The sequence below is a fragment of the Halovulum sp. GXIMD14794 genome, from assembly GCF_054457455.1.
In genome coordinates this window covers 1-57,038 of record NZ_JBTLNF010000011.1, presented here as the reverse complement: position 1 = coordinate 57,038, position 57,038 = coordinate 1, and the positions used below count along the sequence as shown (strand labels likewise).

The following is a 57,038-nucleotide window of genomic DNA, read 5'->3' as shown; positions in this document are numbered from 1 at the left end:
CTGATAATAAGTATGCCTCCGCTGAAAACTCAAGCATGAAATGCACGAGATACATCCGATAGTATGTTTCCGCCGCTCTTTCCCACGCGCCCTTGCGCCTTCCGAAGTAGGTATCCTGCTGCCGAAGCCCCGGCACACGCCAAGGCCTTCCCAAGCGCGAACGCCCGCCACCATCTTGGCGCCATGATCCTGATCGACAGCCACATTCTCGCCACACTTCTCTACCATAGCGTGTCTTATGTCGGTAATAGGTTATTCTAAGTAGATTTATTCAAATCCGATCGATCTAGCGTCGCAATGCTCCCCAATCCACTCCCCGATACCGAACTTCGCCAGGTTTTCGACTGTTTCGCGCCGTTGAGTGACCTGCTCGATACCTGCGAGACAACACTTTCCGACGCCAGTGGCCTTGGCACCGGGGCCATGCGGACAGAGCTGCAGCGTTGCATTGCCGAGATACGGGCGACGGCACCCGTCATCACGATCGTGGGGCAGGTGAAGGCCGGCAAGACGGCCCTTGCCAATGCGCTCGCCTATGCACCGGGACTGCTTCCCAGCGACGTGAACCCTTGGACGACAGTGGTGACCTCATTGCATCTCAACGCGGCCGACGTCGCACCGGGGCATGCCGAGTTCACGTTTCTCGACCGCGACGACTGGGCCCGGCTGAGCGACGGCGGCGGCCGGATGGGAGAGATCGCTCGCCGAGCCAACCACGAATCCGAGCTTTCCATGTTGCGCGGGCAGGTCGACGACATGCAGCGCAAGGCTCAGCAACGGCTTGGTGCGAACTTCGACATGCTTCTGGGCAGCAAGCACAGGTTCAGCACCTTCGATCCGGCGCTGGTCGCAAAGTATGTCTGCCACGGCGACGAGGGTGACGGTGCCCCGATTCAGGGCAGGTACGCGGATGTCACCAAATCCGCCACCTTGCATCTAGAGGTGCCCGAATACGGCATCCCCCTGACCATAAGGGACACGCCCGGCGTCAACGACCCTTTGCTGGTGCGCGAAGAGACCACGCTTCAGGCCCTGCGCGATACCGACATCTGCCTTGTGGTGCTCAGCGCTCACCAGGCGATGACAACCAGCGACCTGGCGCTGATGCGGATCCTCAATGCAATGAATGCCGAACAGATCGTGCTGTTCGTCAACCGGGTCGATGAGTTGGACAATCCCGAAGCGCAATGCCCAGAAATCGAGGCACATGTGCGGGCGACGCTGGCACGGAACGGGTTCGGTCAGGACGCTCCGATCATCTTCGGCAGCGCGCTCTGGGCGAACGCGGCCTTGACGGGTGCCCCGCTGAAAACGGTCTCCGGGGGCGTGCGGAGCAACGGCGCCCTGGCCGAGCAGGATCCCTGGATAGCCTCCGGACTGGCCCACCTGCAGGAGGCGCTCGCCCACAACATGGCGACGGGCGCGCTTGCCCGCGTTGCGGATCGCGCGGCCGCCGAAGCCGGGAACGCAGTGAGACAACTGCGTCTCCGATTGACCGCCGCGGAATCCCGGGGTGCGGAATCCACGCTGGACGCCGACCAACTCGGGCGAGCCCTCGAGGAATTGCGTGGCAACTACATCCACCGTCTCGAACAGCAGATCGAGCGGATCGTTCCGGCGATGCGTCGCGATTTGCAGGACGCCGTGGACGCGTTCAGCAAGCGGGAATGCGACGCACTGGACGCGGCGCTCTCGGCAGGCGGCGAAGCCGGTTGGGCGGCCGATGCCAACGGTCTGCGAAGCGGTTTCAAGGCGATTTATCTTGACCACACCAGCGAATGCCGGGAGTTGGCCCAGGAGACCCTGGCGGGGGTGGCGGCAGAGTTGTCAAAGATCTACTGCGCGGTTCTGGGGCGTCGCAGCAACGACCTGACCCTGTCACCGGCCCAATCCCCTGAACCTGCTCCGCCTGTCGCCCTGGGCGCTACCCTTGCCTTCGATCTCAGCGGCGGATGGTGGCGCGGATGGCTGGGCGGGTCATGGCGCCGGCAGGCGCGGCTGCAGGAATTGCGCCGCATCATAGCCGAAGAGACCCGGCCGCTCATCCAGGCGCTGGAGCAGGAAAACCTGCTTGACTACTTCGCGCGCATCCGGCGTGCGCTGATCGAGGACATCGACAGGCAAGCCGCCATACTTGGTGAACTCGTTGCAGAGGATGGTGGCGAGAAACGCAGCCTGATGCGTGAAGAACTTGGACTGAACGCGGAACACAAGGCCCGGAACGCGGCCCTCGCGGCGCTGGACGTCCGGATCGAAACATTGCGCGCAACAAGAAGGGACCTGGCATGAGCAACGCAGACGCCCCCGGCCGGGGATCGTCCGCCACGGCCCTGATGCGCGAGATGCGGTCCCGCAGCGACACCCCTACCCTTGCGGTGATGGGCGAGTTCTCGGCCGGAAAATCCACGCTGATCAACCTTCTACTCGGTCGAGAGTTCCTGCCGCGCAAGGTTACCGCGACACAGATGCCGGCAATCTCGCTGTCCTTCGGCGACAGTCAGGAGTTTGTGTCCCTGGGCCACGACGGCACGCTGTCGCGCCACCCGATCGCCGGGTTGCGGACCCGTGACCCCAATAGAGACGCGATGATCTCGGTGCGGCTTCCGGCACCGGTGCTCGGGGCGATTTCGCTCATCGACACGCCGGGGATATCCGACCCGGCACTGCAGACCGAGATCCTGGCCGGTGTGGCCGGAATCTCGGACGCAGTGCTCTGGTGCACCCATGCGACGCAAGCCTGGCGGCAATCCGAGCGCGCAACCTGGTCGAAGATGCCGGCGAAGCTGAAGGAGCGGTCGGTCTTGGTCGTGACACGCGCCGACCTGCTTGGTCCCGATGACCGCGAGAAGGTCCGCAAGCGGCTTTTGGTCGAGACCGGCGGCCTGTTCGGCAAGATCCTCTTCATTGCGACACCGCAGGCGTTCAGGGCTCTTGGGGCCGGCGACCGCGACCTCTGGCACCGGTCGGGCGGCGCGGCGCTTTTCGAGGCACTGGAGGTCGCGGTCGGTGTCGCACTGCCGGACCCTTTCGCGGTGCCCGATCCGGAAGATGTGAGGCCGCCGGCAGCACAGGAGTTTTTTCGAGTGTCGTCCGCCCCGGGGCCGGACGTTTCCAGAGTAGCGGAAGACGAATTGGTGCGCGCTTCACCCGAGACGGGGCCCGCGCCGGAAACCAGCGAGGCGGAGATGCACGCAATCGACAAGGTCAAACGTGCGCTCACGACTGGCTACCAGCTTCTCGCACCCGGGAAAGGCGTGAGCGTTTCCGAACAGACCCACAACGAAAGGACGATAGCCATGAACGCCGAAACCAAGGTGAGCTCGACCGACATCTCCGGCCTGAACCAGGTCGCCGGCTTCATCGGCGCCTGCCTCGTGGACAGCGAGACGGGCCTGATGCTCGGATCCGAGGGGGGCGGCAATTTCGACCTCGAAGCTGCCGCTGCCGGCAATACCGAAGTCGTGAAGGCAAAGCTTCGCGCGATGCAGGCGCTCGATCTCGACGACAAGATCGAGGACATCCTCATCACGCTGGGCAAGCAGTTCCACCTGATCCGTCCACTGGAGGATACCCCGACCGTGTTCCTCTACGTGGCCCTCGACAAGAACGCCGCGAATCTCGGCATGGCCCGGATCCAGGTCAAGAAGGTCGAGCAGAAGATCAGTCTCTGAACCCAGGTGCCGGCGGCGAGACGTCGCCGGCCCTTTCACTGACGCCCCGACCTTCGGCCTGCCCACTGAAAAGTGGTCCTCCCCAAGGTCGGCTTTCGAGCCGGATTGAGGATCAAGGAACGGCCCGGAAGAAGCATAAGCCCGAGGAGATTGTCGCGAAGCTGCGGCAGGTTGATGTGTTGGTGTCGCAAGGCCGGTCTGTGGCGGCGGCGATGCGCGCGGTCGGCGTGACGCAGTTCACCTACTATCGGTGGCGCAAGCTGTATGGTGGCCTGAAGACCAACCAGGTGAAGCGTCTGAAGGCGCATGAGAAAGAGAACTAGCGGCTTCGGAAAGCCGTATCGGACCTCACGCTCGAGACTCTGATCCTGAAGGGCGCCGCGTTGGGAAACGGCTGAGCCCCGCCCTCCGCCCTCGGCGCGTCGATCATGTCAGGCAGAAGTTTGGGGCCTCCGAATGGCTTGCCTGTCGGGGGCTCGGCCAACATCGCGCGACCCGCGGGAGGTGCCGCGTGGACGTCCCGACGAGGGCGCGCTCACCGCAAACATCACCGCAGACATCACCGCGGACATCATCGCGCTCGCTTCTCAGTATGGCCGCTACGGCACTCGGCATATCATGGCCCTGCTGCGTGATGCAGGCTGGATCGCAAACGCGAAGCGGGTCGAGAGGATCCGGCGGCGGGAGGGGCTGAAGGTTCCGCAGAAGCAACCGAAGAGGGGCCGCCTCTGGTGAAACGACGGATCGTTCGTCCGTCTGCGACCAGAGCGACCAGACCATGTATGGTCCTAAGACTTCGTCGAGAGCCGGACCCATGACGGAAGGAGCGGCCGCCCGATCAACCTGATCGACGAGTTCACCCGGGAGTGCCTGGCGATCCGCATTGATCAGCGGTTGAAATCCACGGACGTGATCGACGTGCTGTCGGATCAGTTCATCCCGCGGGGTGCCCCCAGACCACATCAGGTCCGACAACGGCCCGAAGTTCGTGGTCACGGCCTTGAGAGAACGGGTCGCCGCGGTCGGCGCCAAGACGGCCTGTATCGAGCCGGACAGGCCTTGGCAGAACGGCTACCGCCAGAGCTTCAATGCGAAGCGCAGGTATGAGCTGCCTAACGGCGAGATCTCTTACAGCCTGGCCGAGGCACGGACCGTCATCGAGGACTGGCGCAAGCAAGACAACACGAAGCGACCGCAGTCATCCTTGGGCGATCGGCCGCCAACTCCCGAGGTTGCGCAATGGCCGGCTCCGCCATCCGGAGCCGCTTCGCCGGCCACCCCGACCGTAGCTCCCGGACCCGCAATGCACCAAGACTGAAGCCGGACCACTTCATTGGGGCAGGTCACTGCTCGCCCTCGACTCGCAGGGTCGCTGGGCGCGCACGCTCTGCCGTTGGTACCGGCTGGGCGTGCCCTACGCGGAGACCACATCATCAGCTTCGGCCACAGCACAAGTGATCGGCGCAGTGGCAGCGGGGTGCCGGCCGCTCTCGTATGGGAAGCGGCGGCGTTCGTGGCCGCACACACAGAGCGGCTGAGAAGGGCGCTCGGCGTGACATGACGTGCCTGTCACGCATACGTCCATCTAGCCGTCCGGCGCTGGAACACTACCGGACGGGCCTCGCGTGCTCCCCCGACCCCACGGCGCAACAGGGCGCGCCACGGCTTAGCATAATGAACACAGTACACTTTTTTGCTATCCGCAACGCCGGAACACCTAATGATGTGTATAGGGGGGTGTCTACGCGAGGAGGAGAACGAGAGTCTCCATATACATACCTATCTACTATTACATCACATCGCCGCAGATAGATAAATTACGTAATAATTTCAGAGAGTTGAGTGCGTGACATCCGCCGCGACCGACGAGCCGCGCGGGACAACTTCAGCAGCGACACCTGCCTTATAAACTCGGGGAACCTCTAATCATGAGGGCGAACTACAAGTGTAAATTCAAGATTTTCTCTAAACATTCTCTCCAAAAGCCGACTTGGACAGCGATCCACACAATAAGACACATATAGTTTTTTTCACCGAACTAATTCCAAATCCGATTGCAAAAAGGTGTTCGCAACACAGGCACGCACGCCATAATTGCCTCACCCACGGAACAATCCGCGCAAGTAAAAAGAATGAGGCGGAAATGGGAAAGAAGCCTGGCTTTACCCGTGCACAGGTCGAACGCGCCACCCATGGGATGATCAGCGCCCTCCAAAAGGCTGGCATCGAGTTTAACAAGGTCGAGTTCGATCCGAAATCTCGAGTCATTCGGATCCTGAAAGGCAATGGCACCGATGTGGACTGTGAGACGGATACTAACGGGGTTTCGTCTCCGCTTCAGTGGTGACGACAAGAGAAGGGGGCCGAAATGAGGATGCACCTCCGAGGATACTGGTCAGAAAAGCTGAAATCCGGCGCAATCCGTCATCGTGTGCGACCTGAAGGGGACAAGAACAGGAAGATCACTATCCCGGTCGGCCCGGATCACCCGAAGTTCTTTGACTACTATCAGGCCGCCCGTCGCGGCGAAAAGCCATGCGACGTGCCGCCTGAACCAAAAGCGGTAAAGCAATCCCTCGCATGGGCGGGGGTAAAACTTTATCTCGCGCACTTGGAAAGAGAGGTAGCGGCGGAACTCAAATCGAAGCTGACGCTCAAGCAGCGCCGCAGCCTGCTCACGCGCTTCTGCGCGGCCGAGGCGGATGGCGGCGGCGTCTATGGGGGCTACGACATTGCCGCGCCGAAAAAGGCGCTCAAGAAGCTGCAGCTACAGATGATCGAGACGCCCGCCGAGGCGGACAACATGATGAAGGCGGTGCGCGCGATGTATCGCCACCTGAACGACATCGAGGAGTACGACCAGAACCCGGCCGAAGGTCTGGGCAACATCCACCGCTCGAAGGGCGGCGCGACCCCGTGGGATCCCGAGGCCTTGAAGAAGTACCGCGAGGCGCACCCGCCGGGAACGCAGGCTTACCTGTACCTCACGATCCTGATGTTCACCGGCACGCGGATCTCCGACGCGATCCTGCTCGGGCCGCCGCACGAGGTCACGCTGAACGGCCGCACCTACCTCAAGTGGCAACCGGTCAAGCGTGGATCAAAGGAGGTTATGCTGCCGCTGATGGATCCCCTGCGCCGCGCCGTCGCGGGAACGAAGGTGACGGGCCGGGACACCTATATCGTCGGCACACACGGCAAGCCCTTCAAGAACCCCGAGAGCATGCGCGTCCGCTACCGCAAATGGTGCGACAAGGCCGGGCTTGAGGATCGCTCCTCGCACGGCTTTCGGAAGGCCCTGGCGGAGCTCCTGTCCGAGAGCGGCATGAGCTCGCGGCAGATCATGTCGGTGCTCTCGCACACGAAGGCGGCCACCTCCGAGATCTACACCGAGAAGGCAGAGCGCCGCCTGATGGCGGAACAGGCGATGAACGCCGTCGACGGCTTCGAGTGGTAACGAAGTGTCCAACCCCTCCCGAGGGGTGGACGCATGCGCCGATTTTCTCAATGATTTCAATGCGCCATGTGGGCGATGGTACCCGAGGCCGGAGTACCTATAGCGCGAGATTCCTCAATAAATTCAATAATCAATTCCCACGAACGGCTGCTAATTGCCTATATAGAGATCAATGGCTTAGCGGGATTCTTACCACCCCTGGTACGGATCCCTTCCCGACCACCATCGGCGATAGCGCTCTACGCGAGACGCAATACCGCCGGACCACGTTCCCGCATCTGGAATTATGTGACACTTGTTTTTGACATTTTGACTGATAAATAATGCGGCATGACCGATGCCGATCAGACCTACACCCTCTCCGACCTGAGTACCCTTGCGGACGTTCCGCAGCGCACTGTGCGGTATTACATCCAACAGGGGCTGATGGATCGGCCCGAAGGCGAGAAGCGAGGCGCGTACTACACACATGGGCATCTCGAGCGTCTTCTCGAGATCCGGAAATGGCAGCGGGCGGGACTCAGCCTTGATCGGATCCGCGAGTTGGTCGGCGACGCCGAGACCGACGACCTGCCACCGTCGAAGCGGCGTCGGCCCGGCGACGTGACACTGCGCAGCTACATTCTCGTTGCTCCCGGCATCGAGATCGCGATCGAGCCGGCGGAGGCCGGACTGACCCCCGACGACATACGTGCCCTCGCCCGCGACGCCGCGGAGCTGGTGCGCAGATTTCAAGACAGAAGATTGCAGGAGGACCCCGATGAGACGAACGATGATCTCGACAGCCGTAGCCAGAACTGATGAAGACCTGTCCCGGTCACCGCTCGATCGGGTCCGGATGAATCTGACCGTGGACGGGATGTTCGCCGAGGCGGCGGTCGAACAGGTCTACCTAAACTCTGGCCAGTCGGACATAGAAGCGGTCTACAGCTTCCCGATGCCTAGCGAAGCTACTCTGCTGTCGGTCGAGGCCGAGATCGCCGGAACCCGTCGCATCGGCGAAGTCGTTCCTGCTGCGCAAGCAGACGCACAGTACGAGGACAGCATCGCCGGAGGCGATTCCGCCGTCCTGCTGGAGCAGATTGAACCGGGCCTGTTCACCGCCAGCATCGGCAATCTGCGTGCAGGTGAGACTGCGATCCTGCGCTATCGGTACGGGATGCTTCTGCGCTGGAACGGGGATCGGGTGCGACTAGCCCTGCCGACAACGATCGCGCCGCGCTACGGCCGCGCACGGCATCTTCAGCCGCACCAACTGCCCGAGCACTCGCTTGCCGTGGAGAACCGGCTCGAGATGGAAGCGCGGATCCGTGGGCCGCTGGCTGGGGCCCGGCTGGCGTCTCCGACGCATGACATCCGGCAGACGCGGGATGGCGAGTGTGTCCACCTGGCGCTTGAAAGCGCGACGGTCATGGACCGCGACGTGGTGATCGAAGCCCAGCTCGGCCTCACGGATCCGCACTGCGCGCTCGTCGGGCGGGACGGCGATCGATGGGTGGCACTGGCAAGTTTCCGGCCCGCCCTGCCCGCAGTTCCTGCATCCGGGGCCACATCTGTTCCGCGAACCGTACAGATCGTGGTGGATTGCTCGGGGTCCATGATGGGCGACTCGATCGCCCAGGCAAGGATCGGGTTGGAGCGTATAATCGAGGCGCTGCCCGAAAGCGTTCGGTTCAACATCATCAGGTTCGGCAGTGATTGGCGCGCGCTCCATCCGCAGCCGGTCCAGGTCACCGCGCGAACCCGACGTGAAGCGCATGCCTTCGCGCGCAGTTTCGACGCGGACATGGGCGGGACCGAGATGGAGAAGGCTCTGGATGTGGCCATCCGGGTAGAAATCGGTGTGGGCTCTCGAGATATCCTCCTGATCACCGACGGCGAGATCTGGGAGGCCGGGGATATCGCCCGCCGGGCCAGCGCTGCAGGGTACCGGATCTTCAGCGTCGGTGTCGGAAGCGCCGTGGCCGAGACGAAGGTGCGCCAGCTTGCCGAGGTGACGGGGGGCGCTTGCGAGCTTGTCACCCCAAACGAGGACATGGGCGAACGGATCTACCGCCACTTCCAGCGCATCCTGGCCCCGAGAGCCCACGATGTACGGATCGCCTGGCCCGCCCAACCTGCCCAGGAGTGGCCGATGAAAATCGAGCGCCTCTATGATGGCGACACCCTGCACGCCTTTGCGTGGTTCGACACGTGCCCAAAGGGCAGCGTCACGCTGGAGTATTTCGCAGGCACGGGGATACCGCATCGGGCTGAGGTTGCTATCCCGCCCGCAATGGACAATCCCAGCGAATCCAGCCAATCTCCCCTGGCCCGGATTGCCGCGGCAGCCCGGATTGCAGCCCCCACTGATGACGCCAGCGAGCTGGCCATGGCATACCAACTGCCGAGCCGCTGGACGAAATACCTCGTGCTTCACGAACGCGCAGCGAACGACAAGGCGAACGGCCTGCCAGTGACCGTAAAGGTCCCGCAGACGCTGGCAGCCGGCTGGCACGGGATCGGCTCAGTCAGCGGCTTTCGGCAGATGCGCTCTGCCCCACCGGCGTCGTCTATTGCATTCAGCGAAGCGCCGCCGGCATTCAGCCTGCAGCGCCGCATTCCATTGGAGCTGGACCAGGATAAGTGGGAACTGCGCCACTTCATCGCCGGGCTATCCGCGTGGAAAGGCCCGACGCTGCCAACGCTTCGGCAGCTACGAGACTGGGGTCTGTCCGACGCGCTCGTTGAAGCACTAGACGCAAAGATTGCGCGCGGTGAAGCCGAAGAAGCCGTTGTCCTGAGCTTCCTAGTCGTCCTAGTCGACCTGCGCCGGCAGGATTTGCCGAGCCGCCTGCGCTACACGGTCCGGTGGTGGCAGGTGCGGCGCCCCGGATTGGTTGACAGGAGTCTGGTCCCGAACGAGGCAAGCCGCGCGATAGCCTGATCACGCAAGTGCAGGGCGGGAATTCCGCCCTGCACTTGTCGAAGCTAGCCGGCTGGTCAGGGTGTAAACTCTCGGCTAGGGCCATTGATATCTACAGCTCCGAAATTGCGCCCAGAGGACAGCCAGATCTGGGACAGTGACTGCGGCCTAGCCTCTGAATCGGCGCTCCCTAGATAACAGCAAATTCCCTACGACTCACCCGCACCTCCACCGTCGATCATCTGATCGATTTGGATCGGTCCGTAGCCGATACCCGCCAAGATTTCGCGCGTGTGCTCGCCTATAAGTGGCGCCGGGCGTTCGATTGAGGGAGGGGTAGCACTCAGGTGTACCGCAGGCCCAACCACCTTCACCTCGCCCGCCCTGGGATGCTGATAGCTAGTGATCAGCCCCATGTGGGCAACTTGCGGATCCTCGGCGGCCTGAAGGTGCGACTTCACCTCGCCGCACCAAATGTCCGCCTCAAGGAGCGCAGCGATCAGGTCCTCAGTGGTCCACTTACCGGTCTCGGCCGCCAGCGCCCGCCAAATCGCGTCGCGCTCGTCAAAGAGCGTAGCCGGGTCGTCGTATCTCAGCAGGTCGTCGTTGCCCAGAACTCCCACAAGGGTTCTGTACGGGCTCATGGCAATGGTCACCCATCCGTCCTTAGTCGGATAGGTGCCAAACGGCGCGTCCATGCCCGGATGACCGATGCCGGAGTTCGGGCGCTGGAAATCCTCACCGAAGTTCAGCGCCGTCACCATCTCCTGGTTCTGGTGGGCCAGCATCCCGGCCAGCAGGTTGACCTTCACCTCCTGGCCCTGCCCCGAACGCTCGCGCCACAGCAGCGCGGTCAGGATGCCATAGACCATGTTCATCGCGCCGACCTGGTCCGAGAACCCCGCCCCCACCGGCGTAGGCGGATTGTCGGCCTGCCCGGTCGCAGCCATGATCCCGGTCAGCCCCTGCACCAGCATGTCCTGGCCAGGGCGGTTCACGTATGGCCCATCCTCGCCATAGCCCGAGCCAGAGCAGTAGACGATGCCCGGGTTCACGGCCTTGAAGTCCTCGTAGCCATAGCCCAGCCGCGCCATCACGCCCGGACGAAAGTTCTGCACGACGACATCCGCCGTTTCGGCCAGCTTCATGATCGCCTCACGCGCCTCGGGCGCCTTGAGATTCAGCGCGAGGCTGCGCTTGTTGCGGTTCCACGCCAGGAAGTTCGGGCTTTCCGCCCCGCCGACCCACTTGTTCCGGAACGTCAGCGACCGGAACAGGTCGCCCGCGCCTGGCCGTTCGATCTTGATGACGTTCGCGCCCATGTCGGCCAGCAGCTGGGTCGCGAACGGACCCTGCAACAGGTGCGAGAAGTCGAGGATGGTGATGTGGGAAAGTGCCTTGTCGGTCATGATCCGGTCCTGTCGTCGTCCAGGCTGCCGTGTGCGCGCGCCCTGGCATCCCGCCAGAGGCCGCGCAGCGCGGTCAGCGTTGCATGTTCGTCCTCGCCCGCCGCGAATGCCCGGCGCAGGCAGGCAGAGGCCGCGTTGGTGAAAGCGGGGAACCCGTCGAAACGCGGTCGCAGCGCGGCGCATTCCGCAGTGGTCAGCGTGGCGCGATAGAACCCGCCCCAGTCGGCGTTCACACGCTCGTCGGTCCACGCCGCCCGCGCCGAGGGTTGGCCGCCGTGGCGCGGAATGAACGTGGCCTGCACGTCGGGGCGCATCAGCGAGGCGATATGCTCTTTCAGCGCGTCAGACGGCACCGCCCGCGCCGAGAACGCGATCCCGGTGCCGCCCAGCACACCGCCCGCGCCGCGCCCGATACCGATGGTGTCCGAGAACGCCACCGCATACGGCGCATGGCCCGCGCGGGCGTAGGTGACATAGCCGAAGACCAGCGGTACCAGCGCGATCTCGTCCGTGCGTCCCATCGCCTCCAGCAGCGCGATCGGGTTCAGGGCGGCACTGCCCTCGGGCACCCGCGCCGCGATCCGCCGCAGCCGCGCCAGCGCGGGCAGCGCAACCGCATCGGGCAGCATGTCATCGCCCTGCACCCGCGCACCCTCGGCCGCGCCCATCGACAGCAGCGACAGGAACGCATGCGGCCCGCCCAGCGACAGCGCCACCGGCAGGCGCGCGGCGATGTCCTCGACCGCGTCCCAACTGGCGGGCGCATCCGCGATCCGGTCCGGCCGCCGCGCCATCACCTGCGTTGCCACGTCCAGCGGCAGCGCCCAGTGCCGCCCTCCCCAGGCATAGGACTCGAAGGCCGGGCCAACGGTCTGCGCCGCCCAGGCCTGCAATGCCTCGGGCGGGAAGATGTCCTCCAGCGGGGTCAGGCACCCCTGCCCCACCGCCTCGCCGATGTGCGGATGATCCAGCACCACCAGGTCGTGGCGCGCGGTCAACTCGGTGATCGGCGCGGACTCGAACCCTTCCAGCGGTTGCTTGTCCCAGTGGATCAACGGCGCAGCCCGCCCCGCGTTGACCCGTTCCGCGCCTGCCGCCAGCGCGTCATAGCCACGCGGATGGTCCCATGTCAGACCCCGGAACGTCATGCGGATGCCTTCCACAGCGGCGCGGCGCCGATGTCCATCGCCACCTCGGTCAGGTGCCAGCGGCCCAGGTTCGCGGTGTAAAGCCGGTCGCCGGCGAAGGCGACATTGGTCGGGTGACAGAACACATGCGCCGTCGCATCCTCGGCCAGCACCGCGCAGCGCCCGTCCGGCGCAATCCGCAACAGGCGCGACGGTTCGTAGCATCCGACGACAAGGTTGCCGTCGCAGTCAAATGCGATGCCGTCCGGCAAGCCCGGAAGATCGGCGGCGAAGGTCTGTGCCGCGCCCGCCGAGCCGTCCGGCAGGATCGGCACCCGGCTGATCGCGGTCGCGAAAGTCTCGCAGACATAAACCGCGTCGCCCGCCGGGCTCAGCGCCAGGCCGTTGGCAAAGTTCAGCGGTCGGTCGTACCACAGCGCGCCCGCGCCGGTGGCAAGGTCATAAGCCCAGATCCCCGGCCCCGGCGTGCCCGAGGCATGGCTGTCAGACACCAGCAGCCGCCCGCGCGCCGCGTCCACCGCCGGATAGTTCGGGATCAGGATGCCGGGCGCGGTGAACCGGTCCAACTGGCGGCTTTTCAGGTCCAGCCGGAACACCGCCGCGTGCCGCATGTCGCAGGCGAACAAGGCGCGGTCGCCGTCAAAGGCCAGCCCCAGCACGAAACCGCCGGTCGACGCGACCCGTTCGATCCGGTCGCCATCGGGGGATACCCGGCAGATGTCGCCGTCCTGATTGCCGGTCCAGATCCAGCCGTCGGGGCCGACCGTGACCCCCTCGGGGTGGCTCAGCTTCGGGGTGCTGAACGTGCCGTCAAAGAACACACGCGCCGCCGACCCCGGCAGCACGGTTTCCCCGGCGGTCGAGAAACGATAGCTCATATCAGCCCCGCCGCTCGCCGGTCTGGCCATCGAAGACATGCAGCTTCGCCCGGTCGAAACTCAGCGACACCGGCGTGTCGATCTGGCGCCCGGCATCCGGCGCGACCTTGGCCGACACCAGCGTTTCGCCGACCCGCGCGCTCAGCAGCGTGACGTCACCCAGCAATTCCGAAGTATAGACGATGCCGCGCACGTCGCCCGGCCCCTCGGTCACGGTCACGTCCTCGGGGCGGATGCCGATGGTCGCCGGTCCGTCGGGCTGGCCCGGAAGGTCGATCTGCTGCCCGCAGCCCACGAACCGACCGTCCTCGATCCGGCCCTCCAGCAGGTTCATCGGCGGCGAGCCGATGAACCCCGCGACGAAGGTGTTGGCAGGCCGTGCATAGATCTCGGCCGGGGTGCCCATCTGCTGGATCCGGGCGTTGTTCAGGATCACGATCCGGTCGGCCAGCGTCATCGCCTCGACCTGGTCGTGGGTCACATAGATCGTCGTTGTCGCCAGTTCCTTCTGCAGGTGCCGCAACTCGGCCCGCATGACCGAGCGCAGCTTGGCGTCCAGGTTCGACAGCGGCTCGTCCATCAGGAACAGTTGCGGCGTACGGACGATTGCGCGGGCGAGCGCCACGCGTTGCCGCTGCCCGCCCGAAAGCTCTCCCGGACGGCGCGCCAGCAGATGCTCCATCTCTACCTTGGCCGCGGCCTCACGCACCCGCTCGGCCCGCTTGTCCTTCGGTACGCGGGCGATCTTCAGCGGATAGCCGATGTTCTCGGCCACGGTCATGTGCGGGTACAGCGCGTAGTTCTGGAACACCATCGCCAGGTCCCGGTCGCGGGCGGGCACGTCGATCACGTTGCGATCGCCGATCCGGATTTCACCACCGGTGGGTTCCTCCAGCCCGGCGATCAGCCGCATAGTGGTGGACTTGCCGCAGCCCGAGGGACCCAGCAGCACCAGGAATTCCCCGTCATCGATCTCAAGATTCAGACGCTCCAGCGCGACATAGTCGCCGAAGGCCTTGTGCAGGTCGCGAAGTTCAACGGCGGCCATGTCTCAGGTCTCCTTGCTCATGAAGTTGGCGCGGAACGGCAGCACGCGGGGTGATCCCGCATCGCCGGTCAGGATCAGCCGGTCGTCCTCGATACGGATGTCAGTGATGGCGCCCCAGCCCTCGGGGCGGGCGATGGCGCCGATCACATGCGCGATGCGGTGGGTTCGTCCGGGCGCAAGGTCCAGTGCGGTCGGCACACCATGCGCCGAAACCGCGTTCGGACGCAGCGCCGCCGCGTGGCCGCCCGCGCCGGGCGCGCAGCCATCCTCGATGCCCAGAACGCCGGTATGCCGCCGGTTCCACGGCGCATAGTCCCGCCCCGCATTCGAGTGCCACAGCATCGTAACCGGCAGCACGGCAGGGTCCTTGAGGAAAAAGACGATATCGCCCTCGGCCTCGCGCAGAACCGCGGTCCAGCCAAGCGCCGCGCCGTCGGCCTCGATCAGCGTCACGAAATCCTCGTGGGCATCGGCAATCGGAAGGTGCGTCAGGTCAACCGGCCCGTCAGCGCCGGGAAATGCCGCCAGGTTTGCGCTTTCCGCCGGATAGGCCAGCTTCGCCCGCCCCGGCTCCAGCGGCACATCGGGCGTCAACGCCACCCGCTTGGGCGAGGTGAACAGCCGTCCCGCCCCGGCCAGCCGGATCATCGGGTGATGCGCAACGGGCAAGCCGCCCTTGCCGCCCGAAATCTCGTGCTGCTGGTAAACCAGCGGCGCGTCCTCTGCCAACCTCAGCGACTTGGCGATCCGCGCGCCCATCACCGCTCGCTCCAGCACCGCGCCAACGCTGCCTGCCGAACCCTGCACCGCGCGCCATGGACTGTTCGCGCTCCATCCATGCGCGGGCGAAGGCTCCACGTCGCTGGTGCTGAACGGGGCGCAGAAGAAATCCCCGGCCAGCGACCGCTCGACCGGCAACAGGCTGTCGTCGGCCTGCACCTGCCGCTCGTCCAGCCAAGGCGCACTGTGCAGCGGAACGATCCGCCGCGCGCCATCCACGAACTCCAGCCGCCGGATGTTGCCGATCGCCGGGTCCAGCGCCAACGCACCGCAGGCAGTTTCGGCCCGCAGCCAGGTCTCTTCGCCGGTCATGTCATTCTCCCCGCATGGCAAGGCCGCCATCCACACGGACGATATCGCCGGTGATGAAGGACGACCGGTCCGAGGCAAGGAACAGCACCGCCTCGACGACTTCTTCGGGATAACCGAAACGGCCGATGGGATGCGCCCGGTTCCATTCCTCCTTCAGCGCCGCGCCTCCGTCGGGCAGGTCAGCAAAGATCTTCTCGTTCATCGGCGTCAGGATCGTGCCCGGCGCGACGGCGTTGACCCTTATGCCCGCAGGCGCAAGGTCCACCGCCGTCTGCACGGTCAGCGCGTTAACACCGCCCTTCGCCGCCGCATAGGCCGGCCAGCCCTTGAAACCGCGCAGGCCCTGCACCGAGGACATGTTGACCACCGCGCCGCCGCCGCGTTCGCGCATCATCGGCACGCAGACCTTCATTCCCCGCCAAAAGCCGGACAGGTTCAGGTCGATCACCGACAGCCAGCGGTCCTCGTCCATCTCGTCGACGACGCCGTTCAGCGCCACGGCGGCGTTGTTCACAAGGATATCCACCCCGCCAAAGGCGTCGCGGGCGGCCTGCCCCATCGCCTCGACCTGGGCCATCTCGCGCATGTCGGTCTGCACGAACAGGGCCGCGTCGCCGATGGCGTCCGCCACCGCCTGCCCGGCCCCGTCCACATCGGCCAGAACGACGCTGCCCCCACCGGCGGCCAGCGCCTCTGCGCAGGCGCGGCCAATGCCCTGTGCGGCCCCGGTGACGACCGCTACTTTTCCCTCGAATTCCATCACGCCCCCCTGAACTGCGGTTCGCGTTTCTCCAGGAAGGCGTCGATGCCCTCCTGCCCGTCGGCGGTCGAATAGAGGCGGAACAGCACCTCCTGCTCATAGCTCTTGGCGCTTTCCACCGGCGCATCCGCGCCCTCGCGCATCAGCCGCTTCATCTCGGCCTGCGCCAGCGGCGCGACCTTCAGGCACGCCCGCGCGCGTTTCGCGACGGCACCATCCAGATCGTCCGTGATCTCCGCCGCGATCCCCAGCTCGTACGCGCGCTGTCCGCTCATCCGCCAACCCGCCAGCATCAGGTCCGAGGCGGCGTATTTCCCGACCGCCCGCACCAGACGCTGGGTGCCGCCGCCGCCGGGGTTCAGCCCCAGCCGTCCCTCGGGCAGCCCGAGTTGCGCGCCCTCGGCACACAGGATGATGTCGCAGCACAGCGCGATCTCGAACCCGCCGCCAAGCGCATAGCCATCGATGGCGCAGATCACGGGCTTCGGCAGGCGCTCCAGCTTGTCGAACACCCGGCGCGAGTTCATCTGGTATGCGATGAACGCGGCCCGCCTGTCGCCCTGGTACTCGGCGATGTCGGCCCCCGCGACGAAGGCCTTGCCACCCGCGCCGCGCAGAACCAGCGCGCGCACCGCAGTATCGGCAGCGGAATCGTCCAGTGCCGCGTCGAACTCGGCCATCAGGGGCGACGACAGCGCGTTCAGCTTGTCCGGCCGGTTGAAAGTGAGCTGCCGGACACCCGGCATCGGGTCCGAAATCTCGATCAAAGCCATGGGTCAGCCTTTCACGGCACCGGCAGTCAGGCCGGCGACGAAATAGCGTTGGAGGAAAAAGAAGACGGCAATCACCGGCACTGAGACCATCACGGAGCTGGCCATCAGCTCGCCGTAGCGGATGCCGTATTGGCCGATGAAATCGTTCAGCCCCACGGGTAGCGTCCGCATTTCCCGCGACGAGGTGAAAGACAGCGCGAACAGGAACTCCTGCCAGGTGACGATCAGGACATACACTGCCGTGGCGATCACGCCGGGGCGCGACAGCGGCACGACCACGTCCCAGAACACCCGGAGCGGCCCGGCGCCATCGATGGTCGCTGCCTCTTCGAGCGATACCGGCAGCTTCAGCAGGAAGCCGCGCAACATCCAGATCGCCACCGGTAGCGTCACCGAGACATAGGCAACGATCAGCGAGGTATAGGTGTCCAGCAGATCGGCGGCGCGCATCATCTTGTAGATTGGGATGATGATCGCAGAGTGCGGGAACATCTGCGCCAGCACCACCATTCCCATCAGCGCCGTCAACACAAGAAGCTGCCCCCGTGTGAAGCTGTAGGCCGCCAGCAGCCCCAACGTCACGGTGATAGCCACGGAGGCCCCCGACACGATCATCGAGTTCAGGAAATAGGTCCGGAACTCAGGCCGGAAGGCGGTGACGTAGTTCTCCAGTGTCGGCGCGTCAGGCCAGAGCTTGGCGGGAATCGCGAACGGCTCGGTCGGGGGTTTCAGGCTGACCGACAGCATCCAGAAGAACGGGATCAGGACGAACACGGCCAGCAGGATCTGCGCACAGATCAAGAGTGCACGGGTCGATGCGGATTGTTTCATGCCAGCTTCCTCCGCCGGTTCGCGCCCATCTGGACGACCACATAGATCGCCACCAGGACCGCCAGTACCAGGATGGAGACCACGCCATAGGTCGCAGCCTCGCCAAAGCGGAACTGGCCAAAGCCGGTCTCGTAGATCTGCGTCGGGAAGATGTGCGTGGCATGTTGCGGCCCGCCACGGGTCATCACCCAGACGATGTCGAAATAATTGAAGGTCAGGATCAGCGTCAGCACGATGTTGACAAGCACCACGTCGCGGATCGCGGGCAGGGTCACGTCGATCATCCGCCGCCATGCCCGCGCGCCGTCCAACGTCGCCGCCTCAAGCTGGCTGCGATCGACGTTCTGCAAAGCCGCCAGGTAGATCAGCATCGAGAACGGGAACCCCTTCCACACTGCAACGAAGATCACCGCCGCCATTGCCGTATCGGGGTTGGCCAGCCACGCGGCATTGTCCTCGACCACGCCCAGCCGGATCATCAGCGAGTTCACCAGCCCAAGCTGCGGGTCGTACATGAAGCGCCACAAGATTGCGGTCACAACGCCGGGGAGCACGAAGGGCATCAGCACCAGCGCCCGCGTCGCGCCCTGCATTGGCAGGCCCTGATTCAGCAGCAGCGCAGTAAAAAAACCTAGTACGTTCTGCACGGCGACGACGCCTAGCGTCCAGATCACCGAGTTCCACAGCACCGTACTGAAATGCCGTCCCGCGAACACCTTCTCATAGACCGCGAGGCCAACGAACTCGGGCTCGGGGCTGAGAAACGAAGTCTCGTGGAAACTCTCGATCACGGTGCCGACCATCGGCCAGTACAGGAACACACCGAGCAGCAGAAGTGCCGGGGCCAAGAACATCCAGAGCAGCCAGCGGTCTCTCGAAGTCATCGTGGAGCCTTTGGTTGCGGACGGGGCAGCATGGCCCCGTCCTCGTTGTCATGCGGTCTCAGAGACCATCGATCGCGGAGCAAGCCTCGTCGGCGGCTTCCTGCACGTCACGGCCCGAGAAGACATCTTGGTAAAGCGTCATCTGGATGTCCGCGACTTCGAGGTAGCGTGCGGACAGCGGTCGCGGCATGGCGTTCGACAGATGCTCCATGATCTGCTCAGGGCCTTCACGGTTGTCTGCCAGAAAGGCCTCGGCCGCTGCGACATTGGCCGGCAGCAGGTCGACCACGTCGCCGTTCACATCTTCGCGGACCATGAACTCAATGAACTTCCAGGCTGCGTCCTTGTGCTCCGAGCTCTCGAACACGGCCAGGTTCCAGCCACCAAACGTGCCTACCGGTGTCATGCCTTCGGGCGCGGTGCCATTCACGAAACCCCAGTCGATGTCGGATTTCTGCAACGTTGGCTGCTCCAGTGCAGGCCAGAACTCGACCGCCAGGCTGCCGTTCAGGAACAGCTCGCGCATCGACCCGGACGACGCGTTCAGGATGCCGTCCGGCGCGAACTGCGCCAGGTCCTGTAGATAGGCCATCGCCTCGACCGCCTCGGGCTGGCTCAGCGCGCAGGAGCCGTCGTCGGCCAGTACGCGCCCACCGTTCGAGAAGATGAACGAGTTGACCACGACGACCGTGTCCTCGCCCCGATGCCCGAACAGGCCGACGCCGAACTTGCCGTCGCCGGTCAGCTTCTCGGCCGCAGCGCGCATCCCCTCGAAGGTCGCAAGCTCGGACGGAGCGACACCCGCGGCCTCCAGCAGCGCATTGTTGTAAAAGCTGAACTGCCAGACATCGACGTTGAACGGCATCCCGTACAGGCTGTCGTTGAACACCGCCGAGTCCCAGGCGCCGCCGAAGAACTGGTCGCGGCTGATACCGGCGCCCTCGGCCTGTTCGGTCAGATCCGCGATGGCCCCGGCCTGCGCAAAGGCACCGACCCAGATCTGGTCGAGCGTCGCCACGTCCGGCGCATTGCCGCCCTGCACCGCGGTCAACAGGCGCTGCTGGTACTCGGGATAGGGAATTGTCGTGACCTCGACCTTGATGTCGGGGTTTTCCTGCATGAAGCGGTCGACCGCCTCCTGCTGGAACTGCGACAGGCCGCTTTCGGTCTGCTGGTTGTCCCAGAACTCCAGCGTGACCTGCTGCGCCTGGGCCGAAGCCGCGAGCGCCAGCGCGGCAACGGAAACGGTGGTGAGAATAGTCGTCTTCATGGTTTCCTCCCTTTGAAAACTAGAACCTTCGCTACGATCCGGGGCCTCCGTCAGTGGCCTCTCCGGCCACCAGCACATCGATCCCCGCGGCGCGCAGCCGCTGCCTGTCGGCCGGCAGCGCGCCATCGTCCGTTATGACCTCGTGAAACTCGTCCGGGCGGGCGATGCGGTGGTTCGCATCCGCCCCGATCGCGGTGTGATCGGCGAGGACTACGACCCGGCGTGCAGCCTGCACGAACCGCGAGCCCGCCAGCGCCAACCGCTCGTCCAGCGCCGAAATCCCGAAATTAGCGGAAACCCCCGCCGCCGATAGGAACGCGAGATCCGCTCGCATCCGCTCGAACAGCGCGCCTAGACTGGGCCCGACAAGGCAGCGGTCGGCCTTCTGGTACTCGCCGCTGGTCAGGACGACCTTGAGCGCGGCGACGTCCTCAAGAAGGTGTAGCACGTCGAAGGCGTTGGTAATCACGGTGACGCCGCGCAGCTTCGCCGGTTCGTGAGTCGCACGCTGCCGCAATTCCTCGGCCAGAAGCCGCGTCGCCTCGCCCTCGCCAAGGATCACCGTCTGCCCAGGCGCGATACGATCGAGCGCGGACCGCGCCACCTCGCCTCGCAGCCGGGTGATCTCGGCAGCGATGCCCTTGTGCGGCGGAGACACCCGTAGCTCGAAGCCGTAGTCCGCCGCGCGCCGCTGCATGGCCTGGATCATGTTGCGATACCAATCATGCGCCGGGTAGTGCGGCATGAAGCCGATCACACCCTGCCGCGCCGCAGGCTCCATTTCAGCGGCCACGCCCATCAGCGTCTCGCGCAGTCCCGGCTTCGAAGTCCAACCCTTACCCTCACGCTGGTAGTGCGCCTCGAGCGTCGCGCCGGTCAGGATTGCATGCGGCGTGATCGCCGGGTCCGGGAGAGCCCGCCCGGCCAGAGCATCGGCCATCAGGTCGATCGCCCATTCGCCGACGATTTCCGGAAAGAAGACCGCAACGGCGCGCAGCGGGCCATCGGCGGCCAAGCGTCCTACGAAATCCGGATTCTCGCCCCCGGTTGCGAACGCCTCGACCTGCGCACCCGACTTCTCGGCGGCGTCCATACCCGCCAGCGCCGAATGATCGTTAACCCCGAAGACCATCGCGATCTCGGGCCGTAGCTTGAAAGCGTCCTGCGCCACCCGCAACGCCTGCCGGTAACTACCCTGTCCGTTGACCCGCAAGAACTCCACCGGCCCGCTCGCGGTCTCCTGGATACCGGCCTCGAAACCCTCAGCCCGTGCCCGAGTGTTCGCCAGTTCCGGCAGCAAAACCATCAGAACAAGCGCGCCCTCTGATCCGACGCTTTCACCCGCGACCCGGCCCAGCTCGCGCCCGGCGGCCAAGTTGTCCGGTCCAAGGTAAATACCGCCTGCCTGCCCTGCAGATTCCGCCAGGAACGGCAGACCGCGGCGGCAAATCTGGCGACGCAGCGCCTCCGCTCCACGCCCAGGCACAGGCGGCAGGACGATCCCGTTGAGCCCCTCAAGTTCGGATACCATCGCCTCGAGCCGCGCAGGCTGCGTCTCGCGGCTCAGCACATCGGCATCCGGTAGGATAGCACCGCCGTGGGTGCGCTTCAGCGCGCCAGCTTCGGCCAGCTCGGTGATGTCCCGGCGCAGTGTCACGCGAGACACTTCGGGCATCATCCGCGCCAGGCCCGCAAGCTCTACCGAGCCTTGGGATTGCAGAATACCGAGTATACGTTTTTGACGCCGATGCTTGATCATTTCCGCCCCTCTTGATCACCCATTGATCGATTTCGGCAGGTAATCAACTTCCGACGCAGAGCGCGTGCTAGAAAACGGACTCAAACGCTCATAAGCGATCAAACTGTTCAGCTTGAAGTAAAAGGCGCTGCCGCTTCGATTTGAGTACAGTATCGCGGGTATCCGCAATCCGAGTTGGCCGGAACCCGCCCAACTCGAACCATGCGGCATACTGGAACGACGCTTACATCGGGCTTGGCGCGCCCGCTCTCGACGAAATACTCGAAACGCAGCTATCGGACGCTTGCATGTTACTACGGCCGCTTAGCTGAAACCGTGGGTCCCGTCTGTGACACAAACACCTGAGTCATGACCGCTGAGCGTTCGACAGCGACCCTTCACCAATAGTCTGCCCAGTAGTCGAAGTGCGGACATAGCAGCCAATCCCGTCGAAGAGTCCGAATGGCGTTTCCGGCCCAGAGCCGACCTCCGATCCCTTCTCAGGATGCTGCAGCGCAGCCCGCCGAACCCGACGTTCGCCGTACTTGCGCGCTCTGGAACCGGCCCCGTGTCCGCAGTGCGGACGAAGCGGGCTTTCGCTGCTTTTGTGCCAATGTCCGCTTTGCGTGCGAACTCCAGCGACTCGCCTTACTCGTCAATACATCCGACCGTCAAGAAAACGCTCGTCCAGCGGATAGACCGACATCGTTTCAAACCCGTCGTTTGTCACGACACCCTGATCTTCCAGCTTGACCATGTGATCGCCGCCAACCTCGCCCACCAGCGCCTCAATGCAAAGTGTCAGGCCGGGTTCGAGAACGGCATCAAACGCGCCCTCGACCAGCCGGTCGGGATAGGCGATCAGCGGCCACTCGTCGCACATTCCAACTCCGTGCATCGGCGAGGAATATTTGAGCGCATCATATTTTTTCTTAAGTACATGCAGAGATTGGGTCAGCTCTTCCATGTGGAGCCCGGGCCGAAGAAGTGCCGTGTTATAGCGGATATGTTCCACCGCTTCCGCGAAGCTTTCGCGCATATGTTTCGGAGCAAGGTCATCGCCAATCCACCAAGTACGGCTGAGGTCCGCGCAAATGCCATAGGGCCCGATCAAATCGGTGTCGAAGGCAAGAATCTCATTCTCAGAGATAATTCGCGGACCGCATTCTTGAAACCACGGGTTGGTGCGCGGTCCTGAGGTAAGCAGCCGTGTTTCGATCCACTCACCGCCACGCTTGATGTTCTCGGCATGGAGTACGGCCCAGACATCGTCCTCGGTTACGCCACCCTTTGGAATCTCGGTGCGCGCGAAGTCTTCCATAATGGCCATTGCGCGCTCACAGGAATAGATGGCGCAGCGCATGGCGCGCAGTTCGTGCTCCGTCTTGATGCCCCGGGTGCGCTCGGTGACTTCCTCGCCATCGCGATACTGCAGCCCCGCACGGCGTATCGCGTCCAGCCCGGCGGGCTGGATCTTGTCGATCGCGATTTGCGTATGGCCGGGCGCGTGGCTGGCGAGCAGGTCCGCCACCTCGGCAGCAAAGGCATCCGCTGCCTGTCCGATCCGGTCGCCGCGGGCGAAGTAGAACATGTCCGCGCCAGGTCGGCACTCGCGAACGAGCGGATTGAATTCCGCAAGGAACGGCGCGTTCTTGTAATCCCAAAGCACCATGTAGCCATCGGCGCAGAGCAGGCAGGCCCGGAACGGGTTGTGGGTGTTCCACAGTTGCATGTTCGTGGTGTCGGTCGCGTAACGGATGTTCAGGGGATCGAACATCAGGAGGCCCCCATAGCCGCGCGCCACGATGGCATTGGTCAGCCGCTGGTGCCGTGCCTTGCGCATCTCGGCCAGGTTGGGCAACGCCAGTCCAGCCTCGCGCCATTCCCGGAAAGCGAGTGCTGTCGGTCCAATCTCAATCCGGTCACCAACGTTCTCTGTGCCGTCGCATAGTCGCGGGCCCTGGGTCGGGTCTATCCGGCGCGTTGCGCAAAAGTGATTGTTCATTCGGACGCCTCTCCGCGCTCAGCTGCGGTCCGCCTGCAGCAATTCAGAAGTAATGGTTGCTACGCTCCGAGGGCCTTTCGCGTCTTGCGACGACAAATGAAGTCGCATTTTGTGAAAACGCTCTACCGTAGAAGTCATTGTCGTGGCACGCAGCATCGGTCGAAGTGGGCTCAGAGCAGACCTTTGCGGCGGCGGTCTCGTGCTGCCATAGAGTGTCTGTGCTCTGCTCTTTGCTTCAAGTACGGATTGCCGATGCGCATGTGTGCAGACGGGCACTGACGACCTTCACTGCGTTTCCAATCAAAGGCTGCGGGGCGCAAATGACCCGATAACAGCCCTCTCGATGGGCACAGAAAAACTGCGGAAGGTGAAACTATTGGGAGCAGACCTTCGTGATTGACGTCAGCGCGCACCAAGTGGGCGTGCTGAGACAAACTCGAAAGGTTGGATGATGAAACCTCAAGCTCTTGTAACTTCCCTGATCGCACTCCTTGCCAGTCCCGCGCTCGCTGACGACCATGCGCCTATCGCTGGATACGCTCTGGCAAACGACGGCACAGCGCTGATCGTCATGGGCGACGTGGGCAAGCCGGGCGACGCCATAACCCACAGTCTGAAGGCCCCGCTGAAGGCCATCGCTTGGCGTCCCGTCACCGGCGAGCTCCTGGGTTTTTCTGACGGCATGATTGCCTCGATCGACCCGATGTCCGGTGAGATGACCGATCTTGGCGCGGCTTTTATGGACGATGCTACGATCGGCGACGGCAACGTGGTGGCGTTTGATTTCAACAACCAGATCGATGCCGTTCGTGCAGTGACGTCGACCGGGGACAACCTTGTCTATTTCCCGGACGGGTTTGGCGACAACGACGAACGCGCAGGCTCGGTCCGCCGCTTCACCAGCCTTGCCTATGCCGATGGCGATGCGATGGCTGGTATGGCGCCGATGATCTTTGCAAATGCCTATACCAACGCCATCAACGGCAAGACTGCCGGTGAGACGTTTCAGTACGCGCTCGACGCCGAAACCGACGCCTTGGTCAGCCTCGCCAACAATGCCGGCACGCTGGAAACCATCGCAAGGATCACCGTCGATGGTGATCCCGTAGATCTGGCCCCAATGGGAGGCTTCGACATCGTTTCGGCCAGCGAGGGCGAAAACATGGGCCTCGCCATTCTGCAAATGGAGGGGGAGGCCACCGCGGGTCTCTATGTGATCGATCTTGAAAGCGGTGCTGCAACGATGAAGGCCGATCTTGGCATGGGCGGCATCACCGGTTTCGCGGCTTCGCTGGGTATGTAGGGCGGCCGGGTTCCTGCGACTCCAGCGTGTGACGCGGGGGTTGTCGGACCGATGCACGGATTGGGCGGGGCGGCAAGAGATTGTCGTTCCGCTCCATCTGTGCCACGCAACAGAGGAGCGAAACATCCTGCGGCGGTCAAGCAAGTCCGTGACGAACCGAGAGAACATCGAAGAGCTGATCGTCAAGGTGTCGTTGGGCGACCGCACCGCTTTTGCCTCCCTTTACGATGCTACGAGCGGCAAGCTGTTCTCGGTGTGCCTGGGCGTTCTCAGAAACCGGTCTGAAGCGGAAGACGCGCTCCAGGATGTCTACCTGCGGGTCTGGAACAAGTCGGATCGCTACGCGGTCACTGGTCACAGCCCGATGACCTGGCTGATCACCATCGCACGAAATCTGTCGATTGACCGGCTGCGCGCGCGGCGAACGAGCGAAGTCGACCTCGACGGAGCGGGCGAACTGGTCGAGAAGCGGCCTGGACCGGAGGCTGTCAGCATTGCCGCCTCGGAACAGCGACGGATCAGCGCCTGTTTCGATGAACTGCCATCGGACCGCGCAGCCGCGGTGCGCGCCGCTTATCTGTACGGCGCGACATATCAAACGCTGGCGGATCGGTTCGACGTGCCGCTGAATACCATGCGAACCTGGCTGCGCCGCAGCCTTATTTCCTTGAAGGAGTGCCTTTCTCGATGAGCGACCCGCAGGACATACCGGAAGACGAGGCGCTGGCCGCCGAATACGTCTTGCGCCTGCTGGACGCGGACGCAGAACGGGCTTTCGAAGAGCGATTGACGGCCGAACCGGCGCTTCGGGAGCAGGTCCGGTTCTGGGAGGTAGAGTTCGCCGCCCTTGCCGACGACGTCCCCGAGGTGACGCCGCCGCAGGCGATCAAGCGCAGGATCCTCTCTGAGATCAACGGCGAATCCGCAGGTCCACGCCGCGCCTGGACCTTGGGCTGGCTGGCATTGCCGTCCTTTGCGGCGGTTGCACTTGCGGCATTCTTTGTGTTCGGTCCGATCCTGCGCGGACCGGCGTTCGACGCGGCGTTCCATGCAACGCTCGTGTCCGACGATGGCACTCTGCACGTCGAGGCAGGCTACGCCCCGGACGGAATGCTCTTCAAGGTCATCCCGGAACAGGGCGCGCCTCGACCGGGCCGCGACTTCGAGCTTTGGGTGATCGGTGAAGGTGCGGATGCTCCCGTGTCGCTCGGCGTGATCGACGCGGGCGAGGAGATCACCTTCCAGATCAGCCCCGACCTTGCCGCGTTGATCGACGGTGGGACATTGGCGATCTCGGATGAACCCGAGGGCGGATCGCAGACCGGCGCGCCTACCGGCGACATTCTGGCTTCGGGCGTGTTCTTCGAGGTATGATATTTTTGGGCGTTGCTGAAACTCTGTAGCGCATCTTCCCGTGTCTCCTGTGTAGCCGCGAATGATCGCCGGCTAGACCCAAAGGAGAACGACATGAAAGTTGCAATCAAACTGGCCACCGTCGTGGGTGCCCTGACCGTCGCAACCGCCGCCCAGGCAGAGAATCCGATGGTCGGTGGCGCGGCAATGTTCGAGACCAAGAACATCGTCGAAAACGCCGTGAACTCGGCCGATCACACCACCCTCGTGGCTGCGGTCAAGGCTGCCGATCTTGTCGAAACGCTGCAAAGCCCCGGTCCATTTACCGTCTTTGCGCCCGTGAACGACGCTTTCGCCGCCTTGCCGGCCGGGACGGTCGATACGCTTTTGATGCCGGAGAACAAGGAGATGTTGGTGAAGGTGCTGACGGCGCACGTCGTGGCTGGCGACTGGTCTGCGGCAGACATCGCGCGTCAGGCGCGTGCATCGGCTGACGGGTTCTACCATTTCAACGCCGTCTCCGGTGACGCGCTGTCGGCTCAGGCGAAGGGCAACAATGTCTACATCTATGATGAGAACGGGAACGCCGGGCGCGTCACCATCGCCGACGTCAACCAATCGAACGGTGTGATCCACGTTGTCGATACGGTCCTTGTTCCGAAGTGACACCGGACGGATCGCCAGGACCGGCCTGCGATCCCTATCGCAGGTCCGGCCCGGGCCCTCTGGAGAAAAAATAGTCTCATGAAACGACGCACACTTCTCTTTGCGGCCGGCGCCACCATCCTGGCGCGCCCCTCGCTCGGCGACTCCTGCGGCTTTGAGATCTGCCTGAGCGATGCCGAATGGCGAGCACGGCTGAGCGAGGCTGAATATCTGGTAATGCGCAAAGAGGACACCGAGCGCCCGTATACCAGTCCCTTGAACAACGAGATGCGGTTGGGGATCTATCACTGCCGTGGCTGCGATCTGCCGCTCTACGATGCTGCGGCCAAGTATGACAGTGGTACGGGCTGGCCGAGCTTCTTCGAGAGTCTGCCCAATGCGGTGCGTACCAAGCCGGATCGGAGATACGTGTTTCAGGTCAGGACTGAGGTGCATTGCCGTCGGTGCGGCAGCCATCTCGGCCATATCTTTGATGACGGGCCCGCCCCAACCGGCAAACGCCATTGCCTGAATGGCCTGAGCCTGGCCTTTGTGGCCGCGCAATGACGGTCGCGTAGTTGCCGATAGCCGACTACTTCGGCCCTCAGCAGACCTTGAGCGTGCTAGTCAATTGCTGCGATCGCAATCCGCATTGCTGCCGTTCGCTGCGGCTACGGTGTAAGCCCAAATTTAGTCCATCGAGAGGTTGTAAATGTATCGCCGCTTCATCACTTTAAGATGAACAACTCAAGATTTAGGGGTTTCGATGAATAGGCATTCGGACATTGGATACGGGTACAACATAGCGATTGAGAAACTGGCAGAGGAGTTGGCAGTACCACAAGATCGCTTTGATCAGGCTGAAAGTCGCTACAAGGACCTTGGTGATTTCCTACACCGCGCCGAGTCCAAGGTGCGTGAGTTCGATCCAGACGTTTATGTTCAAGGTTCTTTTGCCTTGGGAACCCCAATAAAGCCCACCTCTTCAGACGAGGACTATGATCTGGACATCGTCGTTGCATTCCGGTCCTTGAACAAAATGTCGATCACGCAAGCTGATCTGCGTGGGCTTCTGAAGGCTGAGCTCAACGCGTATCGAAAAGCTCGCGGCATCAGTAACGAGGTGGGAGAATCCCGCAGATGCTGCACATTGGTTTATGCCGACGGCGCGCAGTTTCACATGGACGTGCTGCCCGCTGTGCCGAACGAAGCAAATATGCGTTTGCTTTTGTCTTCATACATGGCAGACGAAGCTCTGGCTGAAGGGGCAATTGCCATCACCGATTCCGACGAGACAGCCACATACAATGTCATCACAGACGACTGGCCTCGAAGTAACCCACGTGGCTTTGCTTCCTGGTTCAAATCGAGACAGATCGAACAATTGAATGAAAGGCGGCGTGCGTTCTTGGATGCGCAAGGTAAAGTGACCGCCAGTGTGGAGGATGTTCCTGTTTTCCGGGTCCGGACGCCTCTCCAGTCTTCGATTATGATCCTCAAGCGGCATAGAGACGAGTGGTTCGCTGAGAGGGATCCGGATTTGAAGGTAATAAGCATCATCTTAACGACGCTGTCCAGCCACGCGTACTCCGGTGAAAACAGAGTATCCGATGCAATAGCGAAGATTCTTCGCGACATGCATCTCGCTATAGAGCAGCGAGGTAGCATATCTTGGATCCCGAACCCGACTGACCCTTCTGAAAACTTCGCTGATCGCTGGGAGACATATCCAGAGCGACGGACGGCTTTCTTCAAGTGGTTAGAAGCAGCTCGGCAAGAGTTCGGTGCGGTGCAAAAGTTCTCTGATGCAGGCATCGTCTTGAATGAGCTTGCCCGTAGCCTTGGGAACCCATTGACGGAAGCAACCCGTTCAAGAATCGCGTCGTCAGCTGGATCGCGCGCGGCGACAGCCGCACCAGCTCTCGCGGGCGGTGCCTCCGCTCCTGGCCTTGTGTTTGGTGAAGAAGAACGCAGACCAACGGAGCCTAAGGGCTTTGGTTGATGAGTCTCGCCCAGAATGAAGAGCGGCTAGTTCGAGAGTGTGAAGAGCTTTCAACACTAGAAGGGCTTTCAGATTGGCTCCAGGATGGTAGTTTTGGCCAAGACAGCAACGGCCTAGTCTGTTGGTCATTTACTCTGTTGACCAAGGACAGGCGCGTTCCTTTGCGCATGGTCTTCCCGGTACTTTTTCCAGATTTGCCACCTTTTGTGGTTCCGGCAGATGACACCATTAGGCTTTCCCAGCACCAATATGGAGCGGGTGGCGAGCTTTGCCTCCAGTACAGATCCGACAATTGGCATCCGGATTGTAAGAGTACAGATGTGGTTCGAAGTGCCAAAGCGCTCATCGAGGCCACCCCGGCCAACGACGCCATATCTGATGTTGAGAGTGCTCATCCTACCGATCTGCCGACGGTGCTTGCAGCATATTCATTGCGGTTCATGCTCCCACCAAAGACCGCAGACCTACTAAGGACTCGGTTGGCTGGGCGCGCAACCGAACTTCGCCTGACCGTAGAGCACAGGTGGGGAACAATGGAAACGCAGGTAGCGCGCATCGCCTCCATTGGTCATGACCAGGGATTGCGAGTTCCAGTCGATGGCCCAGGGACTGGAGGCAAGTGGGTTCGAGGGGTCCTTTACCGCTTGCCTGGCATCCAGAATATTCCCGATCTCTCTGCGCATGACGTCGAGGAGCAACTCTTTTTTCTTTTGCCTCATTGGTTGCGAGCATGGATCAACAAACATGAGAGTATGCTGGTCGTTCTTTCGAACGGCAGACAAGAGGTTCTGTTCCGTGTTTGGCATGCGGATAACGAGAGAAAGATTGACCTTTTTCTCACGTTCGCTCCGCCCCAAGCAAAGGAACGGAGGGTTCATGGGCAGACATTCAGAAAATCCAGCGTTTGTATAATTGGAGCAGGGTCTCTCGGTTCAAAGGTTGCCGCAAGCCTAGCTCGCGAAGGTGTTGGGCAATTCATGTTGCTCGATAACGATGTCCTTTGGACAGACAACTTGGTTCGAAATGAATTGGACGAGCTGGATGTTGGGCATCACAAGGCAATGTCGCTCCAGCACAGGCTGCTTCGCATAAACCCAAGTGTCCTGGTCTCCGCGCTCGGAATGAGCCTGACATCACAATCGACTGTTCAGAACATTGCGAAGCTTAGCGAGATCGTCAGTTCTTGTGATCTTGTTGTCGACACAACGGCTGATAGCGGCGTGTTTCGTATGGCAGCAGCAATCTGTACGCAGAAGAGAAAGCCACTGGTCTGGGCGCGCGTCTACGCTGGTGGAATTGGTGGGCTGGTTGCACGCAGCGTTCCGGCCGAAGACCCGGCTCCTATGATTGCCGCTTATCAATTACAGGCTTGGTGTGATGCCAAAGGCGAAGCGCCGCCGGAAGGACAACAGCGCAATTATGGCCTACAAGAGGAGGGACAAGAACAGCCACTATTTGCCTCCGATGGCGACGTGGGAGCGATCGGAAGTAGGTTAGTTCGCCATGCGCTGGACGTGCTTTCGCCTCCAGAAATGAGGATCCATCCCGAGCCGGCATATTACATCGGCCTTCGGAAAGGATGGATTTTTGAGCATCCGTTCGACACACACCCCGTGGTCTACAGCTCAAATGCTGGTTGGGGCGACGAAGACGCTGGCGACAATAGTCTCTCTTCAGAGAAAGTCTTGGACCAGCTGGGGGGCAAGCATGCCCCTTAGTCTCACAATTCCCCCTGCACAATGGAACGCGATGCGAGGGTGCCTGAAAACAGGTGGTCTCCGAGAGATCGGCGGTTGGCTGGTTGCAGAACAGCTTGCGCCCGGGAAGTTTGAACTGGTCGGTTTCACAGTCGACCTGGATGTTGGAACGCACAATCGCTTTGCCAGTCTTCCTGCCAAACATGGCGCTCAACTTGATGGCATTTTGGCTGCAAATGCGGAAAGACGTGGACGAGTAGATTATTTGGGTGAATGGCATTCGCATCCGGCTTTCCCGCCTGTACCCAGTGACATCGACGTAGCCGCAATGACGAAGATGGTTGAGGAAGGTGGGCCATCGTTTGCCACGTTGCTAATAGTTCGGCTGTTGGATGCGGCGGTGCTTGAAGCCACTCTTACGACTTTTCAATTCGGCCTGCCACCTGAACAGGGGCGATTGATCACCGAACAGGACCACTGGACCTAGATGTTTCCTAGGTTGCATTCAACAAACGAAGAGAAGGGGCAGAGTTAATGTCGAGCAGAGGTAAACAACCGCGCGAAGTCACAAAGCTGCTGGTCTGGGGCCGTGCTGCTGGGCGGTGCCAATTCAAGAACTGCAAAAAGGCTCTCGACCACGATCTTGTTGCGGGGAAAGCAGAAGTTAATGCGGCATATCTTGCCCACATCGTCGCCTCATCGCCTAACGGTAAGAGAGGACACCCGACACGGTCGCATGAGCTATCTGATGAAGCATCAAACATTATGCTGATGTGTGATCCTCATCATAGGATTATCGACGGCGACGAGACTTGGAAGGACTATCCAGAAGCGCTCTTATTGCAGTGGAAGAAAGAGCACGAGGAGTGGGTGGAGCTAGCGCTGTCTAATGGCCCCGACAGCCGCTCGCACATTCTGCAGTTTTCAGCACCGATTGGCCCGAACGAGACGGCCGTACCATTTGACGATTGTGTTGGTGCCATCATGCCGGAAAGGACCCCAGCCGAACGGAGGCCGCTGGAGATCAAGGTACGCGGCATGCACTTTCAGGACAGCGAAGAGACTTACTGGAGCGTACAACCGCAAACATTGCGGCACGGTGTTTCACAGAACATCCGGGGTCGGTTCGAGAACGGCGATATACGCCATCTTTCTATTTTCGGTCTTGCCCCCATCCCACTTCTGATGGAGCTCGGCCGCCTTGTCTCTGACATCTCGGATGTCGATGTATACGAACGTCATCGTGAACCTGCACAGTGGAAATGGCCTGAAGACGGGCCCGAGGTGAGTTTCTCACGCACCAAAGGTCGCGAGGGTACGAAGAAGGTGGCGCTTAAGCTCTCGGTGACATCGCACATAGCAGATGATCGCATAACAGATGTGATTGGTGATGATGTGTCGATCTGGGACATTTCTAGTGATCCGCAAGCTCATGGCGTCATCCGTCATAAAAGCGATCTAAGCCGATACAGATCCATCGTCCGAGCGACACTTGATGAGATCAAGAATGCTCACGGGATGGGTGTCACACTATCTGTATTTCCCGCTGTCCCGGTTTCATGTGCAGTCGAATTTGGCAGGGTTTGGCAGCCCAAGGTACACCCTGTAATTGAAATTTTTGATCAAGTTCGAGGGAAAGGCTTCGCACGCAGATTGTCATTCGACCCATCCTCTTAGTCGCTCAAATGACATAGAACACTACGGCCATTGCTGAACATCCTACGCAACACTCTCCGCGATCAACGGGCTGCAGCATTTACCGCTCGCGTTGACGCATTGAACGTCCGCTTATTCGGAAACTAGTGCGATGCTCACGGTTGCAGCGAACTTCCGGTTTCCGCCCTTGGGGCCATGAAATGCCCCGCGTCCGGCATATCCTGAACCTTCTCTGCAGCGGATGCCGTCTAATTACTCAGCCCCAGGTACGCAGCGTGGGCAGCGCTTATCACTTCCTCGAGAAACGCGCCATACCGGGGAGCGAGCAGCACACCGTTATCGCTTCGTCCGGCGGGCCCCAGAAAAATTCTCCGCCAAGGCTCTCGAGGCGACTGCCAGATCGCTCCTTGAAGAGCGCTTCTGCTTCCTCGGCGCTCTTCATGTCCGGATAAGGCTGGGACGCGAAGTGCAGGACCCATTTACCCGGCGCGGCAGGTGGGATCCCCGCGTTTAACTCCTCGCAGCGGCGTTTCGGATTGTTGGACACTCCAATCTTCAGCGCAACCGATGTGTCGCGCAGTCCTTTCTTTCGACCGGCAAGGGCATGCCCGTCGCCATCATAAACAGCGAGGTAGAGGTAGGTTTCCCCGTCCTCGTAGTTGGAAGTCCGCTCGCCCTTGCTACCCGGGAACGCGCGGGATGGCTTGAACACCTTGCCGAACGGGATCACCGGGGCGTCGGCTTCAGACACCGGCTCTTCCCCGAAAACGTTCACCTCGCGCACTTTTATTTTCAGGGCCTGCGCGACTTCGGCGTCATCGAGTTCGGCGCCATGTACCGCCAGGGCCTGGCCTGCCTCCGGTCGGTAGGAACTGAACGCGATACGACTGATCAACACTTTTTCTTCCGCACGCCATGCGCGGCGGATAGGTATCCCATAGCTCCACCGGCCTTCCCAGCCGTTCTCGCGTTTTCGCTGCATACCGAGCGCCGAGGACCGATCATCATCCCGGATGGGTTTTGCCTCGACTTCGACGAAACCCAGCACATAGGACCGCTGGGATCTTTCGGTCTCGGCCGTACTGGCACCGTAGATCATGAGCAGATCGCCGTCAGTCACCTTGCCCAGGAAAGCGTCGCGGGCATGTTCCTGGGTCCAGCCGACATAGCCGTCGTCCTCGGGGCTGAATCCGTAAAAGGATCGGATGCGGATTCGTTTCCCCTCAGGCAGACCATTGGTCATGCGGCAGCTTCCCGTGCCTCTGCAGGCTCCAGCGCTTCGTGGAGGAGGGCTTCGAGGAGGCGGGTGCGGGTGGTGTCGGCGGTCGTCAGGGCGGCCTCCAGCCGGTCGCAGAGGGCCAAGAGGGCGTCGACCTTGGCCACGATGCGGTGTTGTTCGGCGAGAGGGGGGAGAGGAACAGGAATTGCCTTCAATTTTACCTGCGAGATATTCATCTGCATCACCGCCATGCCGGACTTCGCGGTTTCGATCCGCTCGAAAGTGATCCCGGCGTTTAGCGTGAGTGCGATGTATCGTGGCGATAGGTCGCCGAGGGCGTGAAAGCGGATGAGCTTGTCCGAAATCATCAATCTTGGGCAAGGAACATCAACGACACAAGAAACTCCAACACGGTTCTTCGGCCCGGCCCGAGTGACAAGAATATCCCCGACTTCTGCCTGATACTCTGGTCGCGGCTTCAGCTTGGTTGGCAGCAGCTTATGTTGCATTGAGTCGAAAGCGAGTGCTTGCACCGCCGTTGTTTTGAGGACGCCCCATTCGTCTTCATTTGAACGAGGTTGGTTCTCACACTGCGGGCTCCAGCCAGCGTCCATGCCGCGGATGATCGCTCCGAGCGACAGCCAAACCCAGGACTGAGGCAAGTCACCTCCGAGTTCTGCGGAATTCAGAGGGCACAATAGCTTGCGTGTCTTGGCAGGTACCTCTTCAAGCCCGAGCAGATAGTCCAGCACCGGTTCATCGGCCGCATCCTGTGCCACCAATCTGCCGCGGACGGCGAGGTTGAGGATGGTTTGACGGAGGGTCTTGATCTGGTCGGGGCGCGTGGTGAGGGCGGGGAGGGCCTCGAGGGCGAAGGTGGCGTGGGTGGGGAAGTCCTCTGCCGTGGTCGCGGGGGCGGTCAGGCGGGCGAGGCTGGCGGCGGTGAGCTTGTCGCGCACCTCCTCCCGCGTCGTGCGGGCCTCCTCCAGCCGATCACAGAGCGCCATGAGCTCACCGACCTTGGCGACGATCCGGTGCTGCTCCGCAAGGGGCGGAAGGGGAAACGGCGAGCTGGTGAAATATTCGCTGGATACACGCTTCTGACCAGCAGTGCCGGTCATCTTGGGAATGCCCGTCTCGATAAATTGCGGGCTCTTCAGAAACAGAACAACATAGTCTGGGTCAACGAGGACTGGCCTGAGAATATGTAGTTCTGTTGTGCCACTTCCGAAGCCCCCGGTTAGGTTGCGAAAAACCGTGGACTTCCCGTTTTCGAAACAAGGAGTGATCTTCGCAAGGCCAACATCGCCTTCTGCGAAATGTGTATAGCCTTTCTTGATTTCTTTCCATGGGCGAACCTCATGATCGTTGGCTAAGCCATATTCAGCGAAGATCATCGGCATCGGCACGAACGATGCTTCGACATCGTCATCGGCTTCGTTACGTGGAGAGATGAACCCGAGCTTCGAAATCTGGGTCCAAGTCCAGCTTGCTGGCAAGTCTGCCCATATCTCGGCAGGGTCCATTTCGGCGACTTTGCGAGGTTTCCGCATGCCGGTCTCGCTGAGGACCTTAGCCTTTCTTTCCTCGATCCTTTGTGCAAGGCGGGCCGCTGGTTCATCCGCCGCATCCTGCTCCACCAGCTTCCCGCGCACCGCCAGATCCAGGACGAACCGCCGCAGGCGTGCGATGGCATCCGGCGCTTCGCTGATCTGCTCGTAAACCTCCAGCAACCGTTCCGCATTCATCGCGCCAAAGCCTCGGTCAGGATGGCCTTCAGCTCGGCCCGCAGGCTGTTGACCGAGGCATCGGCCTTCGTCAGGTCGTTCAGCAGGGTCTCGGGGTCGCCCCAGTCCTCAGCCTCCACATGCGGGTTCTTGATATCGAGATTGAAGCCGCGTTCGCGGATCTCGTCGATCGAGACCTTCCAGGCGCGTTCGCTTTCCTGCCGCCCCTCCCGGGCCGGCCCGCCCCACCATGCGGCGCAGTCGTCCAGATGCTCCAGCCGGATCGGCTTGGTCATGGAATAGGCCTTCTGCGTCTCGGGAACGCGGTGTTCCCAATACCAGATGTCCTGTGTGGGCGCGCCCTTTTCAAAGAACAGCAGGTTGGTTCCGATGGAGGCGTAGGGTTTGAAGACCGAATTCGGCAGCCGCACGATGGTGTGAAGATTGCACTCCTCCAGCAGATGTTCCTTGAGCCGGGTCTTGATGCCCTCGCCAAAAAGCGAGCCATCGGGCAGGACCACGGCCGCGCGGCCGGTGTCCTTGAGCAGTCGGATGATGAGAGCGAGGAACAGGTCAGCGGTTTCGCGGGTGCGGAAGGTGGGGAAGTTGTTCTCGATCCCGTCCTCTTCTTTGCCGCCGAAGGGCGGATTGGTCAGGATGATATCCACCTTGTCCGCCTGCCCCCAGCTGACCAGCGGGCGGGCGAGCGTGTTGTCATGGCGGACCCAGGACGGCTCCTCGACCCCGTGCAGCAGCATGTTGGTGACGCAGAGCATGTGGGGCAGCGGCTTCTTCTCGACTGCGCGCAGGGAGGCCTGCATCAGCGTCTCGTCCTCGGGGCGCTTGATGTGTTTGTCGCGCATGTGGCGCATGGCGCAGGTAAGGAAGCCGCCTGTGCCGCAGGCCGGGTCCATGAGGATCTCGCCCGGTTTCGGGTCCATCTGCTGCACCATGAAGGCGGTGACGGCGCGCGGCGTGTAGTATTCGCCGGCGTTGCCCGCGTTCTGCAGATCGTTCAACAGCTGTTCGTAGATGTCGCCGAAGTGCTGGCGCTCGGTCAGGTTGTTGAAATCGACCTCGTTGATCTTGTTGATCACCTGCCGCAGGAGCTGGCCGGATTTCATGTAGTTGTAGGCGTCCTCAAAGACATCGCGGACGACTTTGGCGCGCGGACCCTTTTGCGGCGGCAGGGCCTTGAGGCGTGGGAACAGCTCGTCATTGAGAAAGGTCAGCAGCGTGTCGCCGGTGATGCCCTCGGGATCCGCAGCCCAAGTGCGCCATTGCAGATCCTCGGGGATAGGCGAGATGTAGTCGTCTTGCGTGATTTCCAGCGCTTCGTCTTGGTCATCCATGATCTTGAGGAAGAACATCCAGACGAGCTGCGACATGCGCTGCGCGTCTCCGTCGACGCCGGTGTCCTTTCGCATGATGTCCTGGATGGATTTGACGAGGTTGCGGACGGACATGGGTTAAGCACTTTCTTCGTAGAGCGCTGCCTGCATTTCGTGCACGGCGCGGATGTAGTCGGGTTTCTTACCAAAGGCGCGGATCAGTTCAACCTCAGTGCCCATGCCGGAAAATGGATTGATTTTCAGGATTTTGGGGTCATCGATGCTGATCACGCCGTCGTCAGAGTACTTCTCTAGCAGGGCTTCCAGAACGGCGCGGGCCTGGGGGCCGTATTTCGTGAACACGTCGCGCTTGCGCACATTCTCCGCTCGCTCTTTTCGGGTCAGCGGTTTGGCATCGAAGGCGATATGGCAGATGAGGTCGAAGGGGTCGAGATCGAGCCCCAACTCGCTCGCAATCAATTCAAGCGGCAGCCCCTCTTCGGCCAGCTCCTCGACAAGCGCGTGCTTGCGCTCGGCTTGATTCCAACGGCGCAAGAAGTCATCGAGGCTGCTAAACCGCTGGCGCATGGCCTTCCGGGTGTAGTCGCGGAGGGACTCAGTCACCAGCTTGCCATTCTCGTCGAGGTATTCGACGCGCTCTGCCACGATATCGGCCCCAACGCCATCGATGTAGACCTTGGGTCTCGGACCGGATCCGCTCTCGTTCGAAAGGCTCTGATTCTTTGGATCAATCAGGACGGTCTCGGCTTCGTCGGGATCCCCCTGAGACGACAGGTCTTCTGTGGTGGGCGTGTCATCCGGTGGGGAGACTGGGTCATCGGGTCCCGGTTGGTAGATCTGGACGGGCTCACCATCGAAGTCGGGATCTGCGAAGTGGCTTGAAGCCCCGCGGAAGTCCATCAGGGTGAAGAACAGTTTGTGCGTATCCTCATGGACCCGGGTGCCGCGTCCAACGATTTGCTTGAACTCGGTCATCGAGCCGACTTCCCGATCCAAGACGATCAACCGACAAGTCTGAGCGTCGACCCCGGTGGACAGCAGTTTGGATGTCGTGGCAATGACTGGATAGGCCGCTTCTGGGTCGATGAAGTTCCCGAGCTGGTCGATCCCCTCCTTGTCGTTCCCAGTGATCCGCATCACGTAGCGCGCGTTCTTCGCCACGAGGTCCGCGTTCTCGTTGATCAGGGCCTGCCGCATACGCGCGGCATGTTCTTGGTCTACGCAGAAGACGATAGTCTTTGCCATGGGGTCTCCGCTTTCCCGGAGGAATTCAGTGACCTTCTTCGCTACGAGTTTGGTGCGGTCGTCCAGAACCAGGGTGCGGTCGAAGTCCTTGGCATTGTAAATGCGGTCTTCGACCTCTTCCCCATCGCGATCCAGCTGGCCCTTCTCTGGCCTGTACCCTTGAATATCGCGATCGATGTGAACCTTTAAAACCTTGTAGGGGGCAAGAAAGCCGTCACGGATCCCCTGCTTCAGCGAGTAGCTGTAAACCGGGCGACCGAAGTAATCGATATTCGAGGCGTACTCGGTTTCCTTGGGGGTTGCGGTGAGGCCGATCTGCACAGCAGACGAAAAGTGATCGAGGATTTCGCGCCAGGCCGAGTCCGCAGACGCACTTCCACGATGGCATTCGTCAATGACGATCAGATCGAAGAAGTCCTTGGAGAACTCTCGGTATAACTTCTGGCTCTCGAGTGGGCCGGTGATCGCCTGATACAGCCCGAGGTAGATCTCGTAGGAGGGGTCGATCCGTCGCTTCTTATCCAACGCCAAGGTGACATCTTCCTTGGTTCCATCGGGTCGCTCAATGGTCTTCGACTGCGTAGATAGCTTCGCCATTTTGCCGCTGAAGGGACGGAAATCGTTGACCATCGTTTGGTCAATAAGGACGTTGCGGTCCGCGAGGAACAGCACCCGCTTACCGGGAAATGCCTGCCGATAGCGCCAGATGATCTGAAAGGCTGTATAGGTCTTGCCAGTACCGGTCGCCATGACCAGAAGTATTCGATCCTGTCCCTTGGCGATCGCCTCGACAGCCTTGTTGATGGCGTTGATTTGATAGTAGCGCGGCTCTTTCCCGGAACCGTCGTCATGGTAGTCCTGAAGCGCGACCTGTTCCTCCGCGTCGGTCATGCCCTTCCAGACTTTAAAACGCTGCCACAACTCCTTCGGACTGGGAAATTCATCCAGCCTCAAGTTGCATTCTACCTCAGGCGAGGCGCCGGTTCGGTCGTGAAAGACAAAGCCATCGCCGTTCGATGAGAATACGAAGGGGATATCCAGAGTTTCGGCGTAGCCGAGGGCTTGCTGCATTCCTCCAGCGACTGGCTGCTTGTTGTCCTTCGCCTCGATAATCGCAATCGGAATGTTGGGCTTCACCGACAGGATATAGTCTGCACGCTTGCCCTCACCGCGGCTAACCATTCTACCGCGCACGATGATCCGCCCCTTGGTGAAGCTAACCTCCTCGCGGATCTGGCTGATGGCATTCCAGCCAGCCGACACAAGGGCCGGTGTAATGAACTTCGTGCAAATGTCGCGCTCGCTCAAACTCCGCTTGTTCATAATGCCCTGCCAACACATTCATCTGTAAGAAATCAGTTGACGTTACTTTGCTGGCTAGCGGGAATTCAAGCAAGGACGCCGGGAGGGCTGTCGAGGTTCCTCGCGTGGCCCTACGTAGTGATATTCGGTTGGCTAGGACGCGAACTGCTCGCATCACCTGCGTCTCGTAGGGGGAGCTGCAACTTCCCAACGACCAGTTGAGCGTCCTCAACTTCCACTGGGCATCTCCGGTGTCCTCGTTCCCGCGGCTCAGTGACCCTCCCGACTTCGTTGTCGGACTTGATGAACGAGGGTGTCAGTGCAGCTTCGCCCCGCCCTCTCTCGCCACCAGCCCATCAATCACTCGTAAAACCGCCCGCAGATCCGGCCCGAGCTTCTTCCGACGCAGCACCGCGGCCAATTCGTTCGCTACATCCCCCGGAAGCCCCCTGGCCAATGCCTGGCGCTGCGCGAATTCGGCCAGCTGTCGCCCGGTCAGCCTTGGCAGTTCGACGACCCTGCTCCGGCTCAACAGCGGCGCGGGGATGCGCCGACGGTTGTTCGAGGTCAGGATCCAGGAGATCCAGCTCATGTCGAATGTGATCCGGAAGTACGGACAGCTCCATGCCCGCGCGCTCTCGGGCTCCAGCAGCGACAGAAGCGCCGCCGTAAGCGCGAACTCAACGCCGCTCTTCGTGCGTACTTCCCCGACCTTGTCGATCTCATCGATCAGGACGACCGGATTGCCGATGCGTTCGCGCAGGAACAGCTCGATCGGGCGACCAGGACCGGCACTGCCCCACCCCCGTTGGGAGCCGGCAACCGAGAACCCGGCCGGCTCGGCCGCAGCGTCGATGACCGAGACCGGGACACCGATGAGCTCCCCGAGCCTCCTTGCCCAGTGGCTCTCGCCGACCCCGGGCGGACCATCGAGCAGAACGGGTGGCAGATGCAGGCCTGGCGCGCCCTCGCGGACCCCGGCGAGTAGCGCATGCCAGGCGACTTCGGTGGCCCGTCCCAGCCAGGGCATCTCTGCGTGCAAGGTAGCGGCGATCTCGTCCGCGCGGTGCTCGGTCTCGATGCGCACGAGCGCGGTGCCGTCGGCGAGGGGCGTGAGGAGGTCACGGATAGGTGGTTGATCACCTTCACCGCGATCCGCCCGGACTTCGGCCGCGCGAACGGGCGCGAGACGGTGCGCTTCAGGCTCTCCCAAGCGTCCTCGTCGATCTCGCCCTTCAGGGTGTTGCGCAGGGCCTTGTAGGGTACCTCCGCGCCGGGGAAGTAGGCCTGGCGGACGAAGAAACTTTCGCCCGAGTAGTCGGTGTCGATGAACCAGCAGGCGATGTCCTCGGGCTCGCTGCTTTCGACCTCGCCCTTGGCGGGGCGGAAGATGTCGACGCCCTTCAGCTCCACCCGATAGCGGTCGCCGTCCTCGACCAACTCGATGTCCGGCTCGCCGAAGACGACGAACAGGTTGCCGCCGCCAGCCTTCAGATCTCCGGCCATGTGCAGGTCGGCGTTCATTCGGGCGTGCAGGATCGGGATGCGGCCAAGCTTGTGGAACTCCTGCGCGTGAGCCTCGAAGTTGAAGGCGCAAGCGATGACGATGTCGAAGCCCCCATCGGCGGCCTCGCGGGCGCAGTCGACCAGGTCGGCGCGGCTGACGGTACCGTACTCGGGGCCGATGAAGATCGCCGCTCGGCGCTCGGTCTCGCCTTCCATGTAGCGGCCCTCGGCGGCAATCCAGTCGCCGGGCCAGGGCGTCAGGCTGTCGAACCGGATCGCGTCGCCCTTGTCCTGCTGCTGTACGCCAGCCTTGGCGAGGTTCTCCATGATCGCCTTGCGATAGTTCTCGGCCTCAAGCTCCGAGGCCGATCTGGCCCTGTTTCGACGTGCCCCACGACTCGATTTCACAAGGTCGTCTGACGGACGTACTCAATGCTGTCAACGGCGAAGCACAGAGCAATCTGACAACGCAAAGGCTAGGTGGTTGAAAACAAAGGAAACCCATGATGCCACGGCAATGCCGCTGCAATGCCGCTGCAATGCCGAACCGATGCCTCCCTTGAGGTATCTAGCGGATTGCATCCTACGCGCGCGCACGCGTAGCGGTCTGTAAACCTGCCGCCTATGATCGTCCACGCACCCGCCTCGGCAAACTAAAGAGGGAAAGCCAGCTTAGCCAAATAGGTAGCAGATATCCTTCGGCTACTCTTAAACCGATTCGCCTGTTCGACAGAACCCCAGCCCCCATTGTGTCCCCACTCAAAGGCCCCGAAACGTCATTCGCATCGAAGACCCGCGCTTCAGCGAGAGCCTTCGGCTCTCAGAGGAGCCAGTTGAGCAAGAATTGTACTCACGTTGAGGTTACGTTGAGCTCCATTGAGATTGCGACATCTATGTTTTCCGATTCCTCTATTTTTTTAACAAATTCAGTAACTTCTACAAACTCCCTTTCCGCCACGCCCTTCAGAAACAAAAAGTAATTTTCGGATTCTTTCACCAGCTCCGCATGCCATGCCAGTGCGTTTGCCGTGATTGCGCGGTTCGCCAATCGCAATACCGCTACTGCGGAGATCCCTGAAGCCGACCTCTCCTCAACCGCGATGACAGCGGAACTATCGCGCCATTGTTCAACCAGTCGCCGCAAGCCAACCCTGAGACGACCTTCAGATCTACTTATCCTGGCTGCCCGCATTTGACTTATCAGGTAGGCCATGAACGCCGGACGGCTCTCCGGCGTATCCAAGACGAACTGCCCCCTCCTCAGGACGCCCAACGGGCGCTTTAGCCGCTGCTGAACCGCTCTGGACTCTGGAACGCTACTCACTGAATAGATGGCCCACTCGAGCAAACCCACATCCTCCAATATTGCTATCATCGGATGCCGCACGTGCCCCGCAGCTGAATCCCAGTACCCTTTATCACAGGTAGTAGCGAAATGGCCGCTAATACCCTCTGCCGAGCAAAGATTGGCTCTCAGTACGCGTATATCTTGGGCACCTAGAGGAAACCGATCGACAACCATGAAATGGCCCTCTACTTTGTCTCTCGGTATCCCCCTATGTTCCCATAGATTTTGCCAGCCATATAGGTCAACTGCATAGTATATCGCTTCAACAACTCCCATATCCACAAGCCTATGAAGCGTGGACACAGCACTGTCTGCATCAACGAAATTATTGGGAATAAATATCGGCTGAGCATAGTACTCATTGACTTCCCAAAGCTTTCCAACCTTAGTCATCCAGCCCTTTTTCATGGCTCGATGAGCGGCATTGATTTCAGAAACGGACTTGGGCTGACTTCCACCTTTGACCAGATCGAAGACCAATCTTTCTTTCCCCGCCAAGCGGCGGCGAGTGTCGCCATTCGAAAGGCGGTGCCGTGGAACTCTGCGCGCTCGGGCGCTGTCGGTCGGAATAACTTCTAACACCCCCAGCGCACTTAGGTTATTGATCGCGAGCTTGGCCTCAGCCGGACGCAGCCCTGACCAGTTGCAGATGGAATTCACACCACCGGTAGAAATCTCATTGCCGCTATCCGTACTTTTCAAGAGGCTCAGATAAGCGGCGATCTCCGCCACTCCAAAACCAGCACTACGGATCGCCTCAAACCGCGCCCGGTCTAATCCAAAGAACCCGGGCATTCGCTTTTTTGCCACGCCGCAATCTCCAAATAGCGCAACGACCACTGCGCAATTTGCATATAGCAAATTCCTTTGCAATAGCCGCTTTTGAACTGATATCTGCTGGGTGCGATATAGCGGAGTGCAATGAGATGGAGCTTAGGGTTCGCCAACTCCGCCAGACGCGCGGACTAAGCCTAGCTCAGTTGGCTCGCCAAGCAGGAATGAGCCAAAGCTATCTCAGCCAGATCGAGCGAGGAGACCGACGCACAAACGCTGACCTCCTCCAGCGCCTTGCTGCCGCTTTGGATGTCGAGGTAGCTGAGTTGCTCGCACCAGGCCGGCCGAGCGTCATCCCCGTAACCGGCCTTATTGGCGTAGGCGGGCTAATCTCCAGCGAATGCGGGCTCAGCATCACATGCCCCCCATTCCTGGATGCTCTTGGTCTCGAAGCTTTTCTTTTTAACACACAGAGCTTTGAGCCGATATTCGTCACCGGAGAAGCAGTAGTTGTGGAGCACAACAGAACCCGCGTGACCAACGACCGATCGAGACCTGTTGTCTGCAAGATTGTCGGCGGCGAGTTGGTCTTTGCTCAGATTGTTGACGGGAGTAGAGAAGGCCTTTTTACGCTCGTATCCCTTGAGCCGCGACCGATAGAACGCCCGCGCTACGACGTCGAATTATCGTGGGCGACGCCCGCTAGAGCATACCTCATGCCCGAGGACGTTGGCATGCACGCCAAGTAGCAGCACACGCCGACACACACGCGATCATTGATGACTTCGCCACCGGCTGCTATATCGCTTATGGGACAGTATTGCATATCGCAAATCTCTTGCGCCCACGAGCCGATGAAATTTGCGTTTTGCGGATTATCGGGATAACGCTCGATGCGCATGAACATCGAAGGTCTTCATCGCGAAGTGCGCGATGGCGTAGTTAGATATCGGATAGCCCAGAAAGCGAACCCAAAGAAGAGGCGCCTCCTCCCCCGAAGGATCGACCCGCAACACCCTGAATTCGGGGACTATTACCGCGCGTACCGAAACGGGTTAGAGGTTGGGGACATCCCCAGGGAGATCGAACGGCAGGCATATACGCCAAAATCGCTAAGATGGCTCGTCAACGAGTACCTGATGCACCTCGAACGCGAGGTCAAAGCTGGTCTAAAATCACCGCTTACTCTGAGACAGCGCAAGTCGATTTTGGTACGCATGTGCCAGTCTCCAGCGCCGAAAGGGGGAGTATACGGGGACTATTCCATCGTAGCGCCCAAGACAGCTTTCGAGCGCCTGCACCTCATGTGGATGGACCGGCCCGCCGAGGCAGACAACATGCTCAAGGCCGCCCGAGCAATGTACCGTTTCGGCATTAAGGCTGGATACGCCTCACAAAACCCCGCTGAGGGCATTCAGAATATCCACAAGTCCAAGGGCGGTGCGGTCCCATGGTCTATGGACGACGTGGAGAAGTACCGTGAGCGCCATAAGCCAGGATCACAAGCCTTTCTGTACCTGACCATTCTCATGTTCACCGGATGCCGTATATCCGACGCCATCCTCCTGGGGCCTCCCAATGAGTTCCTCAGGGACGGGAGGAAATGGCTGAGGTGGCAACCGGTAAAGAAGGGATCAGCGCCAATGGAACTACCAATGCTCGCCCCCTTGGAACGTACAATCCGGGACACCACGGTTACCGGGCAGGAGACCTACATCGTCGGAGAACATGGAAAGGGGTTCAAGACATCGGAAGCCATGAGAGTTCGCTTCCGCAAATGGTGCGATGAAGCAGGCCTCGAGGGCAGGTCCTCTCATGGCGTTCGGAAAGCCATGGCAGAATTGCTCGCGGAGGCCGGAATGTCGTCGAGGCAGATCATGGCCGTGCTCGCACACACCAAGGCCGCAACATCGGAAATCTACACGGCGAAAGCTGAGCGACGGATCATGGCGGAACAGGCCATGAACGCGTTTCAGGGGCTCAATTGGTGAACATCTTTACCACCCCCCGTCTCTGGGGTGGTAAATCCTGGGATATTCCCCAATGATTTCAATGCAGTTTACAAGATATGGTACCCGAGGCCGGACTCGAACCGGCAAGCCTTGCGGCGGGGGATTTTGAATCCCCTGTGTCTACCAATTCCACCACTCGGGCGAGGTGTGGGGAGTGCAGGCTATCGCGTATCCGCCCCTGTTTCACAAGCCTAAAATGCGGCGCGGCGGATGTTCGCGTTGACGGAGGGGCTTGCTTCGTGGTCAACGGCTTGAAACGGCAGGCGAGGCGAGCGGGAATGCTGAGACGGCTTTACGACTGGACGCTGGAACTGGCAGACACGCCGCATGCGCTTTGGGCGTTGGCGTTTGTCGCTTTCATCGAGTCCTCGGTGTTTCCGATCCCGCCGCATATCATGGTGGTGCCGATGGTGCTGGCGGCGCCGCATCGGGCGTGGCTGATCGCGCTGGTTTGCACGCTGGCGTCGGTTGCGGGGGGCGTGCTGGGCTACTGGATCGGGGCCGAGCTGTTCGACAGCGTCGGCAGGCCGGTGCTGGAGTTCTACGGCAAGGACGAGAAGTTCGAGGTTTTCAGCGCGCAATTCAACGAATACGGCGCCTGGGCGGTGCTGTTCGCGGGGATGACGCCGTTCCCCTACAAGGTGATCACGATCACCTCGGGGGCGACGGGGCTGGATTTCACCGTGTTCATGGTCGCCTCGCTGCTGGCGCGGGGGTTCATCTTCTTCCTGCTTGCGGCGATCCTGTGGAAGTTCGGGCCGCCGGTGAAGGAGTTCGTCGAGAAACGCTTCGCGCTGGTGACGACGGCGGCGTTCGCGTTGATACTGGGCGGGTTCGCACTGGTGAGGTACCTATGACCAGACGGTTTCTGACGACGCTGGCGGGGCTGGGCTCGGCCGGGCTGCTGCTGGGGGCGCTGGCGTTCCAGTACATCGGGGGGCTCTACCCCTGCCCGCTTTGCATCACGCAACGCTGGCCGCACCTGGCGGCGGTGCTGATCGCGGTGCTGGCCTATTTCATTCCGCTGAGGATCCTGGCGCTGGCGGGCGCGGCGGCGGCCGCGGCGACGGCGGCGGTCGGGGCCTATCATTTCGGAGTGGAGCGGGTCTGGTGGGAGGGACCGGACACCTGCACAGCGGCGGACCTCGAGGGGCAGAGCCCGGCGGAGCTGCTGGAGCAGATCATGGCGGCGCCGGTGGTCCGCTGCGACGAGATCGCCTGGGACTTCATGGGCATCTCGATGGCGGGATGGAACGCGATCGTCTCGGCCGGTCTGGTGCTGATCTGGCTGGCGGCGGCGACGCGCCGGACGGCTGCCTGAGACGCGCCGTTTCAGCATGAAAACGGGGGATTTCATCGTGAAAACCCCCTTAAGTGCATGATTTTTAAAGTGAAAAGAATCTTGATAGAGTGTTAACGCGTCTTCTGCTTCGATTTTCCGGGGCTCAGCCGAGTGCTATCATCCCCATAATCATTGGGGGTGGAAACGAACCGCGTTATTCTGCCAAGCGTGCCCTGCTCCCTGAAAACTGAACTGTTTGGATCTGGTAATTTCGATAAAACTTTAGTGGCTGAGAGAAGCGAGAAAACGCCTGAATACATAGAAGTTCACGGTTGCGCAGAAGCCTTCCACCCCGGACAAGTTACGAAAAGCTGCCCAACGTATCGCGCTCCATCCGCTTAACCTCTCGCCACACCGATGAACCGAATATCCTCGTTATCTGCGCGTCAGTCTTCTCCGCCAAGTTCCGGTAGCGCTCAGGTGCAAGAAGTTCGAGGTGTCGCTCCATTTCTTGCCGCGTATACGTGCCGAAATCCGGGTAATAAGTGCTCTCTTGGTGATTAAACTTCGCTTGGTGATAAGCTTTTAGTAAACGCTTCAGTTCAGACGCAGCCTGTTCGCCAAGGCGCGCAATCACCGCTGCCTTGATCTGCGTGTCCATTTTGGCAAGCAGACTGAGATCATTGATCTGGGAAAAGTAAAAGATCCAGCCGACATTCGCTCCAGAAATCTTGCAGCCTGTGATCCTAAGATTGACCCTCCACATGGCTCTTTGCCATTCGGCCGGCTTGGCACCGTGGATGATTTCCATGATGTTGGACATTAGCTTTTTCTCAGTGGCTGTCCGAACTGAAATTTTCCGACGGCTGATTGAGTATCCAAGATATGAAGCGCTGAAACCTGGCTCTATGATCTGTGATTTTCCTGTTCCGAGCGGGTGGCAGGTAAGTTTTTTCTTTGACTTCAGACTCTTAATGATTGCCGCAGCCGTCAAGTCGGCTTCGCTTCTTGGCAAGATGCACAGTATGTCATCCACGTAACGATGATACTTTAGGCCCAGTTGCTGCCCGTACTGACTGTCGATGCTCTTGAGATAAATCGAGGACAGCATGTTAGAGATGCTCAAGCCTTGCGGTATGCCGAGATCATTTGATGCATTCTCGGCGACCGTAGTTCCGGTGGGGGTCCTGAGCGCTGACGAAATTAAGGTGAGGGGCGGGTCAGTACGGATCCTTGCACGGAGGTTTCGCATCAAGACGTTGTGGGAAACTGCATCATAAAAAGACTGAATGTCGAGTTTGATAAAGCAGTCATCATCTCTCATAGACTCTATCGACTGTATAACAGCGCTGATGACCGGGTGAGCGTGCTGTGGCCTACAATCGGGAAACATCGAAGTCAGAAAATTGTTAAGAGCTCTAAGCGCGACCCTATCTCGCAAGGTCGGTATAGAAACTTGCCTTGGCGGGCTGGAAGCATTCTTGAGTAAGAGCTTCTGGCGGTAAGGAGAGAATTTATACGCACCCGACAGGGCACGTTGCCTTATGAGGTTCACTTCGCTATCGCGGGAAGCTAAAAACTTATCGTAGCTGGTTCCGTCCACACCTCTAGCAACGCCCTCCCTCAAATGGAGATCAATGACCTCCTGCAGATTGCGTTCTGAAAAATGGCGAGCGAAGGCATCTGCCGAACTGATAGGCAGTCTCAAGGTGTTACCACCCCATTGAAGTCAATTGCGTAGTAAACCAAAACGAACGGAAGAGTCGCAAAGACAAGAAGCAGGAGCCGGGCGATAAGCCAAGACGCCGCGTAACAAAGGCGTCGCCACCGCCCCAACCGCACCGCCTCACCATTCGGTGATTTTAGGCTTTGCTCAGCATTGAAAATGTCGTTGACCGCGAGGCGCATGTAGTCGCCGGTAGTATGGTTGGGATAGTGCCCCAACACTTCTATGTAGACTTCTTCCTGTTTTTCGCTTGCCTGTTCGTCGCTGGCTCGGAGTTTTTGAAGCGCGAGGTAGCACGACCGATGGTTCGCAGCAGTTTCCCCGAATTTGAAACCGAAGATCAGCAGCGAAAGACAAAGCGTTGTAATCGAGGCAAAACTTAAAAAGCTATCATTTAGGCGGACATTGTCAGCGCCACCGACTACTGATATACATATAGAGGAAAGCGCAAATAAAGCAAGTACAATATGAAAATATAGCTCTAGGAATCGGCTCCTCTTCTCTGCGTTCATATGGCATCGCTCGGTGATCCAAATGCGGTCAGAAAGCTGTTTGAGTTTTTCTTTTTCTGTCATTTTATAAATGCGTGCGGACGTACTTTTTCATGGTTCTTGATCCTCTCACGAGGATGAGCGCTATATCTCAAACGCTAGGCTTACGCCTGTTACTTACAAAGGCCACCGAAGCAACCGAGCGCGTGGCTCACGCCCGCACTCGCGTTATTTAAGCCATGACTTCGCCTTTTTCAACTTAACATTGAGGCCGCCCAAAAGTTGGGCCTATGATCACAAAACTTGGAGGCTAAAATTGCTGCTGACGCTTACAACGACGTCAACCTTCGATGCCAACAAGCAGTCCCGAGAGATGTAAGACCAGACCTCCGCCAATCGCGGGGTTCTCTCCCGAAGGTTGGCTCCACCTCAATAATCCGACACCAGCAACCTCAGAGCCGCCTCGTCTTCCTCGACGTCCGCAAACCGGCCAATCGGCATTTCAAACACGTTGTCGGTCTTGTCGTCGTTCACCGTCGAGACCTCGCCGATCAGCGTGTCGCCCTCTTCGGGCCAGAAGGCGTGCCAGATGCCGGGCATCAGGGTGACGGACTCTCCGGGTTTCAGCTTGATCCGGCCCCCGGCCTGCACGGTCTTGAGCACCCCGTCGCAGGGCACGGTCACGTCGGCGTGGCGGTCGATGCTGCCATCCTCGGCCGGGGCGAACAGCTCGATGATCAGGTCGGCGCCGCCGCGGTTGATGATGTCCTCGGCCTTGATGTCGTGGCGGTGCATCGGCGAGAGCTGGTGTTGGCGCGAGATCATGATCTTCTCGGCGTAGAGCATCCCCTTGCCCTTGCCCAGATCGCCCAGCGTGCCGTTGCGGGTGGTGAAGAGGAACAGGCCCATCTCGTCGAAGCGGCCCTGGCCGTAGTCGGTGATGTCCCAGCCGAGGCCCCGGTCGCGGATCGTGGCGGCCTCGTCCGAGCGGATCTGCTCGGGCGTCCAGTAGGCGAAGGGCGGCAGGATGTGGCCGAAGCTGCGGATGAAGGCATCGCCTTCGGCGACGATCTGGTTGATCTGCGAGCGTTTCATGGGATGCGTCCTTCGCGAAACCTTGGGCCGTTGCCCGGTTTTACGAAAGCGCGGGGGTGGATGCCAGCGCTATCACGCCTCCAGTTCGGCGTCCCAGTAGAGGAAGTCGAGCCAGCTTTCGTGCAGGTGGTTCGGCGGGAACTTGCGGCCGATGTTCTGAAGCTCTCCGGGGCGCGGCTCGCGCGGGGGTTTGCGGAGCGTCATGCTGGCCTGGCGCAGCGTGCGGGAGCCCTTGCGCAGGTTGCAGGGGCCGCAGGCGGCGACGACGTTCTCCCACGTGGTGCGGCCGCCGCGGGCGCGGGGGATCACGTGGTCGAAGGTCATCTCGCCGCGCGCGCCGCAGTACTGGCAGCGGAATTCGTCGCGCAGGAACAGGTTGAAGCGGGTAAAGGCCGCCGTGCGCGCCGGGCGGACGAAGTCCTTGAGCACGACGACCGAGGGGATGCGCAGTTCCATCGAGGGGGAGCGCACGACCTCGTCATATTCCGAGATCACGGTGACGCGGTCGAGGAAGGCGGCCTTGACGGCCTCCTGCCAGGGCCAGAGCGACAGCGGCAGGTAGCTGAGCGGACGGAAGTCCGCGTTCAGGACAAGCGCCGGGTGGTCCCGCGCCCCGGCGGGTTGTCGTATGAAGCTCGGTTGCGTTTCGATCGCGGTTTGCATGGCGACTCGTTTCCCTGTCCTGCCCTGGCCCCGTTTCAGACGCTTTGGCGGACGGGACGAGCCCGTCCCTGTTCATCTGACTATATCTCGGCCCGGAAACCGCGCAAGACCCTATATGCTGCGGCTGCGGGCTGGTCGCGCGCACCATACGGCGGGGAGCTTACGGTTTTGTGACGGGGGGACGGGTGTTATGCTCCGGCGCATGAGCGATGCCCTGCCCCCTGCCCCCGAGTGCCGCGCGATCCTGGAGACCGGGATCTATGCCGACGACCTCGATGCCGCGCGGGCGTTCTACCGCGACGTGCTGGGGCTGGAGGTCATGCTGGAGAAGGAAGGGCGGCACGTGTTCTTCCGCCTGCCGCTGGGGGTGTTGCTGGTGTTCCGGCCCGAGGCGACGCTTGTGTCGGGCGATCCGGAGCGGCCCGGCCACCTGACGCATGGCGCCGAGGGGCCGGGGCATGTGTGCTTCGCGGCGTCCCGGTCGGAGCTGGACGCCTGGCGCGCCCGGCTGGAGGCGGCGGGCGTGCCCATCGAGGACGATTTCGAGTGGCCGAACGGCGCGCGCTCGGTCTATGTGCGCGACCCGGCGGGGAACTCGGTGGAGTTCGCCGAGCCGCGCCTTTGGGGGATCACTCTGCCGCCGGAAGCACCCGCTGGATGAACTGAAGCGCGAGGCCCAGCCCGTCGGGCGCGATTCCGTGGGCCATGCCTTTCGAGACATGGGTGTCGACGTCGAACCCGGCGGCGCGCAGGGCTTCGGCCGCCTGCGGCGTGCTTTCGGGCGGCACCACCTGGTCCTGGTCGCCGTGGATCAGCAGCATCGGAGGGCGGGATTTCACCGCCCCGGCGAGGTGCTCGGGGGCCAGCAGGCGGCCCGAGAAGCCGACCACACCGGCCAGCGCCTGGGGGCGGCGGGGCGCGACGTGCAGCGCCATCATCGTGCCTTGCGAGAAACCGACGAGCACCGTGCGGTCAGGGCCGATACCGGTCTCGCGCGCGGTCTGGTCGAGCCAGTCGTTCAGCGCCGAGACGGCGGCGGCCATGCCGGACATCGCCTGTTCCTGCGTCGAGCCGTCGATATAGGGAATCGGGAACCACTGCCGACCAAAGGGATTGGCGACGCTTTTCTGAGGTGCGTCGGGGGCGAGGAACATGGTGTCGGGAAGGTATTCGGCCAGCGGTTCGGCCAGACCCATGAGGTCATTCCCGTCCGCACCGTAGCCATGCAGGAAGATCACCAGCGAGCTGGCCTGCCCTGAGGCGGCCGGTCGTCTTGGCCCTTTCAGCGTCATGTCCGTACTCCTTCCCGTTGTTTGAGGGCGGCGTAGTATTGCCAAAGCAGCGTGGCTGCAACGGTCCGCCAGGGGGCCCAGTCCGCGGCCATCGCGCGCAGGGCCTTTTCGCCGGGCCGGGCGTCCAGACCGTAGGCCTGCCGTGCGGCCTCCTGCAGGGCCAGATCGCCGGCGGCGAACACGTCCGGGCGGCCCAGCGAGAACATCGCGTAGATCTCGGCGGTCCAGATGCCGATACCGGGCACGCGGGTCAGCTCGGCAATGACCTCGTCGTCGGTCATGCCCGGCAGCGCGTCGAAGTCGATGCCGCTTTCCGCCAGCGCCAGCCCGTAGCGGATCTTCTGCCGCGACAGGCCACAGGCGCGCAACCCTTCCTCGCCGCCCCGCGCCACAGCCTCGGGCGTGATCAGCGAGGCGTCGCAGAGCCGTGTCCAGATCGCGTCGGCAGAGGCGACCGAGACCTGCTGCGAGATGATCGCCGAGAAGAGCGCACCGAACCCGCCCTCGCGCCGCCGGATGCGAACCGGGCCGGTGATCTTCGCGGCTTTGGCCAGACAAGGGTCACGCGACGCCAGCCAGTCGACGCCGCGTGCGACATCGTCGTCGCTCATGAGAACCTTCGGAGGGATGGACATCGGCGCGCGGAACGATAGGACGGAAGCATTGATCGAGGAATAGAATTGACATGACCCAAACAGATCGGCGCGCCCGGCGCAATGTCGCGGTTCTTGTCGGCGCGCAGGCGATCCTTGGCGCTCAGATGCCGGTGAATTTCGTGTTGGGCGGCCTTTCCGGCCAGATCCTGAGCCCGGTCGCGTGCCTCGCCACGCTTCCGATCTCGGTGATGATGCTGGCGACGATGATCGCGGCCCCGGCGGTATCCGGGCTGATGCAGCGGCGCGGGCGGCGCTTCGGCTTCATTCTGGGCACCGGGTTCGGCGCGCTCGGCGGGGCGATCTCGGCGCTGGGGCTGCTGCGCGGGTCTTTCGAGCTGTTTCTCGTCGGCGCGGTGTGCACCGGCGTCTATTTCGCGACACAAGGCTTCTATCGCTTCGCCGCCACCGACACCGCCTCGGCCGAGTTCCGGCCCAAGGCGATTTCCTGGGTGCTGGCCGGCGGGCTGATCTCGGCCATCATCGGCCCGCAACTGGTCAAGCTGACGGGGACCTGGACCGACCCGACCCCGTTCGCGGGCGGCTATCTGGGCGTTATCGGTCTGAACCTGCTGGGCGCGCTGCTATTCCTGTTCCTCGACATTCCCAAGCCGCCGAAGCCGGAGGAAGGCGCGCCGGAAGGCCGGAGCCGGCGCGAGCTGCTGCGCGATCCGACGATCCTTGTCGCGATGATCTGCGCGATGGTGTCCTACGCGCTGATGAACCTGGTGATGACCTCGGCCCCGCTGGCGATCGTCGGCTGCGGCTATGGCACCGAGGATGCGGCGGACGTCGTTTCGGCCCATGTGCTGGCGATGTTCGTGCCGTCCTTCTTCACCGGCCACCTGATCACCCGGTTCGGGGTCGAGCGGATCATCGCGACCGGCCTTGTCCTGCTGGCGGGCTGCGGCGCTGTCGCGCTGATGGGCGTGGACCTCGCGCATTTCTACGTCGCGATGATCCTGCTGGGCCTCGGCTGGAACTTCGGCTTCATCGGCGCGACCTCGATGCTGACCTCGGCCCATGCGCCCGAGGAACGCGGGCGGGTTCAGGGCATGAACGATTTCGCGATCTTCGGAACGGTGACGCTGGCCTCGCTCAGCTCGGGCGCGCTGATGAACTGCTCGGGCAGCGACGCGGTGGCGGGCTGGTCGGCGGTGAACCTTGCCATGCTGCCGCTGCTGACGCTGGCGGGCGGCGCGCTGATCTGGTTCGCCTTCGGCCCGTCGCGGCGGTCGGTCTAGACTACCAGCGGCCTGTCGTCGCCGCCCACAGCAGCGAGGCGCGGCGGCGGAACTCGGATTGCGCGGGCGGCGCCTTCAGCGCGGCTTCCGGGTCCTTGCGGGCGGCCCTGAGCGTCGCCTCGGCCTGCCAGCCCGTCAGGAATGCGGGACGCACGGCGGCGGGCACCCTGCCCCTCTGGCGGCGGGTTTCCTTCAGGGTTTCCAGCGCCTTGTCGGCCAGCGCGCGAAGCTCGTCATGTCCGCCAGGCGGCGGCAGTGGCTGCGCGTGGGCGGCGATCAGCGCGGGCAGCGCGGCGATCAGGTTGGCGGCGGCCGAGGCGGTGCCCTGCGACCGCGCAAGCGGCTCGAGCGAGGGATCCGCCCCCAGCGCCCTCGCGGCAAGCCAGGTGAGCCCGCCGCCGGTCGCGCCGAGCCAGGCCCAGAGCGCCTCGGCGTCGGGATGGGGTTCCGGCTCGATGTCCCGGTGGCGCGCCTCGATCAGCGCATCGAAAGGTTCGCGGGGCAGGTCGTGGGCCTCGATCACCTCGGCGAGCGGGGTGACGACCTCGTGCCGGCGCGGCGGGCGGCCCTCGTAGATCTCGGCGATGGCGTCGGTCCACCATTGCAGACGCATGGCGGCGATCATCGGCTCGGACGTGACCCAAGGGGCGCGGGCGACTTCCAGATTGAAGGCATAGAGCGCCATCAGCGGGCCGCGCTTCTCGGGCGGGGCGGTCATCGCGGCGGCGAACCGGTCCGGGTCCGAGCGCGCGACATGCTCGGCGCAAAGGTCGTAGCTCATGCGGGCTCCACCACGCACAGCGCGTAGCCGAAAGCGTCGCGGTGGCTGCGCCAGAGGGCGATTTCCTGCTCCTGCTCGTCGAGCACTTCGGTCATCGCCGCGTCGGCGCCGGGGCGCAGTTGTGCGATACGTGCCTCGATGGGGGTGAAATAGGCCTCCCACGCGGCGTCGGGCAGGATCTCGTGGCCGAGGCAGCGATAGCCGGCGGCGGCGATACGGTCCATCAGCCCAGGTAACGCGGTCATCGCGGGATAGGCGCGCCAGAAAATTGCGGCCTCGCGGGGTGGCATGTCGGTGAGCCAGACGATCTCGGAGAACACCACCCGGCCACCGGGGGCGAGCGCGCCGCGCCAGGCCCTCAGCGCCTCGGTGACGCCGACCATGTAGACGGCGCCGGCGCTCCAGATCAGATCGAACGGACCGGGGGCGGCCAGCATGTCGCCGGAGCGCGCGGTGACACGGGGATCCCCGGCGAAGCGTGCGGCCACGCGATCGGCGAAGGGCGGGTGAGCCTCGATCGCGGTCACATGGCCCTGCGGTGCGTGGGCCAGCAGGCCGTCGATGTCCGCGCCCGGCCCGCAGCCGGCATCAAGAATGCGGGCGTCCCTTGGCGGAGCCGCCAGTGCCAGCGCCCGGTCAAGGCTGGCGCGGTCGCCCGGTCCCTCACGTGGCAGTTCGTCGTGGAGTGTGAAGAAGGCCTCGTTCATACCGGTTCCACTCCGTCGCGGATCAGCTTCCACGTGATCGCGTCCAGCAGCGCCTGGAAGGACGCGTCGACGATGTTGGCCGAGACGCCCACGGTGGACCAGCGGCGGCCCTGCCCGTCCTCGCTGTCGACCAGCACGCGGGTCACGGCCTCGGTGCCGCCATTGGTGATGCGGACGCGAAAATCGACCAGGTGCAAGTCCTCGATGGCCGCCTGGTAAGGGCCGAGGTCCTTGGCCAGCGCGCGGGACAGCGCGTTGACCGGGCCCTGGTCGCTGCCGGTCTCGTCCACCGAGTCCGAGACCGACATCAGCCGCTCGTCGCCGATGTTCACGACGACCACGGCTTCGGAGACGGTGATCATTTCCTTGAGCGCGTTGTAGCGGCGGTCGACGGTGACGCGATAACGCTCGACCTCGAAGAAGCGCGGCAGCAGGCCTAGGTGACGCCGGGCGACCAGTTCGAACGAGGCTTCCGCGCTGTCGTAGGCATAGCCGCGGTCCTCGCGCTCCTTGACGTCCTGAAGGATCGCGGCGAGGCGCGGATCGCCCTTCTCGACCGGCAGACCGGCGGTTTGCAGACGCTCGCGCAGATTCGACTGCCCGGCCTGGTTTGACATCGGCACGTTGCGCACGTTGCCCACAAGTTCGGGCGGGATGTGCTCGTAGGTGGTCGGATCCTTGAGGATCGCCGATGCGTGGAGACCCGCCTTATGGGTGAAGGCCGAGGCGCCGACATAGGGCGCGGCGCGGTTCGGCACCCGGTTCAGGATATCGTCCAGCATCCGCGAAGTTTTCGTCAGGCTGGCCAGCGCCGCCTCGCTGACGCCGATCTCGAATTGGCTGGCATAGGGCTCTTTCAGCAGCAGCGTCGGGATCAGCGAGATCAGGTTGGCATTGCCGCAGCGCTCGCCAAGGCCGTTCAGCGTGCCCTGGATCTGCCGGGCGCCGGCGGCGACGGCGACCAGCGAGTTGGCGACCGCATTCTCGGTGTCGTTGTGGGTGTGGATGCCGAGGTGATCGCCGGGCACGCCTGCCTCCATCACCTCGCGGACGCCCTTGCGGACGTCATGCGGCAGCGCGCCGCCGTTGGTATCGCACAGGACAACCCATCGGGCGCCGGCGTCGAAGGCGGTCTTCACGCAGGCCAGCGCATAGTCCGGGTTGGCCCTGAGGCCGTCGAAGAAATGCTCGGCATCGAACAGCGCCTCACGGCCCTCGGCGACGATATGGGCGATCGAGGCGCGGATGTTGTCGAGGTTTTCCTCGAGGGTGATGCCGAGTGCGGTTTCGACGTGGAAGTCGTGGGTCTTGCCGACGAGGCAGACGGCGGGCGTGTTCGCGTTCATGACCGCCGCGAGCACCTCGTCATTGTCCGCCGAGCGCCCGGCGCGCTTGGTCATGCCGAATGCAGTGAAGGTGGCACGGGTGTTCGGCGCCTGATCGAAAAAGTCGCTGTCGGTCGGATTCGCGCCGGGCCAGCCGCCCTCGATATAGTCGATGCCGAGCGCGTCGAGGGCCTTGGCGATCCGGGTCTTGTCGTCCAGCGAGAAGTCGACGCCCTGGGTCTGCTGGCCGTCGCGGAGCGTGGTGTCGAAGAGATAGAGCCGTTCGCGGGTCATGGCGCGGCCTTTCGGAGGTGGGCGCGCGGGGCAGATGTCGGATGCCTCCGGCGGGGATATTTGCGGAACATGGAAGGCGAGGTCATTGCAGGGCCTCGAGCTTGGCCGGATCGAAGCCGGGCTTGAGCGACCAGGTGGTGCCTTGGGGGGTGTCCTTGATCTCGACCCCGGCGGCGGCAAATCCGTCGCGGATCGCATCGGCGCGGGCGAAGTCCTTGGACTTGCGGGCGGTGACCCGAGCCTCGAGCAGCGCCTCGATCAGGGCGGCGGCATCGTCTCCGGCGGCGGCCCAGTCGCCCATGTGCGACTCCAGAAGGCCCAGCAACCGCGCCGAGGCGACGAGGCCGGGCACGTCGTCGGAGGCCAGCCGGTGCAACGCCGCAATCGCGCCCGGGGTGTTCAGGTCGTCGCCAAGTGCCTCGATGACGGCGGGCGCGGGGGGGGGGGGGGGGGGGGGGGGGGGGGGGGGGGGGGG

General features: G+C 62.0%; 50 protein-coding genes, 1 tRNA gene and 1 pseudogene. 23 read left to right on the top strand and 29 right to left on the bottom strand.

The annotated features are described in order from the left end of the window. Positions 1-297 precede the first annotated feature (297 nt). The 7 genes and pseudogenes from ACW9UR_RS23290 (at position 298) to ACW9UR_RS23260 (ending at position 10,054) form a co-directional block, all read left to right on the top strand. Positions 298-2,289: a dynamin family protein gene (locus tag ACW9UR_RS23290; protein WP_458919479.1), complete on the top strand. Its 1,992-nt coding sequence runs from the start codon at positions 298-300 to the stop codon at positions 2,287-2,289. Next, positions 2,286-3,671, top strand: a complete 1,386-nt coding sequence (locus tag ACW9UR_RS23285; protein WP_458919478.1) for a dynamin family protein — start codon at positions 2,286-2,288, stop codon at positions 3,669-3,671. Before ACW9UR_RS23290 ends, ACW9UR_RS23285 begins: the two co-directional genes overlap by 4 nt. A 104-nt stretch (positions 3,672-3,775) precedes the next feature. Beyond that, positions 3,776-4,989, top strand: a pseudogene (locus ACW9UR_RS23280) (IS3 family transposase). A gap of 825 nt (positions 4,990-5,814) precedes the next feature. Next, positions 5,815-6,018 carry a hypothetical protein gene (locus ACW9UR_RS23275; RefSeq protein WP_458919477.1) on the top strand — a complete coding sequence of 68 codons (204 nt, stop codon included), beginning with the start codon at positions 5,815-5,817 and terminating at the stop codon, positions 6,016-6,018. Between the two features lie 21 nt (positions 6,019-6,039). Beyond that, positions 6,040-7,128, top strand: a complete 1,089-nt coding sequence (locus ACW9UR_RS23270) for a tyrosine-type recombinase/integrase (protein ID WP_458919476.1) — start codon at positions 6,040-6,042, stop codon at positions 7,126-7,128. A 330-nt stretch (positions 7,129-7,458) separates the two neighbouring features. Continuing rightward, entirely contained in the window at positions 7,459-7,929 is a 471-nt protein-coding gene (locus ACW9UR_RS23265; RefSeq protein WP_458919475.1) for a helix-turn-helix domain-containing protein, read from the top strand. Continuing rightward, positions 7,889-10,054 carry a VIT domain-containing protein gene (locus tag ACW9UR_RS23260; protein ID WP_458919474.1) on the top strand — a complete coding sequence of 722 codons (2,166 nt, stop codon included), beginning with the start codon at positions 7,889-7,891 and terminating at the stop codon, positions 10,052-10,054. The genes ACW9UR_RS23265 and ACW9UR_RS23260 overlap by 41 nt, the downstream gene beginning before the upstream one ends. 188 nt (positions 10,055-10,242) lie before the next feature. On the opposite strand, the gene ACW9UR_RS23255 is transcribed toward ACW9UR_RS23260, so the two are convergent. From ACW9UR_RS23255 to dddP, 12 genes are all read right to left on the bottom strand, one after another. Then, complete coding sequence (locus tag ACW9UR_RS23255) at positions 10,243-11,442, bottom strand: CaiB/BaiF CoA transferase family protein (RefSeq protein WP_458919473.1); 1,200 nt, start codon at positions 11,440-11,442, stop codon at positions 10,243-10,245. Further along, the gene (locus ACW9UR_RS23250; protein WP_458919472.1) at positions 11,439-12,590 is read right to left on the bottom strand and encodes a carbohydrate ABC transporter substrate-binding protein; all 1,152 of its coding nucleotides are present in this window, start codon (positions 12,588-12,590) and stop codon (positions 11,439-11,441) included. Before ACW9UR_RS23250 ends, ACW9UR_RS23255 begins: the two co-directional genes overlap by 4 nt. Then, positions 12,587-13,468 (bottom strand): SMP-30/gluconolactonase/LRE family protein, encoded by an 882-nt coding sequence (locus tag ACW9UR_RS23245; RefSeq protein ID WP_458919471.1) that lies wholly within the window; start codon positions 13,466-13,468, stop codon positions 12,587-12,589. Before ACW9UR_RS23245 ends, ACW9UR_RS23250 begins: the two co-directional genes overlap by 4 nt. A 1-nt stretch (position 13,469) precedes the next feature. Continuing rightward, on the bottom strand, positions 13,470-14,516 hold the full coding sequence (locus ACW9UR_RS23240; RefSeq protein WP_458919470.1) for an ABC transporter ATP-binding protein: 1,047 nt from the start codon (positions 14,514-14,516) through the stop codon (positions 13,470-13,472). Positions 14,517-14,519: 3 nt separating this feature from the next. After that, on the bottom strand, positions 14,520-15,608 hold the full coding sequence (locus tag ACW9UR_RS23235) for a hypothetical protein (RefSeq protein WP_458919469.1): 1,089 nt from the start codon (positions 15,606-15,608) through the stop codon (positions 14,520-14,522). A gap of 1 nt (position 15,609) precedes the next feature. Then, a complete protein-coding gene (locus ACW9UR_RS23230) occupies positions 15,610-16,368 on the bottom strand; it encodes an SDR family NAD(P)-dependent oxidoreductase (protein ID WP_458919468.1) in 759 nt (252 codons plus the stop codon). Further along, the gene (locus tag ACW9UR_RS23225) at positions 16,368-17,141 is read right to left on the bottom strand and encodes an enoyl-CoA hydratase/isomerase family protein (RefSeq protein ID WP_458919467.1); all 774 of its coding nucleotides are present in this window, start codon (positions 17,139-17,141) and stop codon (positions 16,368-16,370) included. Before ACW9UR_RS23225 ends, ACW9UR_RS23230 begins: the two co-directional genes overlap by 1 nt. Positions 17,142-17,144: 3 nt before the next feature. After that, complete coding sequence (locus ACW9UR_RS23220) at positions 17,145-17,972, bottom strand: carbohydrate ABC transporter permease (RefSeq protein WP_458919466.1); 828 nt, start codon at positions 17,970-17,972, stop codon at positions 17,145-17,147. After that, positions 17,969-18,856, bottom strand: coding sequence for a carbohydrate ABC transporter permease (locus ACW9UR_RS23215; RefSeq protein WP_458919465.1), 888 nt, complete (start codon positions 18,854-18,856; stop codon positions 17,969-17,971). Before ACW9UR_RS23215 ends, ACW9UR_RS23220 begins: the two co-directional genes overlap by 4 nt. A gap of 58 nt (positions 18,857-18,914) precedes the next feature. Beyond that, a complete protein-coding gene (locus ACW9UR_RS23210) occupies positions 18,915-20,126 on the bottom strand; it encodes an ABC transporter substrate-binding protein (protein WP_458919464.1) in 1,212 nt (403 codons plus the stop codon). A gap of 31 nt (positions 20,127-20,157) precedes the next feature. Further along, positions 20,158-21,885 (bottom strand): substrate-binding domain-containing protein, encoded by a 1,728-nt coding sequence (locus ACW9UR_RS23205; protein WP_458919463.1) that lies wholly within the window; start codon positions 21,883-21,885, stop codon positions 20,158-20,160. Positions 21,886-22,519: 634 nt separating this feature from the next. Next, the gene (gene dddP, locus ACW9UR_RS23200; RefSeq protein WP_458919462.1) at positions 22,520-23,869 is read right to left on the bottom strand and encodes a dimethylsulfonioproprionate lyase DddP; all 1,350 of its coding nucleotides are present in this window, start codon (positions 23,867-23,869) and stop codon (positions 22,520-22,522) included. 448 nt (positions 23,870-24,317) lie between these two features. On the opposite strand from dddP, the gene ACW9UR_RS23195 reads away from it, so the two are divergent. The 9 genes from ACW9UR_RS23195 (at position 24,318) to ACW9UR_RS23155 (ending at position 32,546) form a co-directional block, all read left to right on the top strand. Then, positions 24,318-25,172, top strand: a complete 855-nt coding sequence (locus ACW9UR_RS23195) for a DUF4394 domain-containing protein (protein ID WP_458919461.1) — start codon at positions 24,318-24,320, stop codon at positions 25,170-25,172. 148 nt (positions 25,173-25,320) lie between these two features. Continuing rightward, positions 25,321-25,863, top strand: a complete 543-nt coding sequence (locus tag ACW9UR_RS23190; protein ID WP_458919460.1) for a sigma-70 family RNA polymerase sigma factor — start codon at positions 25,321-25,323, stop codon at positions 25,861-25,863. Beyond that, positions 25,860-26,546: an anti-sigma factor gene (locus ACW9UR_RS23185; protein WP_458919459.1), complete on the top strand. Its 687-nt coding sequence runs from the start codon at positions 25,860-25,862 to the stop codon at positions 26,544-26,546. The genes ACW9UR_RS23190 and ACW9UR_RS23185 overlap by 4 nt, the downstream gene beginning before the upstream one ends. A 93-nt stretch (positions 26,547-26,639) precedes the next feature. Beyond that, a complete protein-coding gene (locus ACW9UR_RS23180) occupies positions 26,640-27,191 on the top strand; it encodes a fasciclin domain-containing protein (protein WP_458919458.1) in 552 nt (183 codons plus the stop codon). Positions 27,192-27,269: 78 nt separating this feature from the next. Further along, the gene (msrB, locus tag ACW9UR_RS23175; protein WP_458919457.1) at positions 27,270-27,737 is read left to right on the top strand and encodes a peptide-methionine (R)-S-oxide reductase MsrB; all 468 of its coding nucleotides are present in this window, start codon (positions 27,270-27,272) and stop codon (positions 27,735-27,737) included. 199 nt (positions 27,738-27,936) lie between these two features. After that, the gene (locus ACW9UR_RS23170) at positions 27,937-29,172 is read left to right on the top strand and encodes a nucleotidyltransferase domain-containing protein (RefSeq protein WP_458919456.1); all 1,236 of its coding nucleotides are present in this window, start codon (positions 27,937-27,939) and stop codon (positions 29,170-29,172) included. Continuing rightward, positions 29,172-30,890, top strand: coding sequence for a ThiF family adenylyltransferase (locus tag ACW9UR_RS23165; RefSeq protein WP_458919455.1), 1,719 nt, complete (start codon positions 29,172-29,174; stop codon positions 30,888-30,890). Before ACW9UR_RS23170 ends, ACW9UR_RS23165 begins: the two co-directional genes overlap by 1 nt. Then, entirely contained in the window at positions 30,880-31,356 is a 477-nt protein-coding gene (locus ACW9UR_RS23160; protein WP_458919454.1) for a Mov34/MPN/PAD-1 family protein, read from the top strand. The genes ACW9UR_RS23165 and ACW9UR_RS23160 overlap by 11 nt, the downstream gene beginning before the upstream one ends. A gap of 47 nt (positions 31,357-31,403) precedes the next feature. Continuing rightward, positions 31,404-32,546, top strand: a complete 1,143-nt coding sequence (locus ACW9UR_RS23155) for an SAVED domain-containing protein (RefSeq protein ID WP_458919453.1) — start codon at positions 31,404-31,406, stop codon at positions 32,544-32,546. Positions 32,547-32,814: 268 nt separating this feature from the next. Here the strand turns inward: ACW9UR_RS23155 and ACW9UR_RS23150 are convergent, their stop codons facing one another. From ACW9UR_RS23150 to ACW9UR_RS23130, 5 genes are all read right to left on the bottom strand, one after another. Next, positions 32,815-33,768 (bottom strand): GIY-YIG nuclease family protein, encoded by a 954-nt coding sequence (locus tag ACW9UR_RS23150; RefSeq protein WP_458919452.1) that lies wholly within the window; start codon positions 33,766-33,768, stop codon positions 32,815-32,817. Beyond that, positions 33,765-35,492 (bottom strand): restriction endonuclease subunit S, encoded by a 1,728-nt coding sequence (locus ACW9UR_RS23145; protein WP_458919451.1) that lies wholly within the window; start codon positions 35,490-35,492, stop codon positions 33,765-33,767. The genes ACW9UR_RS23150 and ACW9UR_RS23145 overlap by 4 nt, the downstream gene beginning before the upstream one ends. Continuing rightward, complete coding sequence (locus ACW9UR_RS23140) at positions 35,489-36,937, bottom strand: type I restriction-modification system subunit M (RefSeq protein WP_458919450.1); 1,449 nt, start codon at positions 36,935-36,937, stop codon at positions 35,489-35,491. Before ACW9UR_RS23140 ends, ACW9UR_RS23145 begins: the two co-directional genes overlap by 4 nt. Positions 36,938-36,940: 3 nt before the next feature. Then, the gene (gene hsdR / locus ACW9UR_RS23135; protein WP_458919449.1) at positions 36,941-39,391 is read right to left on the bottom strand and encodes an EcoAI/FtnUII family type I restriction enzme subunit R; all 2,451 of its coding nucleotides are present in this window, start codon (positions 39,389-39,391) and stop codon (positions 36,941-36,943) included. Between the two features lie 295 nt (positions 39,392-39,686). Continuing rightward, positions 39,687-40,400 (bottom strand): AAA family ATPase, encoded by a 714-nt coding sequence (locus tag ACW9UR_RS23130; protein WP_458919563.1) that lies wholly within the window; start codon positions 40,398-40,400, stop codon positions 39,687-39,689. A 101-nt stretch (positions 40,401-40,501) separates the two neighbouring features. Between ACW9UR_RS23130 and ACW9UR_RS23125 the strand changes: the two genes are divergently transcribed. Next, positions 40,502-41,296 (top strand): hypothetical protein, encoded by a 795-nt coding sequence (locus ACW9UR_RS23125; RefSeq protein ID WP_458919448.1) that lies wholly within the window; start codon positions 40,502-40,504, stop codon positions 41,294-41,296. A 430-nt stretch (positions 41,297-41,726) separates the two neighbouring features. Here ACW9UR_RS23125 and ACW9UR_RS23120 read toward each other — a convergent pair whose 3' ends face one another. Then, complete coding sequence (locus tag ACW9UR_RS23120) at positions 41,727-43,034, bottom strand: hypothetical protein (protein WP_458919447.1); 1,308 nt, start codon at positions 43,032-43,034, stop codon at positions 41,727-41,729. 116 nt (positions 43,035-43,150) lie between these two features. Here ACW9UR_RS23120 and ACW9UR_RS23115 point away from each other — a divergent pair, with 116 nt between their 5' ends. Together ACW9UR_RS23115 and ACW9UR_RS23110 are read left to right on the top strand one after the other, a co-directional pair. Beyond that, positions 43,151-43,747, top strand: coding sequence for a helix-turn-helix domain-containing protein (locus tag ACW9UR_RS23115; protein ID WP_458919446.1), 597 nt, complete (start codon positions 43,151-43,153; stop codon positions 43,745-43,747). A 144-nt stretch (positions 43,748-43,891) separates the two neighbouring features. Continuing rightward, on the top strand, positions 43,892-44,989 hold the full coding sequence (locus ACW9UR_RS23110) for a site-specific integrase (protein WP_458919445.1): 1,098 nt from the start codon (positions 43,892-43,894) through the stop codon (positions 44,987-44,989). A gap of 78 nt (positions 44,990-45,067) precedes the next feature. On the opposite strand, the gene ACW9UR_RS23105 is transcribed toward ACW9UR_RS23110, so the two are convergent. After that, a tRNA-Leu gene (locus tag ACW9UR_RS23105) sits at positions 45,068-45,152 on the bottom strand. A gap of 136 nt (positions 45,153-45,288) precedes the next feature. Here ACW9UR_RS23105 and ACW9UR_RS23100 point away from each other — a divergent pair. Both ACW9UR_RS23100 and ACW9UR_RS23095 read left to right on the top strand, forming a co-directional pair. Further along, the gene (locus ACW9UR_RS23100) at positions 45,289-45,867 is read left to right on the top strand and encodes a YqaA family protein (protein ID WP_458919444.1); all 579 of its coding nucleotides are present in this window, start codon (positions 45,289-45,291) and stop codon (positions 45,865-45,867) included. Then, positions 45,864-46,331, top strand: coding sequence for a disulfide bond formation protein B (locus tag ACW9UR_RS23095; protein WP_458919443.1), 468 nt, complete (start codon positions 45,864-45,866; stop codon positions 46,329-46,331). The genes ACW9UR_RS23100 and ACW9UR_RS23095 overlap by 4 nt, the downstream gene beginning before the upstream one ends. 322 nt (positions 46,332-46,653) lie before the next feature. Here the strand turns inward: ACW9UR_RS23095 and ACW9UR_RS23090 are convergent, their stop codons facing one another. The 4 genes from ACW9UR_RS23090 to ACW9UR_RS23075 all read right to left on the bottom strand — a co-directional run bounded on the left by ACW9UR_RS23090 (position 46,654) and on the right by ACW9UR_RS23075 (position 50,267). After that, entirely contained in the window at positions 46,654-48,000 is a 1,347-nt protein-coding gene (locus ACW9UR_RS23090) for a reverse transcriptase domain-containing protein (protein ID WP_458919442.1), read from the bottom strand. Further along, positions 47,997-48,593: an SLATT domain-containing protein gene (locus ACW9UR_RS23085; RefSeq protein ID WP_458919441.1), complete on the bottom strand. Its 597-nt coding sequence runs from the start codon at positions 48,591-48,593 to the stop codon at positions 47,997-47,999. Before ACW9UR_RS23085 ends, ACW9UR_RS23090 begins: the two co-directional genes overlap by 4 nt. Positions 48,594-48,938: 345 nt before the next feature. Beyond that, positions 48,939-49,604 (bottom strand): D-lyxose/D-mannose family sugar isomerase, encoded by a 666-nt coding sequence (locus ACW9UR_RS23080; RefSeq protein ID WP_458919440.1) that lies wholly within the window; start codon positions 49,602-49,604, stop codon positions 48,939-48,941. 72 nt (positions 49,605-49,676) lie between these two features. Beyond that, a complete protein-coding gene (locus ACW9UR_RS23075; protein ID WP_458919439.1) occupies positions 49,677-50,267 on the bottom strand; it encodes an HNH endonuclease in 591 nt (196 codons plus the stop codon). A 190-nt stretch (positions 50,268-50,457) separates the two neighbouring features. Here ACW9UR_RS23075 and ACW9UR_RS23070 point away from each other — a divergent pair, with 190 nt between their 5' ends. Beyond that, on the top strand, positions 50,458-50,928 hold the full coding sequence (locus ACW9UR_RS23070; protein ID WP_458919438.1) for a VOC family protein: 471 nt from the start codon (positions 50,458-50,460) through the stop codon (positions 50,926-50,928). Here ACW9UR_RS23070 and ACW9UR_RS23065 read toward each other — a convergent pair. Continuing rightward, a complete protein-coding gene (locus tag ACW9UR_RS23065; RefSeq protein WP_458919437.1) occupies positions 50,897-51,559 on the bottom strand; it encodes an alpha/beta hydrolase in 663 nt (220 codons plus the stop codon). The two genes, ACW9UR_RS23070 and ACW9UR_RS23065, sit on opposite strands and share 32 nt — an antisense overlap. Continuing rightward, on the bottom strand, positions 51,556-52,170 hold the full coding sequence (locus tag ACW9UR_RS23060; protein ID WP_458919436.1) for a DNA-3-methyladenine glycosylase family protein: 615 nt from the start codon (positions 52,168-52,170) through the stop codon (positions 51,556-51,558). The genes ACW9UR_RS23065 and ACW9UR_RS23060 overlap by 4 nt, the downstream gene beginning before the upstream one ends. Positions 52,171-52,244: 74 nt before the next feature. On the opposite strand from ACW9UR_RS23060, the gene ACW9UR_RS23055 reads away from it, so the two are divergent. After that, entirely contained in the window at positions 52,245-53,456 is a 1,212-nt protein-coding gene (locus ACW9UR_RS23055; RefSeq protein WP_458919435.1) for an MFS transporter, read from the top strand. 1 nt (position 53,457) lies between these two features. On the opposite strand, the gene ACW9UR_RS23050 is transcribed toward ACW9UR_RS23055, so the two are convergent. The 4 genes from ACW9UR_RS23050 to ACW9UR_RS23035 all read right to left on the bottom strand — a co-directional run bounded on the left by ACW9UR_RS23050 (position 53,458) and on the right by ACW9UR_RS23035 (position 56,987). Then, the gene (locus ACW9UR_RS23050; RefSeq protein WP_458919434.1) at positions 53,458-54,237 is read right to left on the bottom strand and encodes a phytoene/squalene synthase family protein; all 780 of its coding nucleotides are present in this window, start codon (positions 54,235-54,237) and stop codon (positions 53,458-53,460) included. Further along, a complete protein-coding gene (locus tag ACW9UR_RS23045) occupies positions 54,234-54,944 on the bottom strand; it encodes a class I SAM-dependent methyltransferase (RefSeq protein WP_458919433.1) in 711 nt (236 codons plus the stop codon). Before ACW9UR_RS23045 ends, ACW9UR_RS23050 begins: the two co-directional genes overlap by 4 nt. Further along, positions 54,941-56,563 carry a citramalate synthase gene (gene cimA, locus ACW9UR_RS23040; protein ID WP_458919432.1) on the bottom strand — a complete coding sequence of 541 codons (1,623 nt, stop codon included), beginning with the start codon at positions 56,561-56,563 and terminating at the stop codon, positions 54,941-54,943. The genes ACW9UR_RS23045 and cimA overlap by 4 nt, the downstream gene beginning before the upstream one ends. 82 nt (positions 56,564-56,645) lie before the next feature. Further along, entirely contained in the window at positions 56,646-56,987 is a 342-nt protein-coding gene (locus tag ACW9UR_RS23035) for a CysS/YqeB C-terminal domain-containing protein (RefSeq protein WP_458919562.1), read from the bottom strand. Positions 56,988-57,038: the final 51 nt, after the last annotated feature.

Coding starts and splice junctions, on each gene's coding strand:
- ACW9UR_RS23290 (WP_458919479.1), top strand. CDS start 298: ATGCTCCCCAATCCACTCCCCGATACCGAACTTCGCCAGGTTTTCGAC.
- ACW9UR_RS23285 (WP_458919478.1), top strand. CDS start 2,286: ATGAGCAACGCAGACGCCCCCGGCCGGGGATCGTCCGCCACGGCCCTG.
- ACW9UR_RS23275 (WP_458919477.1), top strand. CDS start 5,815: ATGGGAAAGAAGCCTGGCTTTACCCGTGCACAGGTCGAACGCGCCACC.
- ACW9UR_RS23270 (WP_458919476.1), top strand. CDS start 6,040: ATGAGGATGCACCTCCGAGGATACTGGTCAGAAAAGCTGAAATCCGGC.
- ACW9UR_RS23265 (WP_458919475.1), top strand. CDS start 7,459: ATGACCGATGCCGATCAGACCTACACCCTCTCCGACCTGAGTACCCTT.
- ACW9UR_RS23260 (WP_458919474.1), top strand. CDS start 7,889: ATGAGACGAACGATGATCTCGACAGCCGTAGCCAGAACTGATGAAGAC.
- ACW9UR_RS23255 (WP_458919473.1), bottom strand. CDS start 11,442: ATGACCGACAAGGCACTTTCCCACATCACCATCCTCGACTTCTCGCAC.
- ACW9UR_RS23250 (WP_458919472.1), bottom strand. CDS start 12,590: ATGACGTTCCGGGGTCTGACATGGGACCATCCGCGTGGCTATGACGCG.
- ACW9UR_RS23245 (WP_458919471.1), bottom strand. CDS start 13,468: ATGAGCTATCGTTTCTCGACCGCCGGGGAAACCGTGCTGCCGGGGTCG.
- ACW9UR_RS23240 (WP_458919470.1), bottom strand. CDS start 14,516: ATGGCCGCCGTTGAACTTCGCGACCTGCACAAGGCCTTCGGCGACTAT.
- ACW9UR_RS23235 (WP_458919469.1), bottom strand. CDS start 15,608: ATGACCGGCGAAGAGACCTGGCTGCGGGCCGAAACTGCCTGCGGTGCG.
- ACW9UR_RS23230 (WP_458919468.1), bottom strand. CDS start 16,368: ATGGAATTCGAGGGAAAAGTAGCGGTCGTCACCGGGGCCGCACAGGGC.
- ACW9UR_RS23225 (WP_458919467.1), bottom strand. CDS start 17,141: ATGGCTTTGATCGAGATTTCGGACCCGATGCCGGGTGTCCGGCAGCTC.
- ACW9UR_RS23220 (WP_458919466.1), bottom strand. CDS start 17,972: ATGAAACAATCCGCATCGACCCGTGCACTCTTGATCTGTGCGCAGATC.
- ACW9UR_RS23215 (WP_458919465.1), bottom strand. CDS start 18,856: ATGACTTCGAGAGACCGCTGGCTGCTCTGGATGTTCTTGGCCCCGGCA.
- ACW9UR_RS23210 (WP_458919464.1), bottom strand. CDS start 20,126: ATGAAGACGACTATTCTCACCACCGTTTCCGTTGCCGCGCTGGCGCTC.
- ACW9UR_RS23205 (WP_458919463.1), bottom strand. CDS start 21,885: ATGATCAAGCATCGGCGTCAAAAACGTATACTCGGTATTCTGCAATCC.
- dddP (WP_458919462.1), bottom strand. CDS start 23,869: ATGAACAATCACTTTTGCGCAACGCGCCGGATAGACCCGACCCAGGGC.
- ACW9UR_RS23195 (WP_458919461.1), top strand. CDS start 24,318: ATGATGAAACCTCAAGCTCTTGTAACTTCCCTGATCGCACTCCTTGCC.
- ACW9UR_RS23185 (WP_458919459.1), top strand. CDS start 25,860: ATGAGCGACCCGCAGGACATACCGGAAGACGAGGCGCTGGCCGCCGAA.
- ACW9UR_RS23180 (WP_458919458.1), top strand. CDS start 26,640: ATGAAAGTTGCAATCAAACTGGCCACCGTCGTGGGTGCCCTGACCGTC.
- msrB (WP_458919457.1), top strand. CDS start 27,270: ATGAAACGACGCACACTTCTCTTTGCGGCCGGCGCCACCATCCTGGCG.
- ACW9UR_RS23170 (WP_458919456.1), top strand. CDS start 27,937: ATGAATAGGCATTCGGACATTGGATACGGGTACAACATAGCGATTGAG.
- ACW9UR_RS23165 (WP_458919455.1), top strand. CDS start 29,172: ATGAGTCTCGCCCAGAATGAAGAGCGGCTAGTTCGAGAGTGTGAAGAG.
- ACW9UR_RS23160 (WP_458919454.1), top strand. CDS start 30,880: ATGCCCCTTAGTCTCACAATTCCCCCTGCACAATGGAACGCGATGCGA.
- ACW9UR_RS23155 (WP_458919453.1), top strand. CDS start 31,404: ATGTCGAGCAGAGGTAAACAACCGCGCGAAGTCACAAAGCTGCTGGTC.
- ACW9UR_RS23150 (WP_458919452.1), bottom strand. CDS start 33,768: ATGACCAATGGTCTGCCTGAGGGGAAACGAATCCGCATCCGATCCTTT.
- ACW9UR_RS23145 (WP_458919451.1), bottom strand. CDS start 35,492: ATGAATGCGGAACGGTTGCTGGAGGTTTACGAGCAGATCAGCGAAGCG.
- ACW9UR_RS23140 (WP_458919450.1), bottom strand. CDS start 36,937: ATGTCCGTCCGCAACCTCGTCAAATCCATCCAGGACATCATGCGAAAG.
- hsdR (WP_458919449.1), bottom strand. CDS start 39,391: ATGAACAAGCGGAGTTTGAGCGAGCGCGACATTTGCACGAAGTTCATT.
- ACW9UR_RS23130 (WP_458919563.1), bottom strand. CDS start 40,400: ATGCCCTGGCTGGGACGGGCCACCGAAGTCGCCTGGCATGCGCTACTC.
- ACW9UR_RS23115 (WP_458919446.1), top strand. CDS start 43,151: ATGGAGCTTAGGGTTCGCCAACTCCGCCAGACGCGCGGACTAAGCCTA.
- ACW9UR_RS23110 (WP_458919445.1), top strand. CDS start 43,892: ATGCGCATGAACATCGAAGGTCTTCATCGCGAAGTGCGCGATGGCGTA.
- ACW9UR_RS23100 (WP_458919444.1), top strand. CDS start 45,289: ATGCTGAGACGGCTTTACGACTGGACGCTGGAACTGGCAGACACGCCG.
- ACW9UR_RS23095 (WP_458919443.1), top strand. CDS start 45,864: ATGACCAGACGGTTTCTGACGACGCTGGCGGGGCTGGGCTCGGCCGGG.
- ACW9UR_RS23085 (WP_458919441.1), bottom strand. CDS start 48,593: ATGACAGAAAAAGAAAAACTCAAACAGCTTTCTGACCGCATTTGGATC.
- ACW9UR_RS23080 (WP_458919440.1), bottom strand. CDS start 49,604: ATGAAACGCTCGCAGATCAACCAGATCGTCGCCGAAGGCGATGCCTTC.
- ACW9UR_RS23075 (WP_458919439.1), bottom strand. CDS start 50,267: ATGCAAACCGCGATCGAAACGCAACCGAGCTTCATACGACAACCCGCC.
- ACW9UR_RS23070 (WP_458919438.1), top strand. CDS start 50,458: ATGCTCCGGCGCATGAGCGATGCCCTGCCCCCTGCCCCCGAGTGCCGC.
- ACW9UR_RS23065 (WP_458919437.1), bottom strand. CDS start 51,559: ATGACGCTGAAAGGGCCAAGACGACCGGCCGCCTCAGGGCAGGCCAGC.
- ACW9UR_RS23060 (WP_458919436.1), bottom strand. CDS start 52,170: ATGAGCGACGACGATGTCGCACGCGGCGTCGACTGGCTGGCGTCGCGT.
- ACW9UR_RS23055 (WP_458919435.1), top strand. CDS start 52,245: ATGACCCAAACAGATCGGCGCGCCCGGCGCAATGTCGCGGTTCTTGTC.
- ACW9UR_RS23050 (WP_458919434.1), bottom strand. CDS start 54,237: ATGAGCTACGACCTTTGCGCCGAGCATGTCGCGCGCTCGGACCCGGAC.
- ACW9UR_RS23045 (WP_458919433.1), bottom strand. CDS start 54,944: ATGAACGAGGCCTTCTTCACACTCCACGACGAACTGCCACGTGAGGGA.
- cimA (WP_458919432.1), bottom strand. CDS start 56,563: ATGACCCGCGAACGGCTCTATCTCTTCGACACCACGCTCCGCGACGGC.